This is a genomic window from Pseudoalteromonas sp. SG44-1, assembly GCF_014164315.1.
In the GTDB taxonomy this organism is placed as follows: Bacteria; Pseudomonadota; Gammaproteobacteria; order Enterobacterales; family Alteromonadaceae; genus Pseudoalteromonas; species Pseudoalteromonas rhizosphaerae.
In genome coordinates this window covers 1-57,671 of record NZ_JACJEW010000011.1, presented here as the reverse complement: position 1 = coordinate 57,671, position 57,671 = coordinate 1, and the positions used below count along the sequence as shown (strand labels likewise).

Annotated in this window: 35 protein-coding genes, 1 pseudogene and 1 CRISPR repeat array (1 of these 37 running past the window's edge); of the genes and pseudogenes, 28 read left to right on the top strand and 8 right to left on the bottom strand. The window is 40.8% G+C overall.

All coding sequences use genetic code 11. The features are described 5' to 3' along the window. Both H5187_RS07320 and H5187_RS07315 read right to left on the bottom strand, forming a co-directional pair. On the bottom strand, positions 1–2,495 hold the 5' portion of the coding sequence (locus H5187_RS07320) for a LamG-like jellyroll fold domain-containing protein (protein WP_182761411.1). 934 nt of this gene lie to the left of the window's left edge; the window shows 2,495 of its 3,429 coding nt (coding positions 1–2,495); the start codon lies at positions 2,493–2,495; the stop codon falls past the left edge of the window. A 527-nt stretch (positions 2,496–3,022) separates the two neighbouring features. After that, positions 3,023–3,985 carry a glycoside hydrolase family 43 protein gene (locus H5187_RS07315; protein WP_182717787.1) on the bottom strand — a complete coding sequence of 321 codons (963 nt, stop codon included), beginning with the start codon at positions 3,983–3,985 and terminating at the stop codon, positions 3,023–3,025. A 548-nt stretch (positions 3,986–4,533) separates the two neighbouring features. Between H5187_RS07315 and H5187_RS07310 the strand changes: the two genes are divergently transcribed. The 6 genes from H5187_RS07310 to H5187_RS07285 all read left to right on the top strand — a co-directional run bounded on the left by H5187_RS07310 (position 4,534) and on the right by H5187_RS07285 (position 16,227). Then, positions 4,534–7,368, top strand: a complete 2,835-nt coding sequence (locus H5187_RS07310) for a TonB-dependent receptor (protein ID WP_182784215.1) — start codon at positions 4,534–4,536, stop codon at positions 7,366–7,368. A gap of 512 nt (positions 7,369–7,880) precedes the next feature. Continuing rightward, positions 7,881–10,712 carry a TonB-dependent receptor gene (locus tag H5187_RS07305; protein ID WP_182784213.1) on the top strand — a complete coding sequence of 944 codons (2,832 nt, stop codon included), beginning with the start codon at positions 7,881–7,883 and terminating at the stop codon, positions 10,710–10,712. A gap of 300 nt (positions 10,713–11,012) precedes the next feature. After that, positions 11,013–12,350 (top strand): MFS transporter, encoded by a 1,338-nt coding sequence (locus tag H5187_RS07300; protein ID WP_149980054.1) that lies wholly within the window; start codon positions 11,013–11,015, stop codon positions 12,348–12,350. 14 nt (positions 12,351–12,364) lie between these two features. Next, a complete protein-coding gene (locus tag H5187_RS07295) occupies positions 12,365–13,309 on the top strand; it encodes a glycoside hydrolase family 43 protein (RefSeq protein WP_033103079.1) in 945 nt (314 codons plus the stop codon). A gap of 22 nt (positions 13,310–13,331) precedes the next feature. Further along, positions 13,332–15,782, top strand: coding sequence for a glycoside hydrolase family 127 protein (locus H5187_RS07290; RefSeq protein WP_182797674.1), 2,451 nt, complete (start codon positions 13,332–13,334; stop codon positions 15,780–15,782). A 10-nt stretch (positions 15,783–15,792) separates the two neighbouring features. Continuing rightward, positions 15,793–16,227: an FKBP-type peptidyl-prolyl cis-trans isomerase gene (locus H5187_RS07285; RefSeq protein WP_145234141.1), complete on the top strand. Its 435-nt coding sequence runs from the start codon at positions 15,793–15,795 to the stop codon at positions 16,225–16,227. Between the two features lie 97 nt (positions 16,228–16,324). On the opposite strand, the gene H5187_RS07280 is transcribed toward H5187_RS07285, so the two are convergent. After that, a complete protein-coding gene (locus H5187_RS07280) occupies positions 16,325–17,335 on the bottom strand; it encodes an arabinan endo-1,5-alpha-L-arabinosidase (RefSeq protein ID WP_149980056.1) in 1,011 nt (336 codons plus the stop codon). 102 nt (positions 17,336–17,437) lie between these two features. Here H5187_RS07280 and H5187_RS07275 point away from each other — a divergent pair, with 102 nt between their 5' ends. Next, positions 17,438–18,466 carry a family 43 glycosylhydrolase gene (locus H5187_RS07275; RefSeq protein WP_182797673.1) on the top strand — a complete coding sequence of 343 codons (1,029 nt, stop codon included), beginning with the start codon at positions 17,438–17,440 and terminating at the stop codon, positions 18,464–18,466. A gap of 100 nt (positions 18,467–18,566) precedes the next feature. Here H5187_RS07275 and H5187_RS07270 read toward each other — a convergent pair whose 3' ends face one another. Together H5187_RS07270 and H5187_RS07265 are read right to left on the bottom strand one after the other, a co-directional pair. After that, positions 18,567–21,779 carry a glycoside hydrolase family 88 protein gene (locus tag H5187_RS07270; protein WP_259401714.1) on the bottom strand — a complete coding sequence of 1,071 codons (3,213 nt, stop codon included), beginning with the start codon at positions 21,777–21,779 and terminating at the stop codon, positions 18,567–18,569. A 124-nt stretch (positions 21,780–21,903) separates the two neighbouring features. Then, entirely contained in the window at positions 21,904–23,532 is a 1,629-nt protein-coding gene (locus H5187_RS07265) for a sodium:solute symporter (protein WP_145234135.1), read from the bottom strand. 247 nt (positions 23,533–23,779) lie between these two features. Here H5187_RS07265 and H5187_RS07260 point away from each other — a divergent pair, with 247 nt between their 5' ends. The 13 genes from H5187_RS07260 (at position 23,780) to H5187_RS07200 (ending at position 39,281) form a co-directional block, all read left to right on the top strand. Continuing rightward, entirely contained in the window at positions 23,780–24,511 is a 732-nt protein-coding gene (locus H5187_RS07260) for a FadR/GntR family transcriptional regulator (RefSeq protein WP_145234132.1), read from the top strand. Positions 24,512–24,552: 41 nt separating this feature from the next. Then, positions 24,553–25,332 (top strand): SDR family NAD(P)-dependent oxidoreductase, encoded by a 780-nt coding sequence (locus H5187_RS07255; RefSeq protein WP_149980061.1) that lies wholly within the window; start codon positions 24,553–24,555, stop codon positions 25,330–25,332. A gap of 98 nt (positions 25,333–25,430) precedes the next feature. Then, complete coding sequence (locus H5187_RS07250) at positions 25,431–26,138, top strand: sulfite exporter TauE/SafE family protein (protein ID WP_145234128.1); 708 nt, start codon at positions 25,431–25,433, stop codon at positions 26,136–26,138. 39 nt (positions 26,139–26,177) lie between these two features. Then, positions 26,178–27,059 carry an SMP-30/gluconolactonase/LRE family protein gene (locus tag H5187_RS07245; RefSeq protein WP_182761402.1) on the top strand — a complete coding sequence of 294 codons (882 nt, stop codon included), beginning with the start codon at positions 26,178–26,180 and terminating at the stop codon, positions 27,057–27,059. Positions 27,060–27,135: 76 nt separating this feature from the next. Continuing rightward, entirely contained in the window at positions 27,136–28,353 is a 1,218-nt protein-coding gene (locus tag H5187_RS07240; protein WP_182761401.1) for a J domain-containing protein, read from the top strand. 356 nt (positions 28,354–28,709) lie between these two features. Next, complete coding sequence (gene cas1f, locus H5187_RS07235) at positions 28,710–29,684, top strand: type I-F CRISPR-associated endonuclease Cas1f (protein WP_182768117.1); 975 nt, start codon at positions 28,710–28,712, stop codon at positions 29,682–29,684. Continuing rightward, a complete protein-coding gene (gene cas3f, locus H5187_RS07230; RefSeq protein ID WP_182797672.1) occupies positions 29,681–33,025 on the top strand; it encodes a type I-F CRISPR-associated helicase Cas3f in 3,345 nt (1,114 codons plus the stop codon). Before cas1f ends, cas3f begins: the two co-directional genes overlap by 4 nt. A gap of 207 nt (positions 33,026–33,232) precedes the next feature. Beyond that, the gene (locus tag H5187_RS07225) at positions 33,233–33,436 is read left to right on the top strand and encodes a hypothetical protein (protein ID WP_182797671.1); all 204 of its coding nucleotides are present in this window, start codon (positions 33,233–33,235) and stop codon (positions 33,434–33,436) included. Positions 33,437–33,467: 31 nt separating this feature from the next. Then, positions 33,468–34,793, top strand: a complete 1,326-nt coding sequence (gene csy1, locus H5187_RS07220; protein ID WP_182768115.1) for a type I-F CRISPR-associated protein Csy1 — start codon at positions 33,468–33,470, stop codon at positions 34,791–34,793. Next, complete coding sequence (gene csy2, locus H5187_RS07215) at positions 34,793–35,746, top strand: type I-F CRISPR-associated protein Csy2 (RefSeq protein ID WP_182768114.1); 954 nt, start codon at positions 34,793–34,795, stop codon at positions 35,744–35,746. Before csy1 ends, csy2 begins: the two co-directional genes overlap by 1 nt. 1 nt (position 35,747) lies before the next feature. After that, positions 35,748–36,773, top strand: coding sequence for a type I-F CRISPR-associated protein Csy3 (gene csy3 / locus H5187_RS07210; RefSeq protein ID WP_182768113.1), 1,026 nt, complete (start codon positions 35,748–35,750; stop codon positions 36,771–36,773). Between the two features lie 9 nt (positions 36,774–36,782). Then, a complete protein-coding gene (cas6f, locus tag H5187_RS07205; protein ID WP_182768112.1) occupies positions 36,783–37,343 on the top strand; it encodes a type I-F CRISPR-associated endoribonuclease Cas6/Csy4 in 561 nt (186 codons plus the stop codon). A 128-nt stretch (positions 37,344–37,471) separates the two neighbouring features. Continuing rightward, positions 37,472–38,701: a CRISPR direct-repeat array (repeat unit 28 nt; unit sequence CTTCACCGCCGAACAGGCGGCTTAGAAA). Between the two features lie 385 nt (positions 38,702–39,086). Continuing rightward, on the top strand, positions 39,087–39,281 hold the full coding sequence (locus H5187_RS07200) for a hypothetical protein (protein WP_182797670.1): 195 nt from the start codon (positions 39,087–39,089) through the stop codon (positions 39,279–39,281). Positions 39,282–39,491: 210 nt separating this feature from the next. Here the strand turns inward: H5187_RS07200 and H5187_RS07195 are convergent, their stop codons facing one another. Then, on the bottom strand, positions 39,492–40,934 hold the full coding sequence (locus tag H5187_RS07195) for a diguanylate cyclase domain-containing protein (RefSeq protein ID WP_182797669.1): 1,443 nt from the start codon (positions 40,932–40,934) through the stop codon (positions 39,492–39,494). A 218-nt stretch (positions 40,935–41,152) separates the two neighbouring features. Between H5187_RS07195 and H5187_RS07190 the strand changes: the two genes are divergently transcribed. Further along, positions 41,153–42,040 carry a cation diffusion facilitator family transporter gene (locus tag H5187_RS07190; protein WP_182717799.1) on the top strand — a complete coding sequence of 296 codons (888 nt, stop codon included), beginning with the start codon at positions 41,153–41,155 and terminating at the stop codon, positions 42,038–42,040. Positions 42,041–42,170: 130 nt separating this feature from the next. Then, positions 42,171–44,894, top strand: coding sequence for an ATP-binding protein (locus H5187_RS07185; protein ID WP_310737466.1), 2,724 nt, complete (start codon positions 42,171–42,173; stop codon positions 44,892–44,894). On the opposite strand, the gene H5187_RS07180 is transcribed toward H5187_RS07185, so the two are convergent. Beyond that, positions 44,891–49,429: an EAL domain-containing protein gene (locus H5187_RS07180; RefSeq protein WP_310737465.1), complete on the bottom strand. Its 4,539-nt coding sequence runs from the start codon at positions 49,427–49,429 to the stop codon at positions 44,891–44,893. The two genes, H5187_RS07185 and H5187_RS07180, sit on opposite strands and share 4 nt — an antisense overlap. Before the next feature lie 132 nt (positions 49,430–49,561). Here H5187_RS07180 and H5187_RS07175 point away from each other — a divergent pair, with 132 nt between their 5' ends. The 3 genes from H5187_RS07175 (at position 49,562) to H5187_RS07165 (ending at position 53,607) form a co-directional block, all read left to right on the top strand. Beyond that, positions 49,562–50,140, top strand: coding sequence for a hydrolase (locus H5187_RS07175; RefSeq protein ID WP_259401712.1), 579 nt, complete (start codon positions 49,562–49,564; stop codon positions 50,138–50,140). 99 nt (positions 50,141–50,239) lie between these two features. Beyond that, a complete protein-coding gene (locus H5187_RS07170; protein WP_182739573.1) occupies positions 50,240–52,396 on the top strand; it encodes a TonB-dependent siderophore receptor in 2,157 nt (718 codons plus the stop codon). Positions 52,397–52,413: 17 nt separating this feature from the next. Then, entirely contained in the window at positions 52,414–53,607 is a 1,194-nt protein-coding gene (locus tag H5187_RS07165) for a PepSY domain-containing protein (RefSeq protein ID WP_182717803.1), read from the top strand. Between the two features lie 13 nt (positions 53,608–53,620). Here H5187_RS07165 and H5187_RS07160 read toward each other — a convergent pair whose 3' ends face one another. Beyond that, positions 53,621–54,178: a TMEM165/GDT1 family protein gene (locus H5187_RS07160; protein ID WP_145236272.1), complete on the bottom strand. Its 558-nt coding sequence runs from the start codon at positions 54,176–54,178 to the stop codon at positions 53,621–53,623. A gap of 686 nt (positions 54,179–54,864) precedes the next feature. On the opposite strand from H5187_RS07160, the gene H5187_RS07155 reads away from it, so the two are divergent. The 3 genes and pseudogenes from H5187_RS07155 to H5187_RS07145 all read left to right on the top strand — a co-directional run bounded on the left by H5187_RS07155 (position 54,865) and on the right by H5187_RS07145 (position 57,134). Further along, positions 54,865–55,584 (top strand): YwqG family protein, encoded by a 720-nt coding sequence (locus H5187_RS07155; RefSeq protein WP_182717804.1) that lies wholly within the window; start codon positions 54,865–54,867, stop codon positions 55,582–55,584. Positions 55,585–55,794: 210 nt separating this feature from the next. Continuing rightward, positions 55,795–56,419: pseudogene (locus H5187_RS07150) on the top strand (hypothetical protein). Positions 56,420–56,711: 292 nt separating this feature from the next. After that, the gene (locus H5187_RS07145) at positions 56,712–57,134 is read left to right on the top strand and encodes a DUF2262 domain-containing protein (protein WP_182739575.1); all 423 of its coding nucleotides are present in this window, start codon (positions 56,712–56,714) and stop codon (positions 57,132–57,134) included. Positions 57,135–57,671: the final 537 nt, after the last annotated feature.

Genomic DNA, 57,671 nt, shown 5'->3' with positions numbered 1-57,671 from the left:
ATAGCAGCTGCATTGATGTCTAAGTTACCAAGGGCATAGTCATATACTATTAATTCATCAATCTCGCCTTGGAATGGTAAATCCCAGCCATAGTTTACGCCAAGTGCAAAGTTACCCGTTGCATTACTAAAAAAATCAGCGCGTGGCATTGATCCTGCTAAAACCCCATCACGGTAAAGTTTAGCTTCGCCGTTGGCATAAGTGATTGCAACATGCGACCAAGTAAGCGTTGCCGGGGTTGCAGAAATGATTTGGTTCCACTGTTCAACACCCGCATCATCTAAATATTTGCTCCATAGCATTGGTGTGGTTGTAAAATGAGTGTTACCAGGGATCAAGCTCATCCATCTATCAACAGTCGTAGTGGCGAAGAATGATGGTGAAAAATCAGTTAAAACCGTTGGTTTCAACCAATAAGAAACAGTGTATGCACTTGATTGAATAAAGCTATCAGGTAATCTGACACCTGTTGCACCATCAAAACTAAATGCTTGGCCTGTTTGCCCAGCAGCATACGCTTGATTACCTGCGCCGGTGTTTAACAAATTATTATCAGTAGTTGTGGCACTTGGTAAATTTCCTAAGCTATCTGTGAGCGCATTTTCAAATGAATAATGTGCTATCGCATTTTTAAACTCAGGACGTGCGGTTAAATTAACTGTAAATGTTTTACTCGTGGTTTGGCCGTTTAGCTCAATATTGGCTGTGAGCGTCACTGATTTATTACCACGGTCTGGGGTTGGAATAAATACTGCACCGTCGCTACCTATGTAATATTCATCACTACTTTGCCAGCTGATTTGTGCGCCATCTTTACCAAGAGTTGGTAATGAGTAACCTTCATCTGCAATACTTAACTCAGTTTTAATATCCAACGCTTGAGCAACAGTGGCAAGGATATCGCTTGTTGCCGTAATATCGTCAACTTTAGTTGCCCAAACCGTTGCTCCTTCACTTGATACTCCCGACAGCGTTGGTACAAGTGCTTTATTGGCATCATCCCATTGCCATTTAGCGACGGCAAAGTAAGTGCCAGATTCTAATACTAGTTTAATATTGGTATTAGAATCATCGCTAGGATACCAAGTACCAGGATCGCTGCCTGTTACTGAGTTATCAGCATTAAGTGCAATGTGAGTTGAACGAATAGCACTGGTATTAACGGTTGTACCATGGTTTATGAATTTGTAATAACCTTGGATTTCGTCCATCGATAGTACATTCTCACCATTGAGTGGAACATAGCGTTGTGGTGAAAGTACAGGCCAACCAAGTTGGTTAATGAACATTTCATGGGTTCGTACTTGGTGTGCTTCAGCACTTTCTGGAAATTCAGTAGAGCTTAATGGGAAGCGAGTGTGAGTGACAAATAAATGTTTGCCCGATGCCTGATCATAATACGCTGAGTTATGACCCGGTGATTGATAACCCCAAGCTGGTGCTGTTTCTCCGAGCTCTTGGGTATATTCAAAACCACCTAATAGTTTTTCACCTATTTCAAGGCCGCCTGCAGAGGCAATATCGTTGCCCGCATTATCTAAATAAGGACCTTGTGGGTTCTTTGAACGTGCAACACGTACATTATAACCATCATTAGCAGCAAATCCTGCAACTGAGTAAAAAAGATAGTAGTAATCACTTTCAGGGCTATACATAGTAAATGCACCTTCCATAGCACGGAAGTCACCACCGACTAGTTTAGTTCCATAGCCTTGTCCTGCTTCAGGCATGCCTGTTGTTTCATCTATAGCAAGTACAAATATCCCGCCAGAGTATGAACCGTACACCATCCATAAATTGCCATCTTTATCATAAAAAGCGGCGGGGTCAATGGCATTGGGATCTACAGCGCCAGCCCATGTTGTTTGCCCATTATCTAATGGATACTTAGCAAATTCATCATCAGTACGGTAGCCGCTGCGTAAAAAAATGCCTTTATTTTTGTATGGACCTTCAATAGAGTCTGCTTCTGCAAGACCTAAATAAGAGCGATTAAAGCATACTTCATCAACAGTGTTAGGTGTATCTGGATTATCTTGAGCGCAATGATTGTAGTAAAACCAAAACTTGCCGTTGGGTGCTTTAATTACATCAGCAGCCCAGTTACCGGTAAAGCCATCAGTCCATTCAATACCCTCTGCAATTTCGGTTGTGTAATTAAAATCAAACAACGGGCTTTCATTTACAGCACTGTTTGCTGATAAACTTGAAATCATTTCCCAGTTCATTAAATCGGTCGATTTAGCGGCAGCTAAATGTGAGCCAAAAATATAATAAGTATCATCGACTTTTAAAACCGACGGATCATGCACGGCAACATTAGTCACTGTTACATTGCCATTGTTGTTAAATTGTACACTGCTACTTACAGTTGGCTTTGCGGTTGCAGTAGGTTGTGCCGCTAATACGCCTTCGGGCGCTGAATTGCTGTCTGAACCGCATCCTGTAACAGCTAAAGCGCAGCTGATCACCATCGCTAATCTGGTTAGTTTCATTTTTTAATGTCCTCTTATAACTGGGATTTTTGTTATTTAATGTTGTCAATAAAATAGCTGTGCACCTAACGTAAAATAGCAACTACGTAGTATTGTAATTTTATAGTACTATTTCAAATGTGCAAATACTTTTGCAAAAGTAATTGTTATGTAAATAAAAAGTGCTTTATTTACAATGCTTACAGCTGTGTTTCAATTATCATCAAGCAATGATTTGCGACGATTTTTCGCTTATTTACAGCAAGTAATGTAAGTATTACGCGAAAATAGAGGGGGTTAACCAGATCTCAGGTAAAGGTATTTACGAATGCTTTGATTTAAAATTATAAAGGTTAATAAAGTGTCTACCTAGAAAGTTATCAGAATTAACAAGGCGAGTTTACGCGTCAGGCACTTACCTATTGCAAGTTAACTCAACGCAGTTAGCGATTGAAAATCGTCTTTATAAGTAGATTTATTCACCAGCGAACAATTTTTTAAACCACGGTGATAGGGGCTCTGCAGTGAGAGCCCCTTCGTTGACTGAGTTATTTGTCTTTACTCAACCCTTCAGTGGTCATGATGATACGCTGTAAGGTACCATCATCATTGTATATAAGTGGTTCAATCGCAACTGAGCGACGAAAACGTCCGCCACTTGGCTTGCCATCTTTTGGTGGTACTGCACCTGTATGGTAAATAAAGTAACTTTTATCTTTAAACTCGATAATTGACTGATGATTAGTCTCGCTGTTACCGGCAATCTCATTGAGAATGCCTTTGTACTGCCAAGGGCCATGGATACTTTTACTCATTGCGTAGCAGATTTTTTCTGGAAATTCACATGCATAAGAAACATAGTAATATTCATCTTTCTTATGAACCCATAAAGCTTCAGTGAAATTAGGTAAGTCGATGGTTTTGATTTCACCGTCTAGGCTTAATAAATCATCACTTAGTTTTACATATTTAGGTACGAGGTTACCAAAAAATAGGTAGGTATCACCGTTTTCTTCTACGTAGATGGCCGGATCTATATCATCCCAATCATTCGGTGTTTGGGTAGTCATATCATTAGTAACCAATGCATGACCTATAGCGTCTTTAAATGGTCCGGTAGGAGATTTCGACGTTGCAACACCAATTGCAAAACCAGGTTTAGTTTCATCATGGCGAACAGTGGTGAAGAAATAAAAGGTGCCATCACGTTCAATCATATGCGCTGCCCATGCATCGCCCTTAGCCCATTTAAAGTCAGTGGCTTTCATTATTGGGCCATGCTTTTTCCAATTCACCATATCTGTTGATGAAAAAGCAAGCCAGTCATGCATCTCAAAGAAAATATCATTATTAGGGGCAACATCATGACCGGTATAAAGATAAACTGTGTCCTTATGAACTAATGCCGCTGGATCTGCGGTGAACACGTCGGTAAATAATGGGTTTTGTGCTGCAACCATACCGCTCGATAAGAGTAATGGTAACGCAAGGGCTGTTAATTTATTTTTCATATGTATCCTTATAGATGGTGTAAGCCAAAGTATCTGCGCTTGTGTGTAGTTTTAGTTAATTCATGGCAGCTGTGAGTACTAAAAATTAGTAAAAGTACAATAAAAAACACCATTAATTGTATTATTGTATTTTTATTGTGATGACATCAGCATAACCGAGGTAAATATATAGTTGCAATGCATTTATATTTTTACACAGTATTAATGTGATTGTTATTCGCATTGTCGACTTTAAGCTTTTGAATTTCATAGCCTTACTTTTTTAATTGTTAGGTGGCTAGATGAAACAAGCTAATAAATCAACTATTTCAATGGAGTGGGTGTTAACTACTCTTTACAGGTTATTTGAATTTGTTGTTTTTTGAGTTGACCCTTAAATAGTCATACAATATGATTAAAGTCCGAGTGTAAATCTATATACATAGTCAATGTAGATATCTCGTATACTGTTTTGACAACACACAATGGGCAATGCAGTGGTCACTCTTCGGTAACTTAATTGGATAGTTCAGAGTTCCGATATAACTATAATTTGGAGAACACCGCTAATGTTTAAAAAAACACACATAGCCAGTGCGATAGTTTTGGCATTTACATGCCAACTGTCTTACGCACAGGATGAAGTAACAAATACACCGCCAGATAGCACTGATGATATCGAAGTTATCCAAGTATCAGGTATTCGCGGTAGCTTAAACAAAGCGCTAGATGAAAAACGCGCTAGCGTACAAATTGTTGATGCGATTGTTGCCGAAGACATTGGTAAATTTCCTGACAATAATGTCGTTGAAGCACTACAGCGAGTTTCAGGTGTACAAACTACCGGCCGTGGGGGCGGTGAAGTCAGCAGCGTATCAATTCGTGGTCTAAGCGATGTTCATACTACTGTAAATGGCCGTGATATTTTTACCGGCTCAGGTCGTGATGTGTCGCTGCAAGATATTCCTGCTAGCTTACTCTCTGGTGTTACCGTATATAAAACGCGATCGGCAAAGCAAGTTGAGCGTGGTATAGCTGGCTCGATTGATATTAAAACTCAGCGTCCATTTAACTTTGATGGTAAAAAAGTAGTACTAGCAGCACGCGGTATTTATTCAGACCAACCTGACAAAGTTGACCCTAATTTAAGTATGTTATTAAGTAATCGTTGGGATTTGGATGGTGCGGGTGAGTTTGGTGCACTGGTCAATGTTTCCTATTCTAAAACGCACTACCGCGATGATACATTAGCTGCAGGGGCTGCATTACCCTATTTCACAAACCAACCAGCTACTGGTTTTAGACCTTATTCTCCAATTCCTAGAACGTTAGGAGCACCGGGTAACGAAACCTCTGTTTGGCAGAGCTTAGAAAATGGCCTACCAACAACACCAGGTTCAGCGCTTGATATAAATGGCCAGTCAGCAGAGTATTTACTTGGCCGTGACGCTGTTTTTGGTAACTCTTTTAGCGGTGAACGTAAGCGCCCAGCAATAACAGCCTCATTTCAATGGGCACCTAATGATACATTAGAGTTAACGGCTGAAGGTTTTTATACTGGCTATCGTAATGAGTCACAAAATTCATTATGGCATGCGTTTAGTTACAATGATAACGTCGGCATTGAAACACCGGTTACTTACGATGACACAAATGTCATAAAGCAAAGACAAACCCTCGGCGCAGATGGTTTTGTAAGTGGTGATGCTACTTCTCAAAAAACAGACACGTATTTATACGCATTGGGTGCGAAGTGGCAAGCATCAGATTATCTGACCATTAATAGTGAACTGGTATATCAAAAAAGTGATTATGAAAGCGACTTTTTAGCAATGCGCTTTAATCGCGCAACTTTTCCTACTCTAAACGTTGATTATAATAATGGTGGAGGTGTACCCGCAGTCGTATACGAAGACGATCCTAATACACCTGTAAATGAAGCTGATATGAGCGCTGTTGCAAACTGGAATGCTGCTGATCTATATGACAATGGTGATGGCAACAGTGGTGACTCAATTGCGTTTACGTTTGACGCAGAATATTTATTTGGTGGCACATATATTGATAAAGTTTCTTTTGGTGGGCGCTACGAAAAACGTACTGCAGAAGCATTCACTCGTACTCAGAATAAATATCAACCAACATCGCTAACTAATTTCATGAGCCAGTTAGTTGAAGCAGGTGTAAGCGATGACGGATCTGGGCTTATCTATCAGGTTGATGATTACTTTGATGGCCGAGCTAACGTTTTCAATAACTTTATCGCAGCAGATGGTGGTTACTTACTTGATAATGTAGATGCTGTCCGCGCTGTCTATGGGTTTAACAAAGAAGATAAGTATAAAACGTTTGATATTAAAGAAGATTCTTATGCTTTATATAGCACAATGAACTTTTATCTCTTTGAAAATATTAGCGGTGAGGTTGGTGCTCGTTACGTGAAATATAATCAAGATATGAAGTTTCAATCACTATTATCTAAAAATCCTGCTCAGTATGACCAAACCGTTGAATCAGAAAGTATCAATAAGTTGCTACCAAGTTTATCTCTAAACTGGAATATTACAGAAGATATTGTCGGGCGTGTTGCGTATACAGAAACACTAAGAATGCCTAATTACGCTGATTTAAGCTCTGTGGCACGTTACGAAGATCCAATTACCAAAGCGCAAGAATATGGTACCGGTAGTACTGGTAATCCTAATTTACAAGCTACTGAGTCAAAAAATTATGACTTATCGCTAGAGTGGTATTTTGCTGATACAAGTTCTTTATACGCGTCTTACTTTAAGCGTGAAATTGATGGGTTAGTCATTTCATCACGTAGAAATGTTGTACGCGAAGGCGATGATGGCGAAACTCGTCCATACGTTGTTAGCTTTCCTGGTAATGCGTCAGATGGTGAATTATCTGGTCTCGAGTTAGGATTAGTCTATTTCCCAGAAAATCTGCCAGCCGTTCTTGATGGCTTAGGTATGCAGGCAAGTTACACTAACTTAGACTCTTCGCAGGACACTCCTGACTTTGATTCGTTAGGCAATATTATTGGTTATACCGAAACAAGTATGACAGGCGTTTCTGATGAATCAGTTAGTGTCGTTGGTATTTACGAGCGAGAGTCATTTGATATGCGTTTGTCATACTTATGGCGCTCAGCGTTTTATAGCGGAACAACGGATGCTACTTTTGCGAATCCATTACAAATTTGGAATCGCCCAGAGCAAAGTTTAGATTTCCAAGTTAGTTATAACATTACAGAAGATGTTACTGTCACATTTGATGCTACTAACTTGTTAGATGATAAGTATCAAACTTATTATGGAGAAGGTAACGAAAATCTATTTAATGCGGGAAGTAGTATTTTTTCTCGTACATTTGCTTTAGGTGCACGGTATTCATTCTAATGTAAATTAGAGTATAAAAAGCCCCGATAACCTCGGGGTTTTTTATGCTTATTCATATTATACAGAAAATTATTCCCATTGCTTGTAAAGCTAATTGTTTCGTCTTTTTTGTTTCCCCGTACTTGGAATTACCGATCTTAATATATGTTATAGCTATGGAGCATTGGCATACCCTTTCAAGTGAGTTGTTAATTTGTAGTATAATAATTATTTGATTTAGGATGAGTTATATTTCACTTTTTGATACTTCTATCTTTCCCGTAAGATTATATTTCATCAACCAATTGTTTTTTATGGCCTTGTTGCCAAGATTTGTTTTTTTGATTTTTATTTAACATTTATTTATTTTTATCAGTTGACTGTTAATTAATCATACAATATTATCAATGTCAGGCAGCAAATAATTAACATAATAAAAGGCAACCTTAATACAGGCTCTGACAACAAGTTTGTAAATAAGGGGAAGCAGAGGGTAATAGCCTTCTGGGGAAAACAAATGGAGAACACCACTCATGTTCAAAAAAACACACATAGCTAGTGCAATAATCATGGCTGTTTCATGTCAGTTTGCATATGCGCAGCAAGAAGATAATGCATCGGTAAATGCTGAGAAAGACGACATTGAAATTATTCAGGTTTCTGGTATTCGTGGTAGCTTAAATAAGGCACTGGCTGAAAAACGCTTTAGTACACAAATTGTCGACTCTATTATTGCAGAAGATATTGGCAAGTTCCCAGATAACAATGTAGTTGAAGCACTACAAAGGGTTACTGGTGTACAAACCACAGGCCGTGGTGCTGGTGAAGTGAGTACTGTGTCTATTCGTGGTCTAACGGATGTTCATACTACGGTCAATGGTCGAGATATTTTTACCGGTGCAGGGCGCGATGTTGCACTGCAAGATATTCCGGCGAGCTTACTATCTGGCGTAACAGTTTATAAAACGCGATCAGCAGATCAAGTCGAGCGAGGTATTGCGGGTTCAATCGACATTAAAACAAATCGCCCGTTTAACTTTGATGGCCAAAAAGTTGTTTTAGCTGCACGTGGTATTTACTCCGATCAACCAGATAAAGTTGACCCAAATATTAGTGCACTGCTAAGTAATCGTTGGGAAATTGACGGCGCTGGTGAGTTTGGTGCACTGTTTAATGTGTCGTACTCTGAAACCAATTATCGTGATGATACGATAACTGCAGGTGCAGCGTTTCCATTTTTTACTAATAATCCGCAAGCAATGTACTCTCCTTATTCACGTATTCCTGAATATGACTCGCAAGGAAACAAGGTTTGGCAGATTGGTCAAGAGAACGGTTTACCTAATACTCCAGGGTCTAAACTAAACGTTGAAGGTGAGCCGACAGAGTATTTAATAGCACGTGATGCTATCTTTGGTACGTCATTTACTGGTTTACGTAAACGTCCAGCAGCTTCTATCTCGTTGCAGTGGGCACCGGTTGATACTTTAGAAATAACCGCCGAAGGTTTTTACACCGGGTATGAAAACGAGTCACAAAATGCGATGTGGTTTTCAAACACGTTTGAAAACGGCAATGGCAATATTGAAACACCAACTATTTTCGATGGCACTAATGTAGTTAAAGAAAAACAAGCGATTAATGCAGGTGGTTTCCAAAGTGGTGATTTCTCATATGGTAAAACAGATAGTTACTTATATGCACTAGGTGCACAGTGGCAAGCTAGTGAATATTTAACAATTAACACTGAAGTTGTTTATCAAGAAAGTGAATTTGAAACTGATTTTTTTGCAATGCGCTTTGACCGTGTAGCCAAAGGGTTAAATGTTGATTTTAATGATAATGACGGAGTTCCTGGGATTGCATTTTGGGATGATCCTAACACCGCAGTAAATGAAGCTGATATGGCTGCAATACAAAATTGGAATGCGGGTACGGTGTATGATAACGGCGGTGGTAATCGCGGGGATTCTACGACATTTACTTTTGACGCTGAATATCTTTTTGGTGGTCGATTCATAGATAAAGTGAAATTTGGCGGTCGCTACGAAAAACGCACAGCTGAAGAGTTCACTCGAACAAATGAAGGTGGGATTGGTAATACTAGTGTTGAAAGTTTAATTCAACAATTGGCCGCAGCAGGAACTACTGGTGATGGATCCGGTATTGTATTCCATGTGGATGATTACTTCGATGGCAGGGCAGATACATTCAGTAACTTCGTTACCGCTGATGGTGGTTACATGCTTGATAACGCTGGTGCAGTACGCAACGTGTATGGTCTAGAAGCCGAAAATGTTTATAAAACCTTAGATATTGAAGAAAACTCGTATGCATTATATACAACCACTAATTTTTTCATAACTGAAAATATAAGTGGGGAATTTGGGGTGCGTTATGTCAAATATGAGCAGGATATGGACTTCACAGCAGAAACTGGAACAAATACTAATATTTTTGATTCAAGCTCTGCGAGCGCAGACGTCAGTAAATTACTGCCAAGCTTAGTTCTAAACTGGAATATAACCGATGATGTGATAGGTCGTTTTGCTTACACTAATACCTTACGTATGCCTAATTTTGCAGATTTAAATGCCTTGCAGTATTTTACGGATCCTCTTACAGAGGGAACTAAGAATGGGACGGGCACAGGAGGGAACCCGCAATTACAACCTGAAGAGTCGACAAATTATGATATCTCTTTAGAGTGGTATTTTGCCGATTCAAGTTCACTTTACGCAACTTATTTTTTACGAGAAATAGATAGCCGAATAGTCCCAGGGCGAAAAGTTGTGATGCGACCTGATAAGAATGGTGACATTATTCCTTACGCGCTTAGTGCCCCTGTTAATGCAAGTGAAGGCGAATTATCTGGTTTGGAACTTGGTTTAGTATATTTCCCGGATAACTTGCCTGAAATGCTAAATGGGCTTGGTCTGCAAGCAAGTTTTACCGCACTAGATTCATCTCAAAAACTACCTGAGTATAACAACGATGGAACCATTAGCGGTTATGTAGATTCAAGTATGGCTGGTGTATCTGATCAATCATATAGTGTGGTGGGTATTTATGAGCGAGATTCGTTCGATATGCGCTTATCGTATGTATGGCGTTCAGAGTTCTATACCGGTAACGAAGCGGCTATTTTTGCTAATCCATTGCAATTTTGGAACCGTTCAGAACAAAGTTTAGATTTCCAATTTAGCTATGATGTAACAGATGATTTTGTGGTGACTTTTGATGCTACAAATATACTCGACGATGTGTATCAAAGTTATTATGGTGAAGGCAACGAAAACATCTATAACTTTGGTAACGGTATATATTCACGCACTTTTGCAATTGGTGCCCGTTATTCTTTCTAAGTTTATATAATCTTTAAAGTACAAAACCTCGACTTTGGTCGGGGTTTTTACTTATCAACTCATTGAATTAATTTAACTTGTATTTATTCGCTCTGAGATAGTTGAGCTTCCAAAATTATGATTCGTCGAAAAGAGTTGCGATCCTATTAGTATGATAATACTATCAATGAAGTTATCATTAAATTTACAATAATAAGCAATACAATGGTCACCAGTGTGATAAAACAAAGAATAGGTGACCTTTATTATTTTAAATATGGCGTATTAAGGTACTACATATTTTAAAAATCAGGTAGTTGTATGGAAAATCAAAAGTTATCAGTGGTAGAAAAAGTCGGTTTTGGTGCCGGTGATATGGCAGTAAACGTTATGGTTGCTGCATTATTTTATTTTATGTCGTTTTTCTACACCGACATTTATGGCCTCGACCCTGTTGATATGGGTATTTTATTTTTAGTTGCACGTTTTGTTGATGCGTTTACTGACCCATTAATGGGCGTGATTACCGATAAAGTAAAAACTCGCTGGGGGCAGTTCCGCCATTGGTTCTTATTTTTATCTGTGCCATATGGTATTTCAATCGTCCTGCTATTTACCACTCCAGATTTTGATTACAATATGAAGTTGGTGTGGGCTTACCTTACTTATTTATTTGCCACCTTGATGTTTACCGGTGTAGCAATTCCTTATATTTCGTACATTGGCGTATTAACCGCAGATCCTAAAGAACGTTTATCAGCGAATGGTTATCGGATGTTTTTTGCCAAAATAGCCAATGTTATTATTGTATTTTCTGTACCTTTACTGGCATCAATGTGGGGCGGTGGCGATATCGCTCATGGTTATAAACTGGCAATGATTTTAGTGTCTACCTGTGGTGTAGCATTGTTTCTGTTTTGCTTTTTTACTACTCGTGAACGTATTACTCATGAACCACAAACCGAAAGCATACTGACCCAATTTAAAGTGCTGATTAAAAACGATCAATGGTTGCTGCTATGCGCCGCATGTGTGCTTGGTACTTTAGGTTATGCAATTCGTGGCAGTGTGGCTATGTACTACGCTAAGTACTATTTAGGTGCTCCTGATCTGGCGGGTACTTTTACCAGTGCCGGTATCGCAGCATCAATAGTATCTATGGTGGCAAGTACGTGGATCACCCAACGTTATTGTAAGTTAAAACTATTTAGATGGTCACAAATCGCAGTGTTGTTTATTTCGCTGATAATGTTTTTTGCAGTGCAACCTGGTGACATCTGGTTGGCCTTTGTGTTGTATATCATTTTATCTTTCGTGGTTGATTTGCATGCACCGGTGTTTTGGTCCGCGATTGCAGAAGCGGTTGACTATGGCGAAATTAAAGACGGTGTTAGGGCATCAGGTTTGTCATTTGGCGGGATTTCATTTTGCCAAAAAGCCGGTGGTGGTTTAGCGGGTCTTGCCGGTGGTTTACTGTTAGCTTTTTTTGATTACCAGCCAAATATTGAACAAAGTCAATTTACCATGACTGGATTAGCATTAATGCTGACCATTATTCCTGGTGTGTTTCATGCCATTTTGGGCTTTGTGCTATTTAAATACAAAATTACCGATAACTATTATACCGATATGGTTAAAAACCAGCGGTTACCAGAATAATTTTAGGAGCATTTATGTCAACTTTACCTAAACCTTTGATCCCACAACGTGCTGATCCATATATTCATAAGCACACAGATGGTTATTATTACTTTACCGCGTCAGTGCCTGCCTATGATGGCATTGAACTGCGCCGTGCAAAAACCCTAGAAGGGCTTGCAACTGCAACGCCAAAAATGGTCTGGATGAAGCCACAAACAGGTCCATATTCTGAGCTTATTTGGGCTCCTGAGATCCATTTTAATGATGGCGCTTGGTATGTTTATTTTGCCGCAGCACCGAGTCGTGAAATTAAGCACGATTTATTTCAGCATCGTATGTATGCAATTAGCTGTAAAGATGCGGATCCGATTGAGGGCGAGTGGCAGTTTTGCGGTCAAATTGAAACCCCATGGGATACTTTTTGTTTAGATGCCACGACTTTTTATCATAATGATGAGCTTTATTATTGCTGGGCACAAAAAGAACCGGGTGTAAAAGGTAACTCAAATCTGTACTTGGCAAAAATGTCATCACCAACAGAGATCACTGGCGAAATCACCCGTTTAACCATCCCTGAACTTGATTGGGAAATAATTGGTTTTTGGGTGAATGAAGGCCCTAACGTACTTAAACGTAACGGTAAAATATTCTTAACGTATTCAGCCAGTGCCACCGATGAAAACTATGCTATGGGCTTGCTATATGCGGACCTAGATAGTGATTTATTAGATATAAATAGCTGGACTAAAGTGCAAGAGCCAGTATTTCGTAGTAACGAGCCTAAGTCGATGTTTGGCCCCGGGCATAACAGTTTTACGCAAGATGAAAATGGTAACGACGTGCTGGTTTATCACTGTCGTCAATATACTGAAATTGAAGGTGATCCACTGTGGAACCCAGATCGTCATACCTTCACAAAATCACTAAATTGGGATGATAACGGTATGCCTGTTTTTGGTAAGCCTGGCGAACAATAAAAATAACAAAAGGACTCTGTGTATGTTTGTTTTAGCAGTAAAAAAATTACCACACGTTATTAGTTTTTCTCTTGCGGTAATGTTGTTATCGGCTTGCAGCGAACACCCTAATGCAGATGATAAAACTGTTAATACGCATCATACACAGCGCACACCACAACAACTTTTTGCACTTGAGCAAGTTAGCTTAAGTGCAAGCCCATTTTTACATGCCCAGCAAACTAACGTTCGTTATTTATTGGCATTGCACCCAGATCAATTATTAGCCCCTTACTTACGTGAAGCTGGTATCGAGCTCAAAGCGTCATCTTATGGTAATTGGGAAGACTCGGGGCTTGATGGTCACATTGGCGGTCATTATTTATCGGCGTTAAGCCTTGCGTGGGCTGCAACTGGCGATGAAGAACTAAAGCGCCGTTTAGATTACATGTTAAATGAGCTACAACGCGCACAACAGGTTAATGACGGTTATTTAGGAGGCATACCAAATGGTCAAGCGATGTGGCAACAAATCCATGATGGCAATATTAAAGCCGATTTATTTAGTTTAAATGATCGTTGGGTGCCGCTTTATAACATAGACAAAATTTTCCATGGCTTGCGTGATGCTTACTTGATTGCAGGCAGTGAACAAGCAAAAACCATGCTGTTTGATTTAGGCGAATGGTTTTTAAACTTAACCTCTAAGTTAAGCGAGCAGCAGATTCAACAGATGCTGTATTCAGAATATGGCGGTTTAAATGCGGTATTTGCCGATATGGCGACGATCAGTGGCGATAAGCGTTATCTCAAATTAGCGCAACAGTTTACTCAAAATAGCATTGTCGATCCGCTGTTAAAAAAACAAGATAAGCTAACTGGCTTACATGCTAATACCCAAATTCCAAAAATTATTGGTATGTTGAAGGTCGCTGAGGCCACTGATGATAAAGCGTGGCAACAAGGCGCAGATTATTTTTGGCAAACAGTGACTAAAGAGCGCTCAGTGGCCATTGGTGGTAACAGTGTGCGTGAGCATTTTCACGACAAAAAAGATTTTACCGCGATGGTTGAAGACGTTGAAGGCCCTGAAACCTGTAACACGTACAACATGATGAAACTCAGCAAGCTGCTGTTTCTGAAAACCGCGGACACTCGCTATTTAGAATACTACGAGCGCGCAACCTATAACCATATTTTATCGTCACAACATCCTGAGCACGGTGGGCTTGTGTACTTTACGCCAATGCGTCCTGGGCACTATCGTATGTATTCATCGGTACAAGATTCAATGTGGTGTTGTGTCGGTTCGGGTATCGAAAATCATAGTAAATACGGTGAGCTGATCTACAGTAAAAATGACGATAACTTATGGGTAAATCTATTTATTCCAAGTACGCTTGATTGGCAGCAACAGGACTTAAAAGTAACTCAACAAAGCCATTTTCCGGATGCTAATAATATAACCTTAGTGATTAACACATTAGATAAAAAACATAACTCATCAGCGCAGCTGCATATTCGTAAACCAAGTTGGGTTACTGATGAATTGCAGTTTAAGCTTAATGGCAAAGCAATAAATGCCACTGCAGAGCAGGGGTATTACGCAATAAAACATGACTGGCATGATGGCGATAAATTAACTTTTTCTTTAGCGCCAAAACTGTACACAGAGCAGTTGCCTGATGACCAAGATTACTATGCGGTATTGTATGGTCCTGTGGTAATGGCAACCAAAGTACAAGCGTTTAAAAATGAGCATTTAAACTTTGTTGCTGATAACAGTCGCATGGGTCATATTGCAGCAGGGCCTACCTGTCCACCCGAAGCACTGCCTATCATGCTCAGTGAACCCGAGCAGTTTATTGCTGATTTAAAGCGAGCCCCTAGCGCAGAACTTGCATTTACCACAGATAAAAATGTCGCCATTGATCAGCAGGGGATAGGGAGCACACAAACAACTCAGTTAATTCCGTTTTTTAGGCTTCATGATAGTCGCTATCAAGTTTACTGGCCGCAGCAAAGTGAAGCCGAATTTACTCAATTTGTTAAAGATTCAAAAGCGGCTGAACAAGCAAAAGAGCAATTACGATTATTGACCGTTGACCAAATTACACCGGGCGAGCAACAGCCTGAAGTTGAGCATGACTTTAAAGGTGAAAATACCCGTGCAGGTGTTAATAACGGCCATCATTGGCGTGATGCAACAGGTTGGTTTGAATATAAGCTAACTAACTCAGAGCAGCAGGCAGTTGCACTGCGTATCCGTTACTTTACTGCAGATGTTGGACGTAAGTTTACTATCACAATTAATGGTAAGGTGCTGGCAAAAGTTAGCTTACCTGCTAAGCAAACCGGTGCAGAATTTTACAGTATTGATTATCCATTAACTGATGAAATGAAAAAAGCTAGCTCATTAACACTGCGCTTTAGTGCAATAAAAGGATCGGTTGCTGGTGGTATTTACGGTATTCGTTTAATCAATAATAACTAGTAGGACGAGTATGAGTTTACAGCATTATGACGATGTGCATTCTAAAGTGAGTGTTCGGCGCTACCCGCTCGCAGAGCAATACATAACACAGCCTGGTGTGCATGTAACCGGCTCGGGTTTAATGTATCGAATTATTGAACTGGGAAGTGGCGAACCACCTTCATGGGATGCTACTGTTAAGGTGCAGCAACGCGTGATGACTGCAACAGGGCATGTGCTTTATGATACGCGGCAAATCGAGCAAGTGGCTGAGTATGAGATAGCAGAAGCAATTGAAGGTTTGCAAGAAGCACTCATGCTGATGCCTAAAGGCAGCCGTTATGAACTTTTGATTTTACCGCATCTAGCCTACGATATTTACAGTGTGGCACTGAATGAATCTTTAGCGACAAGCAGTGAGCAGCTTATTTTTATGGATATTAAACTCATTGATTTTAAAGAGTAATATTGGTGCTAGAGCAGTAATTCTTGTGTTAAGAATGCGATATATCAAAACAAAAAACCTGCAAAAAATGCAGGTTTTTAGTGGCTGTTCTTAAGTGTTACTTCTCAATCAGCTTAGTGGTGCGCTTGTTTAGATCTTTGCTATCAACTACTGGCCAGTTATCGTCCCAAGTCATCGGTAGAATACGTAATTTTTGTAAACCGTTATCAGCCGTTTCGTAAGCATGAAGTACTAAGTAATCTTTACCGTCAAAGGTATAAGCAGCATTATGACCAAGCGCTACCCAGTCTTTATTACCTTCGATCACCAGCGAACCACCGCCATTATTTAAGTCACGGCCTTCTTTATCAAGGTATGGGCCTTCTACGTTTTTACTGCGCCCTACACGGACATTGTAAGTGCTGTCTAAACCTTGGCAGCATTTATCAAACGACACAAATAGGTAGTAATAGCCATTCTTTTTAAAGATATATGGTGCTTCTACAGGTCCGTGTTCAGTGTTAGGGCGTGCTGAAATGCTATGCCATTCTTGTGGTTGTGCCAAACGTACCATATCATCGTCAAGTTTCACTAATTTAAGACCGCCCCAAAACGAACCAAAGCTCATCCATGGTGTACCATTGTCATCTTCAACAATCGCTGGATCTATGGCATTCCAGTTATCACGCTCAGGCACAGACTGTATAACTATACCGTGATCTATCCATTTATAATCTGGTGATTTAGGATCTAGAGTTTCGTTAACCGTTACACCGATCGCCGAGGTGTTTTTACCAAACGCAGACACAGAATAATAAAGGTAAAACTTGCCATCTTTTTGGTATACATCCGGCGCCCAAAGGTGGCCACCAAAGTCACTGGCAACTCGTTTTGCCCAGCTCGGCTCGTCTTTAAATACGCGCCCGGTAAGCTGCCAATTTTTCATGTCTTTGGATTCGTAATACGTGATCCCCATACCCGTGCTAAAGACGTAATAGGTATCGCCTTCTTTGGTCATTACAGGGTCGTGTACTTCAACTTGTTTAGCCATGGTATTACTTGCTAAACAAAGTAATGTGCTTGCACCGAGCAGTTTACATGTATGAGCGAACTTTTTTGCGTGTTTCATAGTTGCCTACCTTTTTATTTTAATCATTAAACTTATCAGCTACTATAATATATGTAATACAATATTAACAATGGAAATTAAACTATAAAAATAGGAAATACCATGGCCAAGAATCTGATTGCCACTGCAATTATAAGCGTACTTAGTATGTCATGCTTTTACAGTGTTGCAGAGGCAAATAATAGCCCAACATTAATGCCAATTGATAACCCGATTGTTTTGCAACGCGCAGATCCTTGGTTGGTCCGCGATGAAAAAACCGGTTGTTATACCTTTATTGGTACATCCCCTAAGTTTGACGAAATTGAATTACGTCAAGCTTGTAGACTTAATGACTTGAAACTAGCAGAGCCAAAAGTGATTTGGCATAAAAATGAAAAAGGCCCAATGAGTACCAATATTTGGGCACCAGAGCTACATAAAGTTGATGGCAGTTGGTATATTCATTTTGCAGCGGGTGATGTAGAAAAGCCGTTTAGTATTCGTATGTTTGTGCTTAAAAATGACAACAAAAATCCGATGAAGGGCCAATGGCAAGAAATGGGGCAATTAAAAACCCACCTTGATAGTTTTTCGTTGGATGCCACAACATTTAGCCACAACGGCAAACGCTATTTAGTTTGGGCACAACAAAACCAACCCGCAACGTACAACTCTGCATTGTGGATTGCACAAATGGACTCACCAACATCGATAAAAGAGCCAATAGTTAATATTTCAGAGCCAACACTTGATTGGGAAATTCAAGGCTATAAGGTGAATGAAGGTGCAGCAGTCATTAAGCATGGCAATAAAGTCATGTTAACTTATTCTGCCAGTGCCACCGATGATCGCTATGCAATGGGCTTGTTATGGGCCGATGCAGATGCTGATTTACTCGACCCCGCAAGCTGGCATAAAAAGCCACAGCCAATTTTTGCAAGTAACGAAAAAGTAGGGCGCTTTGGTCCAGGTCACAATAGTTTTGTAAAAGCAGAGGACGGTGTTACAGACTTATTAATTTACCACAGCCGTGATTATAAAGAGCTTAAAGGAACACCGTTAACAGATCCAAATCGCCATGCGCGAGCGCGTATAATAAAGTGGGATGACCAAGGATTTCCTATTCTTTCGCCAGAGTTTCCGGACTAATTATAGAGCTGATAATAAAAAAGGAGCCTGTGGCTCCTTTTTAATGAATTAGGGCTGATTACTCAACAATAATCCCTACAGCATCTAAATAATAGTCTGTTCAACTATTATATTGCCCTTGTAACCACATAATCACTTTATGTTGATCAGAGTTGACTATCATAGGGCGTAAATTTTCATTGTGCTTATCATGTGTTAACTGCTGCCACTGAATACTTTTAGTATCATCATCAAGCCCAATGTGTGCGCTAAATATTTGATGCGGCATTGATAAAGACTCACCTGTCGTAGGATTTACATTACTTGAAATAACCACGTGAGAAGGGTCGCTAGGATCCACAGTGATTAAGCCTGTATAGCTGGCTTCACGGTCATATAAACGGCTTCCTGCAAACGCAACTTCACGGTCATGCCATTTTTTGCCATCCCAAGATGCAATACGATAGCGCTGATCTTGATTATTTAAATAATAAGTATAAGCAACGTGTGGATAGCCTTTATCATCAAATGCTACTGAGCTGGTCCAAGCGCTTTTTTCAACACTTAAATCAACACCGCGGAAGGTTCCGCCGCCACCTTGAAATAATTTCTCTGCTTCGGAGGGTTTTAGCGGACCTTCCTTTTTCAGGTTTTTAATCAATGTGCCATCCACGTTATAGAAATTACCATCTCGAAACTCAGAATAATAAATGCTGTTACCAAAATCACGCGGATGAGCGTCAGTAAATGACAAACCTATGGTGTCTTTGCCATTCCCTGCATAGCGTGCATACGGTCTTTGTACGCCTGGGACTTCATTTTGAATGAGATGAACATGTTCATCGCTCCAGGTAGCACCATCGTCTTTTGATGTAACATACGTTGGATTCCAATCAATACCGCGATAAAGGTTATAAAGTGTTCCTTCATCGGATAAGTCATATAAGTTCATGTAGGTTACGTTGGCAGGACTTTGTATCGTTTTCTCTTCGCCCCAATTTAAAAAATTGTCAGAATTTGAAATACGGTAGTAATGTGCTTTTTCACTATTATGACGTGCGTAAACGGTTAATACACTGCCATCAGGACGCGCATAAAAAACCGGTGAGTTATGATCATCATGGTCAAATTCAGTTTTTAATGTGGTACGACCGAGTAGTTGCTTTTTATCAAGGTCGTAGACACCTACCGCAGCGTCACCCACACCATTGCCAGCAACGCTACCGATAATTAGTTTACCGTTTTGGATAATGGCGCGGGGATCTTGAAACCAACACCACCCTGCATTATGCATTAACGTTTGAATTGTATTGTGAGCGACGTGTTTTTTTGGTTTTTCATCTTCAAGTAGTTTATACACTTCACTACCGGCTGCTAAAAATGCTCCAACACCATACACTTCAGTGTAATCTGGAAATGAATCTCCAGGAGCTGCGCCTACAGGCTGTACGAAGGCGAGCATGCCTTCAGCGGTGACTGAATTTTGCAGCGCTTGCCATGCTTTCATTAACGCTGGACGGTAAGTGACTTTATCTAAGTAACCTTGGTTGATACCCCATGCAATACCATATGCATAAAACGACGTACCGCTGGTTTCTTTTATTGGGTAACCTTCGGTTCCACCTAATAATCCCATTGACCATGTGCCATCTTCACGTTGGATTTCAATTAAACGTGCCGCCATTTTTTTATACAAATTAATGTAAAAATCGCGCTTTTCCCAAGTAACTGGTAAGTCAGGTATCATCAAAGCTAATCCACCAAATACCCAGCCATTGCCACGAGCCCAAAAAACGTCTTCGCCATTTTTTTCGTGTTTATCAAAGAAACTAGAATCACGCCAAAATAGCTGATCTTTCTCACTCCACAATAGGTCATACGTGGCGTGGTACTCTTGATCCATAAAGTCTAAGTATTTTTCTTCACCGGTAATTTTAGCTAAACGTGCCCATACAGGCGGTGCCATAAATAATGCATCACACCAGCCCCAACGATCATGGGCATGAGTATTTTCGGCAAGCCAATCAAGTGTGCCGGTTTTTGGGTGAGCCAAAATCCAATCAAATTGCTTACGTGTTGGTTCAAGCATTTCTGGTTGGTGGAAGTCTTCGTATAAAGACAGATAAAATTGACCTACCGTTTGATCATCGGCGTGATAAGGGCGCTGGTGAAGTTTCCAGTCATTTCGCTGACCAATTTCCATTAAAAAGTTTGTATATTTATCATCATCAGCAATTTTACGCCATTCGTTCATACCCGCGTAAAGGGCACCATGATGCCACTCTAAATCATGATATTGCTCGCGATTCATCCACTGTGGTGGTTTGCGTGGCAGCGCGCGGTATTTACCTTCTTCGTCAAAATGTGCAATTTGCCAGTCTGCTACTTTTTTCGTTAATGACTTTACAGATTCTGCGGTTACTTGTTTGTTTTTATCTTTGGCTAAATAGTTACTCGCATAATCTTGCCATTGTTTGAAGGTTGTTATATCACCCGCTTTTGACCAAGCAAAACCAGCATAATAGGTAATTTCACCCGCTTTATTCGTTTGCGCAACAAGCAGTGCATGCGAACGATCTTTCTTATCACTTTGTTGTAAAATATAGTGAGTGTGGGTAAATTTAGGTAATAGTACAGATGTACCCACTTGGCTACCGTCAATGGTTTCCCACGTTGTTATTGCATCACCTTCAGAGTTTACATGTGCTTGTGCTTTACCATCATGGGTAGTGACACCCACAGCAACTTTAAGTTGAATGGGTTGACCATTGTGCGTAAATTGGCTGTGTACTTTATAAAATTGGCTACCTTTTTCAAGTGTGTAGCGTTTTTTCTCGGTGATGTCTTTATCGTTATACTGGTAAGTGAGCTCAAAAACGACTTTATCAGCGGTTTTTTCTATTATTGAATAATCAGTATACACATTGGGCTGTATCAGTCTGTCGCTTTTATCGGCATTTTCATCCCATAGGGCCATTGAGCCACAGCCTAATGAATTACCAACATGATAAGGGTCGTAACCTTCACCATGATCTTCATGATAAGAGATACCTTCTCGTTCTCCTTTATACCATTTATTAATAATTGGGTAATCAACCCGTTTAAGCCAGCAGTAAGTACCGTTGTTTTCAGCAGAGTCTGTTAAAGCAGGCCCATAAACGCGAAAGGCAACCTTATCATTTTCAAACGCAAAGTCGTCCATACGCTCAGGAACAAAGCGTGCTTCTACACTTTTTTGGGGAATTATTGAGGAGCAGCTACTGAGTAATACTAGAGAACTTATAGATGCAATTTTAAGCAGAGTGTTCATCATCACCACTTTATGATTGTTCATTAATTGGCACTGAGGCTAACAACACGAGAGGAAGCTAGGTAGCCTGATTAATGAGTGTCTTTATCTGTGTGCAAAAAAGGGAGTGATAACACTCCCTATAAACGTGGGAACAACTAATTAAGTTTTACCAGAAGCGGTAGTAAATAAACGCAGTGATACCGATGATCCCCGCAGTATGAATGTAATCCCACTTATCTAATCCGGCAGCCACTTCTTTTAAAGTATCTTTGCCGATACTTGAGAAGGTTAAGCCTTTAAGCTGCTCTTCACTGGCGGGTTTAGTGAAAAAACTCACCACAATCATTATCACTACCACCACTACAAACAGTAAAATACAGTAGTAAAGCCAATTCATGTCGGTGATCCACGCAAGCGGTGTACCGCTGATAGCATCTTTGAAAGGCAATAGTACTAATCTGATCATACCTAACACAAACCCAGACACTAAACCGATAAAACCAGCATCAGGAGTAAAACGTTTACTGCATATACCTAGCAAGAACACGGCGGCAATACCTGGAGCTATTAACGATTGAACGCTTTGTAAATACTCATAAAGTACATCAGCAATTAAGCTCATAATAGGGATCCACAGTAAGCCTAAAATAACAATTGCAACGGTTGCTAAGCGGCCAACTTTTAGCAGATGCTTTTCGCTCGATTCGGGTTTGAATTTTTTATAGAAATCGATAGTAAATAACGTCGCTGATGAGTTAAATAACGACGCTAACGAGCTCATTAATGCTGCAACGAGGCCACCAATTACGATGCCTTTGACGCCGGATGGGAGTAACTCGGCAACCAATGTAGGAAACGCTTGGTCCGCACTGTCATAACTAATAATGCCTTTAACTTTTAGTGCATAGGCAATCATGCCCGGTACTAAAAAGATAAAAATAGGCAATAGCTTTAAGTAACCTGCAAACATAGTACCGCGACGAGCTTCTTTAATGCCTTTCGCCGACAGTACCCGTTGTACAATATATTGGTCTGTACACCAGTACCAAAAACCAATGATAAATGAACCAAATACGATCCCCGGCCACGGAAACTCGGTATCTGAGGCACTGCGAATTAAATGCATGTTCATATCGTTTATGCGTTCAACTTCAGACCACCCGCCGACTTTATCCAAACCGACAACTAAGATCACCACAGAGCCAATAATAAGTACTGGCGTTTGTAAAACAGAGGTCCACATGATGGCTTTCATACCCCCGAGTACAGTATAGATACCGGTGATCACTACTAAAGCAATGGCTGAGATCCAGAAGAAATCAATGCCCCAAATGCTTTCAATTCCTAAAATAGTTTTAAACGCGATGCCGCCAGCATAAACAGTCACCGCAACTTTAGTCAGTACATAACTGATCAAGGAAATAACCGATAAAAAAGTGCGTGATTTTGAATTATAGCGGCGCTCTAAAAACTCCGGCATGGTATATACTTTACTGCTCCAGTAAAAAGGCACAAACACCCAACCAAGTAATAAAATAATCCACGATTGCATTTCCCAGTGGGCTAATGCCATTCCCGATTGTGCACCTGCACCAGATAAACCAACGAGGTGTTCTGAGCCAATATTCGAGGCAAAAATTGACGCACCAATAACTAACCAACTCGCATTACGCCCAGCTAAAAAATAATCTGTAGTATCTTCTTCTTTTTGTCTCATCGAGACGACGACAACGGCTAATAACAAGACAAAAAATCCCGCTAACACTAGCCAGTCGAGTGTACTTAATTCGATCATCTTTAATTCCATCTAAGCCCGGAGATCAATCCGGATTATTTGTGTGTATAAAAATATTATAATACAAATGAGATGAATGAAAGAGATTTGTTAAAAATTAGTAATGCTTTAAATTTTTATGTTTTCAGCAATTACACAGTTCAAACAGCGGAAAAAAGTATTTACAGTAGCATTGTCAAAGATTTGCCTGATGACGCGGTAAGGTTATAGTAGTATCATAGAATAAGTATTTTTAAAGGAACTGTTTATGGCACGCATTGAAAATTTAAATTTGTCGCAACAGGTAACCAATGAGTTAGGTAAAGCCATTATTAATGGTCATTACACTGCTGAAACGGGTTTACCTACTGAAGCAAAATTATGTGAAGAGTATGGCATTAGTCGTACTGCTATTCGTGAAGCAGTAAAAATGCTTGCTGCAAAAGGGCTTATTTCATCGCGCCCGCGCCAAGGCATTCGGGTTGAACCAGCAAACACATGGAATTTATACGACACCAGCGTATTAAAATGGTTGCTTGATAGTAGCCCGACCTTGTATGTGTTAAAAGAATTTTTACAAGTACGCTTAGCTATTGAACCACAAGCAGCGGCACTTGCAGCAAGACGTGCTGATAAAGGCGCAATTGCAGAGATTGCGATTGCAGTTGAAAAAATGCAAGCGGCGGCTGATGCCTCCGATGGCGAAATCCATGAAAGTGATTTAGCTTTTCATACAGCAATTTTGTTTGCCAGCGGTAATCGTTTTTTCTTTCAATTGCGTGATTTTATTTGTACTGCTCTTAACGTTAGTATTCAGCATACAACACCCGCGAAAGGTAATAAAAAAGCCATTGCGGATGAACACTTTAAAGTGTATCAAGCAATTTTAAATGGTGAGCCTGAGCGCGCTAAAAACATGATGACGTATATGATTGACGAAGCTATGTCATTTATTGAAAAAGAAATAGCTGAAAAAGAGTCACAAAACGAATCGAAATAACCATGTTTTGTTAATGAATTATCTTAATACTTAAGGAAATCATGCCAGTCTCAACATCACACACAACAAGTTATCCAAGTCTCGCTGGTAAAAGTGTTTTTATTACCGGCGGTGCAACAGGGATCGGTGAAGTCATGGTAAAGCGCTTTTGTCAGCAGCATGCAAAAGTAACTTTTATTGATATTGCCAAACAGCAAGGTGAGCAATTGTGTAGCCAGTTAGCTGGCCAGTATCGCTTTGATCCGCAGTATATTTACTGTGATCTTCGTGACATTGAACAATTAAAAGCCGCTATTGAAACAACGGGCAAAACACAAGGTGAGATCAGCGTATTGATCAATAATGCGGCTGACGATACTCGCCACGTTGCCGATACCATGAGTGTTGAATACTGGGATGATAAGTTAGCCGTTAATTTACGGCCTTGTTTTTTTTCGGCGCAAGCTGTTGCCCCGCAAATGCAGCGAATTGGTGGTGGTAGTATTATTAATATGGGTTCAGTGAGTTGGCGTATTAAGCAAACTGGCATGCCTGCTTACACCACGGCAAAAGCCGGGATCGAAGGACTAACCCGTTCATTAGCTGCGACTTATGGTAAAGATAATATTCGTATTAACACCTTAGTACCTGGCTGGGTGATGACCGAGCGACAAATAACGCATTGGTTAACTCCAGATATGATTGAAGATGTTAGACATAATCAATGTATAAATGAAACATTACAGGCCGATGATATTGTCAATGCCGCATTATTTTTAGCCGCAGACGACAGTAAAATGATGACCGCACAATCACTTGTTGTTGATGCTGGTTGGACTTAAAATTCAATAAAAAATTTACCTAACGCCAATGATATTATAATATTAGGATATTCTTGTCTGTAAATTAGTCAAACCTAGTTAAATAAGGTAGTAACGCGTTGCCCGATATCGTATTAGTTTATTTTATATTAATAATAGGCGCATGCTTGCAATGCGTGATTGGGTTTGGTCTTGGCTTATTGTGCGCACCTATTTTATACTGGCTTATGCCAGAGTTAGTGCCAGGGCCAATGATTTTAAATGCTTTATTACTCACCTCAATTCTTGCCATAAAGCACCGTGGCGCAATAGATCTAAAGCAAACCGGCTATTCAATTTTTGGTGGCGCCGTAGGAGTGTTAATTGCTGCAGCGGTAATGTTGCATGTTGATCCCCATCAGTATCGTATTTTACTCGGTTGTTGTTTACTAATTGCAGTTGCGTTATCACTTACAGGTTGGTCGCCTAAGCTTACCTTTATCTCTAATGTACTGGCATCACTAGCATCCGGTTTTATTGGTACCACCACATCCGCAGGCGGCGCTCCGATGGGACTACTTTATCAAGCGCAAAATAAAGATAAAATCAAAGCTAACTTAAGTATTTTCTTCGTGTTTATTAATTTATTTGGGATCACTGCGCTGCTGCTTACGGGCACCGCTGACTCTAATGACTTACTGCTATTTATTGAATGCTTACCCGCCATTTTAATTGGTTGGGGGCTTTCATACTTGTTAAATAATACAATTAATGAACAAGCCACGCGTATTTTAATTATTATTGTGGCGACTTTTTCAGGGCTGGCACTGATTTTCTTTCAACGTTAAAATAGCGCAATAAACTCACATGCTGTTTTAAGGTAAATAATGGCGATTAACTCGATTAAAATGATCATTCCTTGCCAATGTTTACTTGGCGAAGGGCCATATTACAGCGCATCGCTAAAGTGTTTATTTTGGGTCGATATTTTAGACAAACTACTTTACCGTTTTGATTGCCAGCAACAAACAGTGTGCCGTTACCCGATGGAGCAGGCTATTTGTTGGATCATGGAAACCACCGAACAGCGTTTAATCGCAGGTTTTGAGCGCGGCATTTATTACCTTGATAACAACACATTCCAACCTAGTGAGCTGTATCCACTGGCTACTCTTGCAGTAAATAATCGTTTAAATGATGCCAAAACCGACCGCAACGGGCATGTGTTTTTTGGTACGATGGATAAACATGAACAACACAATACTGGGGCGTTGTATCGCTTTGGTCAGCAACAAACGCCAACCATTGTTGATAGCAATTATGTGATCAGTAATGGCCCTGCAATAAGTAAAAACGGCCGTATTTTATATTCAACAGAATCATCCACCCGCACTATTTATCAATTTGATTTAAATGAGCAAGGTGAGCTTAGCAATAAGCGAGTATTTGTAAAATTTGACGAGACAATGGGCTTTCCCGATGGCATGACAGTCGATAACGACAATCACTTGTGGGTCGCGTCTTGGAATGGCCACGGCCTTTATCGTTTTTGTGAAAATGGCACTATCGTGCATTTTTATCGACTTCCCGCACCTAGGATCACCAGCCTCACTTTTTTTGGCGATGACCTAACAACCATCGCCGTTACCTCCGCCCGTACTGGCCTAGAACCTGAGATACTAAAACAATACCCCTACAGCGGCGCCGTATTTATTTTACAAGCCGATATACAAGGAATAGCAGAAACGCCTGCCCAGCTGTGTTCATAATCAGCCAAGAGGTCTTTTTCAGTGCAATGATAAAATGTTAGTATTCCCACATATATATTTGCATAAATGAGTTGCTATGAAGACAAACACTACTTTTTTACAAAATGTAAAACAACAAACCACAGCAAAACCAAGCTCAGAGTTAGAGCGTCTGTGGCAACGCATAGAAAAGCACACTAAACGTAACGCTAATTTTGATACTAAAAAGCAAGGTTTATTTATTCAGTTTAAAGAGCAAGTAGAACCGCACGAACAGCATCAAGCACAAATGATTGCACAGCAGATTTGTCATTTGAGCCAATTTATTCCACGCAAAAGCTTAACCGATGAGCAGCGAAATGAGCTTGTGGATTGGATAAATGCAGATTTAGATTACTTAGCAAGCCATCCGTTTACTGGTCACTTAGATATGGAAACAATATCACACACTTTTAAATTTCATTTAGGTAAGCACAATCAAGAAGCGGTAAACGACATCCCATCGTCAGAGCTTAATGTTTTCAGAACCATGCTGCAGCAAGATTTTCCTGGTTTAGAGTTAACAGATGAACAATTAAAGGAAATTACGCTTGATCCTCAACTGCTCTATAAACACCTAGACGAACAAGGTTTTGGTGATACCCAAGAGCCTGACTCAGAAAGCACAGATGATCCCTTTAATGCCGGCGATGCGCAAAGCGATGATGATGAAGATTGGGATGATTTTTTTGACCAATTTGAGCGGTTTGATCGTGATGAAATTAAACAACAAAGAACCGATGCAAAATTAGAAAAGCTATTTAAAAGCTCACAGCTTAACAAAATGTACAAACGCTTAGCGTCAAAATTACACCCCGATAAAGAGCCAGACCCAACTAAAAAAGCCCAAAAGCACGCGCTAATGCAACAACTAAGCGAAGCACGTAAAGCAAAAGATGGCTTTACCTTATTACAGCTTTATATTACGCATTTTGACGATGATGTGGACTTTGATGAAGAAACCAAAGCAAACCTAGTACCATTACTGCAAAATAAAATAGCCGAGCTAAATGCGCTTCATCGCAGGCAAAAAGAAGGCAACGATGAACATACACTCGTATGGCGTAAATTTAACGGCCGTAGTAAAGCACAGATCAAAGAAAATTTTGCAGATCATATAGCAGCTTTAAATAATGAATGCGATGAAATTACTGAACGCTTAAGCTATTGCACAACAGTAAAAGTACTCAAAGAAGAACTAAACGATCGGATTTTAGATAAACGCCATATGCCCATGTCATTAGAGGCTGCGTTCGAAAGTATGTTTAACCTTTGATCTAAAACAAGTCATTCAAGCAGAAAAGGAATTCAGCTTGTAATCAATGGTTTTTCTGATAACTTGGAATAACAATAAAAAATAATAGTGCAGGGAACGCATGGTTGAAACAACCGATCAAAATAGCCAGCCACTTAACTACAATATCCAACAACGGTTTCATTTTATAGAGCTCATTATTCAATGGGAAGGACGCCTGACAACCAATCATTTACAGCAACATTTTGGTATAAGCCGCTCTAATGCATCCCAGCTAATTCAAGATTATTTAGCGCTCAACCCACACAGTTTAATTTACAACAACTCGCTAAAAGGGTATCAAACAAGCGTAAGATTAACTCATAAAGGAATCGATAATGGAACAGTTCTCACCATCGGATATGAAAACCATATTGCACTCCAAACGAGCCAATATGTATTACCTCGAATATTGTCGTATTTTGGTGAAAGATGGCCGAGTGGAATATGTTACTGATGAAGGGAAGCAATCTCTTTATTGGAATATCCCGATTGCCAACACAACTTGTCTTCTTCTAGGAAATGGTACATCGATTACTCAAGCCGCTGTCCGAGAGTTAGCAAAATCCGGTGTACTGATCGGTTTTTGTGGTGGCGGTGGAGCACCTCTGTTTTCCAGCAATGAAGTCGATTTTGATGTGTCTTTTTTTAGCCCGCAAAGTGAATATCGCCCTGTTGAATATCTTCAATCTTGGGTGTCGTTTTGGTTTGATGAAGAGAAACGCCTAGCAGCCGCCAAGCAAATTCAAACCCTTCGGATTGAATACACGAGACAACAGTGGGCGAACAATTCAGCCCTAAAAGACGCTGGTATTGTAATTAGCATAGCAGACCTGAATAAAGCCTTGGATGGCTTTGAACAAGCGGTTGCGAAAGTATCCCATACTCAAGAGCTCATGCTAGCCGAAGCAAGGCTAACCAAAACCCTCTATAAAATTATTTGTGCTGTCACAGGCTATAACGACTTCAAGCGTGTGAAGCAGGGTGCTGGTGTGGATCTTGCCAATCGCTTTTTAGATCATGGTAACTACCTTGCCTATGGCTTAGGCGCTACCGCCACTTGGGTATTAGGTTTACCTCACGGGTTATCAGTGCTTCACGGTAAAACCCGTCGTGGTGGCTTAGTGTTTGATGCCGCAGATTTAGTAAAAGACGGCATCATTCTCCCACAAGCGTTTATTAGCGCCATGAATGGCGACAGCGAACAAGAATTTCGCCAAGCTTGTATCACTAACATTCGTCGGTGTGAATCCCTCGATTATATGATCGACAGTCTCAAGCAAATCAGTGAAATGCTTGGGGAAAAGCAATGAACATCCTTCTCGTCTCCCAATGCTCTAAAAAAGCCTTAAAAGAAACTCGCCGCGTCATTGATCAGTTTGCAGAGCGAACAGGTGATCGAACATGGCAAACCGCAATAACGGAACAAGGCCTAACAACGTTACGTAAATTACTCAAAAAAACGGCACGTCGAAATACGTCTGTGGCGTGCCATTGGATTCGTGGTCGTAACAGAACAGAATTGAAATGGTTGGTGGGCAACCCTCGTCGTTTTAATGAATGGGGAAGTGTGCCAACTAATGTCACAGGGCGAGATATTTTGCGTTCTGGCGATGAAAACACATGGCAAACAGCGGAAGACATCCGAGTGCTGGCTGGTATCGCAGCGTTGTTTCATGATTTTGGTAAAGCTAATAAAGCCTTTCAAGACAAGCTCAACCCTAAAAAGAAAACGCAAAGCTACGAACCGTATCGCCATGAATGGGTATCTGTACGATTATTTGAAGCTTTCGTGCTGCACGCGATTGAAGGTGTGGAGAAAAGTAAGCAAGACGCAACATGGTTAACCTTGTTAGGTAACTTGCCGGACGACATTGAAAGCAAAGTGATGGCGAACATTAAAAAAGACGGAATCGATACAAAAATCTATTCGCCATTATGTTTGCTTCCACCTGTTGCCAAAGCCGTAGCTTGGCTGATTCTATCCCACCATAAATTGCCAGAGCCTTTAGATAACAATACCGATTATGTAAAGTATCCAGAGTTATTAATGGATGATTATATCGATGCAGGCTGGAACTCCCCGCAATGCAGCAATAAAGATTGGAAGCCTACTGAAATAGAAGCGGTTTGGAATTTTTCAAAAGGCTCGCCATTTTGCAGTAAGGTTTGGCGTGAGCGTGTTAGTCGCATCGCATCGCAAGGTGTCAAGCGTACGCAGTTACTTATGCAAGATTGGCTGAACCAACCATTTTCATTGCATCTCGCCCGACTTAGCTTGATGTTGGGCGATCACTATTATTCCTCACAAAAGTCCATTGGCCCTAAGAATTCATGGCATGACAACAAAGGTTACAAAGGTGTTTATGCCAACACATGGCGCGAGCGAGGCAGTCGTGACAATGGAAACTACAATCAAACCTTAGATGAACACCTGATTGGTGTCTACCGTCATAGTCATCAGATCGTACGGTCTTTGTCCTCGTTAAAAGAATCCTTACCTGTCATCACTCGACATCCCGAATTGAAAAAGCGCACGCTAGACAGTCGTTTCGCTTGGCAAAATAAAGCCTACGAATTAGCGGTCAGTGTTAGAGATAAAGCAAAACAGCATGGTTTTTTTGGGGTGAATGTCGCGTCCACTGGCAAAGGCAAAACCTTTGCCAACGCGCGTATTATGTATGGCCTTGCGGATGATAGAAAAGGGTGCCGATTCAGTGTGGCGCTTGGGTTACGTACATTGACCCTACAAACCGGTGATGCCTTTAAAGAGTTATTACGACTCGACGACGAAGATTTAGCGGTTCTCATTGGCTCCAAAGCCGTGAAAGATTTGCATGAGCAAGCGAAAACCAAGCGGGTGCTAGAAGAAGAAAGCCAACAGGAAGCCTTGTTAGGGTCAGAATCTGCCAATGATTTTAGCGATCAAGACAGCTACGTCAGCTACGAAGGTATGTTAGGCGACGGGCCGTTATCGCGTTGGTTAGAAAACTCGCCCAAAAATAACAAGTTGGTGAATGCGCCCGTGTTGGTAAGTACCATCGATCACCTAATGCCATCGACCGAAGGCAGCCGAGGCGGCAAACAAATAGCGCCCATGCTGCGCTTGCTAACCTCTGATTTAGTGTTGGATGAACCCGATGACTTTGGTTTGGAAGATTTACCTGCTTTGTGCCGATTGGTGAATTGGGCAGGCATGTTAGGATCGAATGTATTGCTTTCATCAGCGACATTACCGCCCGATTTGATCAATGCGTTATTCGCCGCGTATCTTGCTGGCCGCAAACATTACGAAGCCGCTGTCAGTGTGAATCCCAGCCAAACGCCTAATGTGGTCTGTGCTTGGTTTGATGAATTTCGCAGTGATTCCATTCAAGCCAGTGAATGTTCTGCCTTTTCTGAACAGCATCAACAGCTCATGGCAAAGCGTGCTGAAAAATTGCTTGCGCAATCTATTAAGCGGCGTGTCGAATTAATCGAATGTAATAGCGATGGCGACGAGCCTAGTGCTATTCAAACCGTGTCGAACCGTATTCATCAAAGCATTCTGGCACTTCATCATGCTCACAATCACTCGCACCCAAGTTTGTCTGCCAAAGCCAGTTTTGGCCTAGTGCGAATGGCCAACATCAACCCCTTGGTGGCCGTTGCAAAAAGTTTGATAAATACACCAAGTCCAAAAGGGGTTCAGATCCATTATTGTGTTTACCATAGTCAATTTCTTTTATTGCAGCGCTCCGCCATTGAACACATGCTTGATAGCGTATTAAACCGAAAAGATCCAAACACCATTTGGGCGCAGCCTAGCGTAAGTGCTGCGCTGAAAGCTCACCCAAATGATCAGCATATTTTTGTTGTGCTTGGTAGTCCAGTAACTGAAGTGGGCAGGGATCATTCCTACGATTGGGCCGTAGTGGAGCCTTCGTCAATTCGTTCCCTGATCCAACTAGCAGGACGAGTATTGCGACATTCAGACACTACAGTGGAAACGGCTAATATTCACTTGCTTAATCAAAATGTTCGCGCAATGAAAAATGAAAAAGCCGCCTACACAAGGCCAGGTTTTGAAAGCGCAGCGCTCTTGTTAGAGAGTCATAAACTACAAGATGTATTAGCGGCTAATGAATATCAAACTATCAATGCCTTACCACGGATCCAAAAGCGTGACGAGCTAATGCCAAATAAGCGCTTTGTGGATTTAGAGCATGCGGCGCTGCATTCTCAGCTGTGGGGAAAAGATAAAGAGAACGGCGAAGCCTTTGCTAGCTTATGGTGGGACAAGCCCTGCCATTGGACTAATCATCTACAGCGCAAATTGCCATTTCGTCGCCATACGCCAGATGAATCCTATTGCTTTTATTTAGAAGAAGAATACGACGAACCCACTATGCACCGCTGGCACGACAGCGGTGAATTAAAAGCCGACGACAAACAAAGCTTTCAGCGTGACCAAGCGCATACATTCGCCATTGGCGTTCATAACTGGATAAAAGACTTTGATTATCAAAGTGCATTAATTGCTTTAGCGGATGAACTCAATAAAGAACTTAGCGAGGCATCGATGCAATTTGGCGCGATTCGGTTACGAAAGAGTGGCGAGAATGACGTGTGGCAACAGAGTAGTGTATTGGGATTCTACAAACCTTCTTATTAGAAGGTTTGTAGAGCCGCTTATTCAGCGGTGTAGCTATAATTTACAAGAAAAGCCTTGTCTTTAATTTCTGAGCTGCTTTTCAGCAGTGTCAGAGATTGTAAGCTAAATATTTTAAAAAGTGAAAATTAAATTAATAAAAGCCTTGTTTTTAAGGTTGATTATTTTTGTCTTTGTACATATATTATCCAATATTATGTTGGGTAATATATGTTTGATTTTGAGAGCGAAGAAGTCAGTAAAGAAGAAAACGACGGTAAAACGGGCAATAAGAAAATCAAGCGAAAGAAAAGAAAGGTCTTCCGTTTTAGTATTCAGGAAGATGTAACAGGAATGGTTATTTACTCAGCGTTTGTTGTACTGGGTGGAACGGTACTCGATTGGTTTGATCAGGTAAGTAACGTGTTTATTTAGATAATTTCTATAGTGAATAGCAGGAGGCGAGGTGGCAGATTTATCTGAAAAGATCCGCGATTACATCGACAGTCGCAAACGGGATCGGTTAGACAAGTTCGATAAAGACACGCAAAAAGGCGTGCAAGCGGCAGCGGCTGAAAATGTCGCTGCTTACGAAATGGAACGAGCGGCCTTGAGAGTGAGTGAAGAGGATCGCTTTAAGCCAGTAAATTGGCTCAGTGATGCCGCCAATCGAGCGAAGCAATTACAGCTAGTCACTCATGCGCTGAAATTCACGCATTCCGATGCCAAAGGCACAAGTCTGTTCGCACAGAGAAAGTCCTTATCTGAGTTGCCATTCATTTCTACATCAGCGATAGAAAGTCCAAAAATTGATGTAGTAGGCAATGCGGCTGCATTGGATGTGGGAAAACTACTTTTACTTGAACAGGACGATGGTAAATTGCTGGTGAACTTTATCCAGCAAGAGGATATGTCGCCTTTTGAGTCGTTCGCACAATCCAAAGAGCAATTGGCTGACTGGCTAGCGGGCTTTAAGTTGGCCGTGACGGCTAAAGATCCAAGCTCTCATAAATTGGGTAAGCAGCTCTATTGGCCGATTGACGGTGATTATCATCTACTTCTACCACTTTATGCTACCTCGCTTTCCCAAGAGATTTTTGAACGTGTACAACATGCGCGTTTCTCAGAAGAACAAAAAGAAGCGCGGGCAGCACGTCGAAACGAAAAAGAGTCTGACCTTGCCACGATTGAGTTTCAAAATATCGCTGTGCAAGCGTTTGGCGGGACGAAACCGCAAAACATCAGTCAACTTAACTCTGGCCGTGGTGGCCGCTCTTTCTTATTAAGCAGTGCTCCGCCAACATGGCAAAGCCAAGAAAAGCCACCGTTAAAAGTAAAATCTATTTTCCGTGGGCCGTTCTCTCGCAAGGTGTATGGGCATCTTATTGGTTTGAGAAAGTTCTTAGTTGCCAACTTATATAAACGCAGTGTTTGGGAAATACGCGAAGAACGAGCGCGCCGTATTGACAACATTGTCGATCAGCTGGTGGCTTATGGGGCAAGTGTTCGGTCTTTTCCTGCGGGTTGGTCTTCCCATCCAGATTGTCATTTGCCGCTGCATCAAAAGCTTTGGTTAGACCCAAACCGACGAGCATTTGATAAAGAATTTGAAGACGAATTTGATAAAAAAGAGTGGCAAGGTTTAGTTGCCGCCGACTTCTCTCGCTTTTTAAATGGCGAACTAGAGAAAAACGCCGATATTGCCACAGGCGATGTTGAGTTTGTGCAGTGGAAAGTGCTCACCGCGCAAGAACTCAGGCTAGTGCAAGACGACGTAAAGGGAGCCTTCTAATGGATAAACTACTCGTAATAAGACATCTCAATGTCGAAGGCGCGAATGCCATTGCTGGTTTAACGTGGGGCTTCCCTGCCATGACCAGCTTTTTGGGGTTAACCCACGCCTTGCAAAGAAAAGTCCAAGCCCGTGTTTCTGATAGATTAACACTGACAAGCTGTGCAGTGATTTGCCATTCCAGCCAAGTGCAGTCTCATAGTAACAACATGAGTCGAGAAAATTATTTTGCCCTAACACGTAATCCTCTTACCAAAGATGGAAGTACCGCCCCCTTTAACGAAGAAGGCAAAATGCGTATGGAAGTGACGCTCCTGATTACACTATCTGGCCCGACGCCACCATCGGTTGAGGACGAGCTTGCTGAATGTATCGAAGACACTTTGGCGGCATCAAGAGTTGCTGGTGGCACAGTGCAGAGTATCGGCAGTGTTGAACTCATTAAAGATATTGGCGCAATAAATCGGGAGCCAGCTACGCGAAAATCCTTCTTACGCAAGTTGCTTCCAGGGTTTGCTTTAGTCAGTCGTGACGATGTACTGAAAGACCATATAGAACAAACGCAACAAGCGCCGTTAGAAGCATTTTTAGATTTTAGCACCCGCAAAATGTCTTCTAAACCAAAAGGTGACAAAGCCGAATGGACGGTGGATAGACTGGATTACACCGGATGGCTCAAGCCAATCGTGGTCGGCTATCAAGGAATATCCGATTTGTACGAAGCAGGGCAAGTCGCAAACGTGCGAGATCGTTCTTGTCCGGTGCAATTTGTCGAATCGATTTACTCTCTGGGCCAATGGATCAGCCCACATCGAATAGACGATTTGAAGCACCTTTTTTGGCATCAAGAATATCAAGCAGACAACGCGCTTTACCTTTGTAAAAACGATTACCAACCAGAAACCCCGATTTTGTTAAACAACGAAACAAACCAAACCATTGAGGAGAAATAGCATGGCAGCATTAAAAACAGCATCAGTATTGGCATTCGAACGTAAACTGGCAAATTCAGATGGTTTGTTGTTCGCAGGGAATTGGATTAAGCCAGACGGTGAATGGAAACCGATAGCACTACAAGAAAAATCGGTACGAGGCACGATCTCCAATCGACAAAAAAATGCCATTTTGAAAGACCCAGCAAAGTTAGACCAAGAAGTAAATAAGGCTAACTTACAAACAGTCGATACGGCTGCTTTACCGTTTGATTGCGACACAGTAAAAGTTGTATTTAGTTTACGAGTATTGGGCGATCTAGCAACGCCTTCTGCGTGTAACAGCCCAGACTATCAAGAGGTATTGAGTAGCACTATTCAGTCTTACATTGCAGAACAGTCTTTTTCCGTGTTGGCGCATCGTTATGCTTCCAATATTGCTAATGGCCGCTTTCTATGGCGTAACCGTGTTGGTGCAGAAGACATCTCAATTCGTGTGACGCAAAAGAACAAAGCAGGAAACACCAAGTGGACTTTCAACGGATATGACCTAGCGCTGCGCGATTTTGATTATCAAAGTGATGACTTAAAAGCCTTCGCTGACCAAATTCAAAAAGGCCTGACCAGCGATACCTTTACCTATTTCCAAATTGAAGCCTTTGTAAAACTGGGTGAAGGGCAAGAAGTCTTTCCGTCACAAGAATTGGTATTAGATCCTGAAAAAGATAATAGTAAAAATCAGAATCGTAAGAGCAAGGTGTTGTATCACGTAGACGGCACCGCCGCTTTACACTCGCAAAAAATCGGCAATGCTATTCGCACAGTAGATACTTGGTATCAAGGCTCTGAAGAGATTGGCCCTATTTCTGCCGAACCATTTGGCTCCGTTACCAGCCGTGGTAAAGCCTATCGTAGTAACAAGGATGACTTTTATACCTTGTTTGATAAGTGGATGGAAAAAGGCCAAGCGCCAGACACCGAGCAACAACATTACGTTATTGCGAACCTAATTCGTGGTGGTGTGTTTGGCGGAAAGTCTGACGCGTAAGGAGAGGTTATGGATTACTATCTGGACATTACCATCTTGGAAGACCCCGAATTCACCAAACCTATTTTGATGAATGCACTGTTTAGTAAGCTACATCGTGCCTTGGTGGAAGTCTCTCAACATGACATCGGAGTGAGTTTCCCAAATGCTAGCAAAAAAAACCTAGGAGGCAAACTTCGTATACATGGCTCACAAGGTCGTTTAGAAGAACTTGAAGCGTTACCATGGCGACGAGGTTTAGGAGACTTCACCTTAGTCACTAAGGTAACTCAAATTCCAAGTACCAATGAGTTTTGCCTTGTAAAGCGAGTTCACGTGAAAAGCAACGCTGACCAACTGCGTCGCCGAGCAATGAAACGCCATGACCTCACTTACGAAGAAGCGGTGGAACGCATTCCCAAAGATGTTGAAAAGCAGTTGGAACTGCCCTTTGTCAGAATCAAGAGTAAATCAACGGGTGATCAACAATTTCGATTGTTTATCAAACAGACTTTCACAGCATCAAAAGATGAGGCGGCGAACTTCTCCAAATACGGATTAAGCGCCACCAGCACCTTGCCTTGGTTTTAACCCTTTTTTTAGGCACAATGCCAAACCCTTATAAATAGGGGCTTGGCATTTCTAGTTAAAAAAAGGGTATTTTGGTCAAAATTAAAAAAGCTCTTTAAAAATCAGATGTTTAATGCTAAATTATTCTACTTCACCGCCGAACAGGCGGCTTAGAAATGTCCCAGAATTCGTCGCCGTATCTATAATGACTTCACCGCCGAACAGGCGGCTTAGAAAGTGAATGAAGGTGGCAAGGAGTGGATAAAACTCTTCACCGCCGAACAGGCGGCTTAGAAACACAGACCAAGAATTAGATATATTAAAACCTACTTCACCGCCGAACAGGCGGCTTAGAAAAGTGGCGTAATTCTGGAGTATGGGTTATTACTCTTCACCGCCGAACAGGCGGCTTAGAAAAGTGGCGTAATTCTGGAGTATGGGTTATTACTCTTCACCGCCGAACAGGCGGCTTAGAAAAAGGACTTTATAAACGCTATAAAGCCAGACTCCTTCACCGCCGAACAGGCGGCTTAGAAATGCGAAGGTGTGCAAGTACATCACAACACTGGCTTCACCGCCGAACAGGCGGCTTAGAAATCAACATAATAATAACCATCCGCTATATAAAACTTCACCGCCGAACAGGCGGCTTAGAAATAACAGATGTTCAAACGCGCCTTGGTGCAAAACTTCACCGCCGAACAGGCGGCTTAGAAAGCTAACAGGAAAGTATCGCGTTGCTGTAGCACCTTCACCGCCGAACAGGCGGCTTAGAAAATAGTGCTTGGCCTTCCTCATTTTGTGATGATACTTCACCGCCGAACAGGCGGCTTAGAAAGCCAAGATTTTGCAGAAAATTGAACTAAATGGCTTCACCGCCGAACAGGCGGCTTAGAAAGTGTATATATAGCACTTTGCAGCCTTTTATAACTTCACCGCCGAACAGGCGGCTTAGAAAAGATTTAAACGCCATTGCTACACCAACAACGACTTCACCGCCGAACAGGCGGCTTAGAAATGCGGGATAAGCGCGGTTTAATGGTGTTAGTACTTCACCGCCGAACAGGCGGCTTAGAAACACGAAGGCAAGGCAGATATTGACGCTATGAGCTTCACCGCCGAACAGGCGGCTTAGAAATGAGTATCTCGCCTCGGGAATTGAATTGATACCTTCACCGCCGAACAGGCGGCTTAGAAATCATAAACCCTATGAGTTGATGATTTTATTCTCCTTCACCGCCGAACAGGCGGCTTAGAAAGTGAGTAACATTTGCCATAATTTCTTTAATGCCTTCACCGCCGAACAGGCGGCTTAGAAAACTAAACCTGCGCCCACTTCAAAAGCATTCTTCTTCACCGCCGAACAGGCGGCTTAGGTGACGAGGGACCGAAACGACATATCTAGCAAAAAGTGCAGCCTGAGGAAGTGAGGTCATGGCAGATTTTTGTTCCCGACAAAATCTAAGTACCTAAATCCATTTAGGCAATGACTGATGTAACCAAGCTCTATGGATGGATTGTTAACACCGCGGTTTGTTTGAAGTACTGTCGCGCAAGCAAGCTTAGCGCCTACGGTGGATAATATTGAAAATGGTGTTGTATATTTGTGCGCCAGCAAACTTAGCGCCTACGGTGGATAATATTGAAAATGGTGTTGTATATTTGTGCGCCAGCAAGCTTAGCGCCTACGGTTGATAATATTGAAAATGGTGTTGTATATTTGTGCGCCAGCAAGCTTAGCGCCTACGGTGGATAATATTGAAAATGGTGTCGTATATTTGTGCGCAAGCAAGCTTAGCGCCTACTGTGGATAATATTGCAAAAGGTGTTGTATATTTGTGCGCCAGCAAGCTTAGCGCCTACAACACAGGCAGCTTAGGTGACGATGGACCGACAAAAATATCGGGAATATTTTTGAACTGCGAAGCAGACCTTTATGGCGAAGGGCAGGACGCTTAAAGTAAACGACATATCTAGTAAAGAGTGCAGCCTGAGGAAGTGAGGTCATGGCAGATTTTTGTTCCCGACAAAATCTAAGTACCTAAATCCATTTAGGCAATGACTTATGTAACCAAGCTCCATGGATGGATTGTTAACAGCGCGGTTTATTTGAAATTAAGTTTACTTTGATTTGTCGCGAGGTAAACTCGCTGCTACAAATACATGGCTCTAATGCTCTTCATCAAAGACTTGAATTTGATTACGGCCTGATTTTTTTGCCACGTAAAGTGCGCTGTCGGCGGCGAGGATCATCATATCGGCGGTGGTGTGTTTATCTGGTTTACAGCTGTAACATCCGATGCTAAGGGTGAGGTGGTCGGCTACGTTTGAATTTGGGTGCAGGATATTTAGTTGGCTTATATGCTGTTGCAGTAATCTGGCAAATTTTAAGCAGTGGGGTTTATCAATGCAGGGTAACACAATTGCAAATTCTTCTCCGCCGTAGCGAGCTGCTAAATCACCTTGTCGCTTACATAAGCGATGCAAGGTTTGGGCAACTTGTTTGAGTGCCTCATCGCCTTGCTGGTGGCCATTATTGTCGTTATACAGTTTAAAATAATCGATATCACAAATGATTAAACTCAATGGTTGATGTGAGCGTGTTGCGCGTTGAATTTCACTGAGTAAGGTTTGATCAAAACAGCGGCGATTGGCGATATTTGTCAGGCTGTCGAGATTTGCTTGTGATTGCAGTTCTTGGTTGGCTAAAAGTAATTGCTGTTGAGCTTGCTCTAAGCGTTGTTTATACAGAACGTTTTTCAGTGCATTGGCAATAATTTCACCTACCAGTTTGATCCGCATAAGATCGGTGTCGGTCCAGTGGCGTATATGTGTTACACAATCACAGCCAATAAAACCAAATAAGGCGTTTTCAGAGCGCAGCCCAATACATAAAACAGACTTGATCCCCTCTGATTCAAATTCAGCTTTTTCAGCAGCAGCGGCTGGGGGTAACAAGTCTACATCAGATACTTTAAAAACGTGCTTTTCGTTCATGGTACTAAAAAAATACGGTAATAAATCTTGTTGAATATCTTGCAGCTTTTCTTTAAAAGGCTTGACCTGCGTATTAACCCATTCATGAGTATTGCTCATGGCTTTGCCGTTTTCACTAAATTGGAATAAATAGCTACGATCAGCATCACAAAATGTACCTATGGTTTTTAAAGCGCTTTCGATCTGTTGATCGAGGTTGTCTATTTGTATATCAATAAGTTGTGTTGATATTTTTGCTATTACTTCGTCAAAATCAGCGTGTACAGTAAACGATGTGTGCGGTTCAAGCGCCAGCATTATTAACTGTGGGCCAATTAAACTATAGGTGACTGTAACACGCAGGAGTGTGTGTTTTGTGGCAATGTTATAGATGTGTTCGGTGTTATTTTGGGGAGTTAAAAAGGTCTGATAATCAACAATCGTGTGGTTTTCTGTGTGTTTAATTGATAAGTGCTGAAACGCTTTTTCCACTGGACTTATTGCTGGCATTAATTTAAGTAACTGCTGACTTGATGCGTTGGCGTGCAGCGTATCTGTTTGTTGATCAAACAGCACAATTGCAAGTGGCAACGCTTGTAAAGATTGCCAAATTTCGTCTACAGAATACTGTCTCACTGGATTTCCAACTTCTTATTAACATATTAAGCTTACATTCAATTTTAAGAAAATGGTATTTTAATTAGCCGTTTTATATATAAATTAACTCGATATTAAGTTTTTAGTGCGTTTGGCTTATGGAAGTACTACAATTGATACTGTATATCATTACTCTTTTAAACGTTTTTTAGAATGATGACTCTTAGCACACTTAAGCACAGGTAAAACCGCTTTTCATGACCGACATTACAACTCACCAAGCATCACGACGTAGATTATTAATTGCATTAGCAATCACTAGCTCATTTATGGTTATTCAAGTTATTGGTGCCTATTATGCAAACTCTCTTGCCGTATTAGCCGATGCTGGGCATTTATTTGTTCATAATAGTTCTTTATTTATTGCTTTGATCGCATCGAGCTTAGCGATTCATTTAGCTAAAAACTACAACGATGGTTATCAAAAAGCAGAGTTGACCGGTGGTTTGATCAACGGTTGTTTATATTTGGCGATCAGCCTGGTGATTTTATACGAAGGCGGCGAGCGCTTTGTACATCACCATGAAGGGCAAGGCCCCGTCGTCAATAGCTATTTAATGTCGGTTATTGCCGCCACTGGATTTTTATTTCACGGTGCTGCAGCATGGGTATTATATAAAGGTAGAAAGGCTAGCTTTAATGTTTATGCGGTATTTTTACATTCATTTTTTGATTTGATTTCAACTGTCTCTACGTTTATCGCCGGTATACTTATTTATCTAACTGGTTGGAGCATTATTGATATTTTATCGAGCATGCTGATTGCGTTATTTGTTTTGTTTACAGGTGTAAAAGTGATTGTTGGATGCGTTAAAGGTCTGCGTTTAAATAAAGCAAAACTACCCGATGTGGCCGATATTGAAAGTGCCATAGGACAAGTTGAGCATGTAGAAAATGTGCACAATGTTACGGTTATGCGCCGTGACAAGGAGTTAGTTGTAGGGGCGCATGTGGTACTTAAACAACATTGCACTATAGAAAAACATGATGAAGCATGCCGACTTAAAGTTGAGCAATTGCTAGCAAGGCAATTTAATGTTGGCAACAGCGTATTACAAATCGAAAGTCATGGTTGTCAGCATTAAATACAACTAGTTAACTTGGCAAAATGCGTTTTTTATTTTACTTTTAGATATAGCCTATTTTATACGGAACAATCCATTGCCGTTTTTTCAGCATCGATATTTTGCATTCAGCTGTTCTATACTTTTAGGCGTGTTGGCCGGTTTTGTTAATTTACTGCCATTTTGGTTTCTCGACAGCTCTGAATTTTTATTTGGTCAGCTGTTTGTTTTAATTTGTTTGTTGCTATTTGGCTTACGCTACGCGTTAGTTGCTTGTACTATCAGTGCGGCTTTTATTTTTTATCGTTGGGGGCATTGTTGGCCATCAATTGTGTTTGTTGGCGAAGTGCTTTGGCTGTATCACTTTAGCTTTAAAACTGCACGGCTGCTGTTTATTCGCGGTATAATTTATTGGTTGTTAATTGGTATTCCGCTGCTGGGACTCATTGGCTATTTTATCATTGAGTTGCCATTACTGGCGGTCATTACCGCCTTGGTTAAGTATTTTTTAAATGCAGCCATTGTTTTATGCGTTATTGATTTACTCAGTTTCTTCTTTATTCAGCAAGTGTGGCAAAAACGACCAAATTCGCTGTATAAAATTCTTAATTACATTGTAAGCATCCTCATTATTTTAGTGGTGTTATTAACCACCATTGTACTTACCAACAATCATTATGCGCGTATCGAATATGAAGTGAAGGCGCAGCTTGCTGAAAAATCCGAAGACATTGCTGAAAAAATTGACCTGTATTTAAATGGCTATCGCCGTGGCATCGTATTAACTGCAAAAGCCATCGAGCAGGGGGTCGATAAACAGTTAGCATTGAGTCAGTTAATGGCACTATACCCTAACTTTCTTACATCAATGGTTACGGATGAAAACGCAATAGCTCAGGTATTTAATCCACTTAGTTTGCAAGAAAGCTTAAAAGGCAGCAATTTATCGGTTGCCGATCGCGATTACTTTACGATCGGTAAAGACTCGCCAACAGGGTATATTTCTAATGTTTTTAGGGGCCGAGGATTTGGTAATGAACCCATTGTGGGTGTTTCTGCACCAGTGCATATTAACGGGCGTTTTCAGGGAGTGGTTGAAGGTTCGTTAGTGTTGGGCTCCTTTTTGCAATTTAGGCCAACCATATTTGATAATGATGGTGAACTGATAATTCTTGATGCCAAAAAACACGTGGTGTTTAGCACCTTACCTAATCATTATTCGGTATTGACTCAGCTCACTGAAGATAAATTTACCCAGTTACAAGGTGATCAACAAGCCATTATGACCACCGACATTGATGGCGAACAATATTACGTAAAAATATATTTATCACAGCAACAAGATTGGTATGTAGCAAGCTTATTAAAACGGAAATACGCTAATCTTGTGGCGGCAAGTGCGTGGGGGCAATCACTATTACTAACTCTTGTGGTGATTATTTTGATCAGTATCTTTATCACCCAGTTGAGTCGATGGTTAGTGAGGCCAATAGATGAGCTTACTGAACAAATCGATGCCTTTGATCCTAAAACTGAAATCAGTGATTTACAGACTCAAAATAATGCGTGGCTGGAGGTGCTGAGCTTACAGCAGCAATTTGCTACTTTAGCATTTAAATTGACCAGCAACTTTAAAGATCTAGAACAAGTAAACACTGAAAATGCAGCACTTAATCTGCATTTAAAACAGTTTAATGTAGAGCTAGAGTATCAAGTAAATGAAAAAACAGATGAATTAGTTAAAGCTGTGGCAACTGCAAATCAGGCCAGCAAAGCTAAATCACAATTTTTAGCGAATATGAGTCATGAAATTCGCACCCCGCTTAACGGTATTATGGGGCTGACTGATATTTTACTTAATGCTGATGACGTGAAGTTGGAATACCGCGAACAATTGCAAATGATCCAGCAAAGCGCTAAAAATCTATTATTGATTTTAAACGATATTTTAGACTTTTCGAAAATTGAGGCGGGGGCGGTCAAACTAGACATTCATATAGTTAATGTACGAAAACTGCTTACTCAATTAGCACAGGTGTTTACAAATACTGGCGTACAGCCAGGCGTTGAATTTATATTAAATATTGCCCCGTCAGTACCCGATGTGGTGCAGTTAGATTCACTAAGGTTAAGCCAAATTGTCAATAACTTGTTGAGTAATGCAGGGAAATTTACGAAAACTGGTAGTATAACGATGAACATTGATTATGCTGATAATCATTTATCTGTGGCTGTAACTGACACTGGCATTGGTATTTCTGGGCAACAGCAATCATCGTTGTTTCGTGAGTTTACTCAAGCTGATATTTCAACCACGCGGCAATATGGTGGCACAGGATTAGGCTTAACTATTTGTAAGCGAATAGTTCAGTTAATGGGAGGCAAGCTGGTATTACACAGCGAGATTGGTAAAGGCAGTTGCTTTACTATCACAATTCCTATTGAAGTAGTGCAACTTACTCATGAAGTAGACATACAGCAAAGCATTCCTGACTTAACTGGGTTGAAAGTATTACTGGTAGAAGATAATCAAATCAATCAAATCGTTATTGCAAAAATGCTCAGTGACACCCATTGCACCTTAGAAGTTGCTAACGATGGTGAAAAAGCACTGGCGTGTTTACAACACAATATGGCCGATATTATTTTAATGGATTGCCAAATGCCTATTATGGATGGTTATCAGTGCACAGCTGAAATCCGTAACAACAGTGCTCAATTTGGTCCTGTGATTATTATTGCCATTACCGCAAATGCTTTTGAAGACGACCAAAAACGTTGTTTAGAAGTGGGTATGGACGATTTTATAGCCAAACCCGTGGATCGCGGCCAACTTTTTCAATGCCTTAAAAAGTGGGCTGATACATTGAGCTAGGTAGTTTGCAATTTCTCTAGCAGTGCTTGGATATACGCATCGCTAATGAGAATCTCTGCAGTTGTTGGTTTTGCAAAGTAATAGCCTTGAAGGTCATCACAGCCGATACTGTTTAAAAAGCGTATTTGCTCAATTGTTTCTACGCCTTCTGCAATACAATATAGATCTAGGTTTTCAGCTAAGGTGTGGATTGTTTTGATGATTGATTCATTATTACTATCTTGGCCGATATTACGCACAAAGCTTTGATCAATTTTAATCACATCAATTGGAAATTGACTTAAATACGTTAAAGACGAATACCCGGTACCAAAATCATCCAGTAATAATTTAAAACCTGCGTTTCTGAGCGCTTGCAGCTGCTTAGCTGCTTTGTTTTTGTCATCAAGCAAGGTGTTTTCGGTGATCTCTAAACGTAACTGAACAGGTTTTATATGATGCTGATTTAAAATAAGTAATAAGCGTTCGGTTAAATTAGATTTTAAAATATGCACAGGTGATAGATTTAACGATAAGTAAAACCGTGGGTTAGCTTTAAATAATGGTGCGAGATCTTCAAGTGCACGGGTCAGCGCCTGCTCGGTGAGTACATCGATTAAACCAGTTTCTTCTGCAATAGGAATAAACACTGCCGGGGATATCAATTCTGCTTGGTGTTGCCAGCGCATTAAGAGCTCTACACCTTTGATTTTTTTGCTTTTATTATTAACAATTGGCTGGTAATTATTAAAAAATAAATCGTCTTTGTAGGCATCTTTTAAGGCATTTTCGAGCAGTAGTTTTTGGGTGATTTGGTTATTCATTTGTTCAGTGAAAAACTTAAAGCCGTTGCGGCCCGATTGTTTAGCATGCATCATTGCGATGTCGGCATTTCGAATAAGCTCATCGGTGGTGTCGGCATCAAATGGGTAGAGTGCCACACCGACGCTGGCCGAGATATTAATTGCAAAATCGTTGATCACCACCCGTTTTGCAAGTTCTTCAGTGAGGCTACGCACTAAGTTACTCAAACTTTGTGGCGAGTCTAAGTTTTTAATTAATAATAAAAACTCATCACCACTTTGACGCCCAACAATGGCATTTTTATCAAGCATACTATTCATTCGATAGGTAATATCACATAACAGCTGATCGCCAACCGCATGACCAAACGAGTCATTCACTGGTTTGAATTTATCTAAATCTATAAACAGTAAAGCAACTAGACTGGCATGTGTATCGGCATCTTTTATCGCATGCGATATCTTTTGATACATTAGTGACCGATTCGGTAGCTTAGTTAATGGATCATAGTTGGCCAGATAGCGCAGTTTATTTTCAGCGCGTTTTTGCTCGGTTAGATCAGAAATAACCACCACATAATAACTCACTACATTACTGTCTTTTGCCACAGCGGTAATACTGATATGAATAGGATGCGACGGGTTTATCTTAGTTTTTATATATGCGTCACCACGCCAGTTCTGCTTTGGCTGCAATGATTTTAGAATATTGATGAAATCGACATATTGTTTTTTCCCCAGTGCTGCTAAAAACCGTTTTAGTTCAAGCTTTGCTGGGATTGTTTGAATAGAAAAGGCTTCTGCAAAGCTATTATTAACAGAAAACGGAGTCAGTTGACTGTCTAAAATAAGTAGCCAATCGTTTATTTGGCTAAAGGCTTCGCCTAATACCGCAGCTTGCTGTGCTGTAGCACGTTGTTCGGTTATATTGGTATAGATTCCAGCTAATCTTGTAGGATAGCCTTGCTCGTTCGTTTCAATCACTTTACCGATATCGTGATACCAAAGCCAGTTTCCATTAGCATGTTGAAGCCGATACGTGACCTGCCATTGTTGAGCATTTTTTTGAGTGATGAATAAATGCCAATCATGAAGAACTTTACGTTTATCATCTGGGTGTATTAATGCGCAAAAATCGTCAAAATTGAACTTTTGTGGCAAAGTTTTATAGCCTAGCTCATGTTTTAAGCGCTGCTGCTTTATCCAATGTGCGGCAATATCAACTTCCCATACACCGCTTTTACTACTGTTTAAAGCAAGCTCTGTTTGTTGTTGTGATTGCAGTATTTCATCATGAGTATGCTTAATAATGCGCTGACGGGAGCGGTATTGCCAAAAAATAACAAATAGCACTAAAAACGTAAGTAATAAATAAAGGCTTATTGCAAGTGGCGAGCGCCACGGAGCATAGGCAACAGTAAAGTTAAGTGTTTTTTCATCACCGAGGCCTGAGTCATTTAAGTTATATGCTGCGATTGTTAGTTGATAATCACCAGCAGGAAGCTTAGTAAAAAAAACTTTATTATTGTTTAGCTTGTCATAACTTAATTTATTGGGGCCGGTTAATGACACCTTATAGCGTGTTCTATCTACATTTTGAAAATCAAAGTTAGAAAAACTAACTTCTAAGCCCACATCTTCATCAGTTAGTTGTAAACGTTGGTTGGCGTATTGCAATGGATGATAATTAAGTGTACGGGAGAGTAACGATATATCGGTGATTTCAGTCACTGTGCTGTCACGATCATTAGGGACAGATAAAAAGTCTTGCGGGGCAAGTGTTAGCACGCCACGGGTACTGCCAAAAGCTAAGCGGCCATCGTTTAGCTGAGTATGTGAGTCAATATTAAATTCATTCACAGTTAAGCCATCTTTGACAGTATATGCATTTAATTGCATTGAACTTAAGTCGAGTCGATAGAGGCCATTTTTACTGCTGATCCATAAAAAGCCAAATTGGTCGATTTGCAAGGCGACAATTGTTTTCGTTTTAATGCCATTACTGAGGTTTATACGGTGTTTTACTTCGTAACTGTTGGCGTCAAGACCAATTAGTCCTTCTTGGGAAGAGGCAAGCCAAAGGGTATTGTTATAATCGATCACCCAATCATCGATAGTGACATAATTTATTGGGTTATAATTTTCGACTTCGTAGATCAAGGTGAGTTTTTGGCTGGACTCATTATAACGATATAACGCGCCAGATACGCTGATCAAGTAGTCATCGGGTTTATTGGGCAATGGTTTTAAAAAAGCGTGCACATTGACGGGATCTAACTGCTCTTTGAGACCTTTAATTACGTTAGTCTGACCACTGTTTCCATCATACAGGAAATAATCATTCTCGCTAAAAAATGCAAAGGTATCAGTCGTGATTTGATGATATCCATAGCCTGGGCCGCTGTCGAGAATGGCTTGTGTATTGCCTTGCATTGGTAGAGCTATTTTTTGTTCGGTTTTTTTATCAAATAAAGCAAGACCATCATAGAGCAGTAACCACAAATAACGGTCTGGCTCATTTAAGTGCGCCGAGGCAATACCATACACAGCAAATTGGCCATAAAACGCTTTGCTGTCATCGCTGGCTAAGTAAGTTTTTTCGGTAGTCTCATCTAGGCGCATTTTGGCTAGGCCATTATCGGTGCCCAGCCACACGGCGTTATCGTCTTGGTAAACAGCAAGGATCACATTGCTGTGCAATTTATCATTACTGGTGATTTGAATATTGCCAAAACGCCTTGCTAAAGTGGACCAAGTAAAAACGCCTTGCGAGCGCGAGGCAAGCCACATAAGCCCTGTTTTATCAACCATCACATCTAAAATAGTGTTGTCGGTCATGTGAAATTTACTTTGATCAAAACGTAAAAGAAACTCATTGTGATCAGTATGGCGATGGTATTGATAAAGGCCATCCTCAGTGACTATAAATTCACCATAAGGGGTATTAACATAATCCCAAATATTATGTTCCGCGAGTAGCGTTTTTACGTTATTGAAGTTTAATAACTCATTGTTATTAAAAGCAATAGAATAAAATCCTTCGACTGTGCCAACCAGTAAACCAAGCTGCGAGTCGATGGATAAAAATTTGATATTGTTATTATCTGGATTGAGCTTATCCTTGGCAACTAAAGGTATTTTAGTTATATGTTCATCAATTAATGATTTAGAGTACAACCCATCAGTGGTGGCAATATACAAAAAGTCATTATGAACAGTAATTGCGCGGACAGAATTATCATCTTTACTGATTGAAAACTCATGGGTATAGGTATTTTTTTGTGGATCAAAGGCATACACATGTTGATTAATGGCGTAATAAAACAGCTGCTGATGTTCGGCGATGGCAAAAATAGGAGAAAAGTGTTTATCTTCAGCGTTTAACTTACCTGAATAAATTTTACTAACTTTGAGTGTCACAGGATCTATAAGAAACGCACCAGAATACTCAGTTGATACAAAAATATCGCCGTTGTGTGTTTCGAACAATACAATAATTGAGAGTTGATCCAGTGAGTATTCACCAGAGAATATTTTTACCTCATAGCCATCAAACCGGTTTAAACCCTGTAATGTACCGATCCAAATAAATCCCAGTTTATCTTGCAGTGTGCTAGTTACGTGGCCTTGTGATAACCCTTCATCCGTGGATAAGCGTTGCAATTGCTGAGCATAGCTTTGAGCACTGGAATTAACACTAAACCAAGTGCATAAAATACTAAATAAGATGAAAAAAAAGTTTCTCAATCGCACTTAAGGTACTGCTCCCCTGAGATAAAGTGGTTGTTAGCCGTTAGTAAATATAGCATAACAATTTACAGTTGAATTAAAGAATTAGCTATATAAGATATACATTTGTATAACAAATCACTTATGCTGTTAGTTATGTTTAGATCACGGATGTTCACATTGCCTCATTCATTTAATGCTCACACCATGCAAAGTCTGCTGTTAGTTGTCGATATTCAAGACAAATTAAGTCCTGCGATGCCTCGTTATGAACAAGTAAAACAGGTCACAGTGCAATTAGTAAAAGCTGCACAATTGTTGCATATTCCTATTTTAGTCACTGAACAATATAAACAAGGGCTTGGCGAAACTGATCAGCAATTAAAAGCTCAGATTGGGCAAGCTGAGTTCTTTGATAAAACCCACTTTAGCGCGTGTAAAGAGGACGGTTTTTTAGAGCTTATTGCTAGCTATAAACGCCCGCAAATTATTGTAGTTGGTATGGAAGCGCATGTATGCGTATTACAAACTTGTTTAGATTTACTGGCGCAAGGTTATCAGGTGTTTTTAGTCATGGATGCGGTTAGTTCGCGTAATGATCTGCACCGCGATTTAGCTATAGCTCAGCTAAGACAAGCAGGTGCTGTGATCAGCTGCGCTGAAAGTGTGATTTTTCAATGGACCGAAGTGGCAGCGACACCTGTATTTAAAGAGATTTTAAAGATTGTTAAATAAGCTTGGCAACAAGAAGAGAATAATTTCACTTCAGCATTGTAAATGATAGTGGTTTTTATTATCATGCCGTAAATTATTTTGATTGCTGTATAAATATCAATGAAACCTTCTTTAATAGCATTAGCCCTAAGTTCTATTACCATGACGCCTGTTGTCGTTGCTGCGCAAACAACAGCAGCAGGATCTGCAACTGATGAGTCTACTGTTGTAAAAAACGACATAGAAACCATTTCAGTCGTTGGACGAGCGTTTTCACTGTATCGCCCAACAGAATCAACGTTTGGTACTCGTACCGATACGCCGCTAGAGAAAATTCCACAGTCAATCCAGGTTATTCCGCAAGCGTTAATCAGCGATCAGGCTGCACGTCAAGTAACTGATCTGTACAGCAATATTGCGGGTGTTAATGGCTTTAGTTACTCAGGTGTTACGTTTCGTGGTTTTCGCCAAGATGAAATTTTATACGATGGTGTAAAAGGTGACCCATTTAGTGGTTTTGCGGTACCACAGTTGTTTAATATTGAGCAAGTGGCTGTTTTAAAAGGCCCTAGTGGCGCTGTGTACGGCAGTGGTAACCCTGGCGGGATCATTAATTATATGACCAAAAAGCCCAGCTATGATAGTAAAACAACCGTTGCAGTTGAACTGGGTAATGATGATTTTTTTAGTGCCGCAGTCGAATCAACGGGCAGTGCCAATGACGCACAGACCCAAGCCTACCGTGTTGGTGTTTATAAAGATTCAGATAAACCATTTCGTGAAAATACCAGCGAAGATAATACTATTATTGATTTAGGCTATCGTTTTGATTTTAATAACGACACTAATCTGGTATTGCAATATACCCATGTTGATCAAGATTTAGGCGGCGCTAGATTACGTGGCGTGCCAGTGGATAAAAACGGTAACTTTATTGCCGACATAAGCTGGAATCATAATGAAGCAACTGATTATCAAACCGTTATTGCTGACGTGTTTCAAGCAAGTTTTCAGCACCAATTTAATGAGGTATTTCGCAGTGATATCACTGCGCGTTATTTTAGTAACGATGCCAATCAAAACTATCATGAGCCGCGTGGACTAAGTGACACAGATGGCGATGGAGTACTGGATTGGAGCGAGCGCGAATTTCGTGATCAACAACGCGAAAATACCGGGCTTAGTTTTACTGCCAATTTAATTGCTGACACTGAGCTTGCCGCTATGCAACATGTGATGCTGGTGGGTGTAGATTGGTATAAGCATGAGTTTGAATCTGCATATAGAACAGCTGTACAAGCCAGCAAAGGCGGCCCAGTGCCAGGGATCTCAATATTAAATCCTGTGTATGGATTGACTTCAAAAGATGATTATGATTTAGCAAACGTAACACCGCGTTTATCAAGTACTGAGTCAACACGTATTGGCCTGTATGCACAAGACCAAGTTGATGTTACCGATAAATGGAATGTTACGGTTGGCTTACGGTACGATCGTTTTGAAGACACCGATGTCCTTAATAACACCGAGTTTTCAGACAGCGATGTGACGTATCGTATTGGCACAAGTTATAACTTAAACGATACCTTTTTCCCTTATGCGCTGTATGGCACAGGCTTTATGCCACAATCGGCCAGTAATCAAAATCAAGATGTAGGCGGGCCATTTAAACCAGAGCACAGCAATATTCGTGAACTTGGTTTACGTACTAAGTTACTTGATGACTCGTTGGCTGTGAATATGGCAACGTACCGCATTATCCGTAACAATATTTTACAAGCCAGCACTGAGTTATCAGACACCGGCGTTGATCAAATGGAAGCGTTAGGCGAAGTTGACAGCCGAGGCTTTGAACTTGAGATTGTTGGCGATGTCACCGAACGTTTAGTGATCACAGCAAGTTACGCATACAACGACACGCGTATTGTTGAGCAAAGTGAAAAATTTTCCGCGCAAGCAAAAGGCAGCGATAAATTTGCCAATGCGCCACAAAATACCGCAGGGTTGTGGACGCGTTATGAGTTACCGCAGTTGCACTCATCAATCGCGGCAGGTCTTGATTATGTTGATGAACAAGTCAGTTTAGACGGTGATAAAGTACAGCCGTATACCGTTTATAACATGGCTTGGAAGACTGAATATCAACAATGGGTTTGGCAGCTCTCAGTTAAAAACGTGTTTGATAAAGAGTATGCATCAAGTGGCTTTATAACTCGTGCTGGGCATTTCCCGGGGGAACCACGCCGCGTCTATTTGTCGGCTAAGTACACATTCTAAACTGACAATTTCGTACTATGAAAGCAAAGCAGTGGTTTAACTTACATGCTTGGGCAGGGCTCTTGGTTGGCAGCTTGTTATTGATAACGTGTTTATCTGGCACGTTGGCAACCTTGAGCCACGAAATTGAATATCTTAGTGATAGTAAATTTCGTGCCCTCTCGCATTCCCCTAATACTGACTTTGCTGCAATTGAGAATACACTTGCCCAGCGTTATCCTGGCAGCCAAATCATTAGCATATTGCGCCATCAACAACCTTACTTAGCAACCGAAGTGTCGCTTAAGTGGCAGCAACAGTTTTTGTTTGTGTATGTTGATGGTGCGACGGGGCAATGGCTTGGCGAAGGTCAGTGGGGGCGAGTATCGCGCTTTTTACGTAACTGGCACATGAATCTATCGATGGGTTGGACAGGTAAGTTGATCGTCACGAGTTTAGCCATTCTCTTGGTTATTTTAGTGGTTACTAGTCCGATTGTTTATCGCCAGTGGTGGCGACATTTTTTAAAAAAGCCACGGCAATTAAAAACAACCAATCGTAGCAGCTGGGCTGATTGGCATAAATTACTGGGGCTTTGGAGTTACTGGTTTATTGTGGTCATGGCTATTACTGGCGTGTGGTACTTAGTTGAACACACCTTACAAACAGCCAAAATTGACCATTATATAACCCCCCCCGCAGAGGTTACGGATCTACAAACTGATGTCGCGCATCCGCCAGCGATAAGTGCCATGGTAAACGCGGCGCAATCAGCGTTTCCAAGTTTACATATTCGCGCTATACAATACCCAAGCAAAGCAAATAAACCGGTTTTGGTACTGGGCGATAATGATGACATTTTAGTACGTTTACGAGCTAATAAAGTGTATTTAGATCCAGCTTCAGCAGATGTACTGGCAATTCAAAAAGCCGCAGATTTACCTATTGTCGCGCGCATTAAAGATACCGCCGATCCTTTGCATTTTGGCAACTTTGCAGGGCTAGGTACGAAGTTAATTTGGGCTGTGTTTGGTTGTTTAATGACCTGTATATGTATGGCTGGATTGTATATGAATTGGCTGAGAGTAAAGCGTAAGCAGCGTTCATTATTGCAATGGTTTGGTATCATGGGTGCAGTTAGTGTTTTATTAGTATGTTGTTCCCTGATCCTCACAACGCAAACATTTAGTGTACGCCAAGCACCAGCAAAACTATATTCGCCGGTGCTGTAACGTGCAGATAAAGTTAGCTAGTAACTAGGCCGTAACAACCCAAAGCAACAAACACTATTGCAGCAAGCATTCTTACTTTTGCCATTGGAATACGTTTTAGCAAGGCATTGCCAGCATAAATAACCGGCACATTGGCAAGTAACATACCTACAGTGGTTCCTATGGTTACCCACAACACTGATTGATACTGAGCGCCAAGCAATACTGTTGCTATTTGGGTTTTATCGCCAATTTCGGCAATGAAAAACAGCACCAAGGCTACTAAAAAAGCCCCGTATTGATCGTACTTATTGCTTACTTCTTCATCTTTATCTGGGATCAGTAGCCATAAGCCAACGACAATAAAACAGCCGTTCACAATCCAAGGCAGGTACGAAGAGGTAAAGCTTTGCGATAAATAATCGCCCAACCATGCAGACAAACCATGATTGATAATAGTAGCGACTAAAATACCTAAAATAAGTGCAGGTTTATTGGCAAAGCGGGCAGCTAACAACAGGGATAAAAGTTGCGTTTTATCGCCTATTTCAGCTAAAGCAACGGTGACGGTTGATGTGATAAATGTATCCATTTTACTTCTATAAGGCGGGAACATTAAACCAAGGTAAACGCCTATCTCCCGCCATGAGGATAGTGTTTACCCAGGTCTTGCCGATAATGCTTGCTACATTACAAACTTACCATGCACATGAGGTGCAATTATGTTGATAAGTTTACTTGCTGCGCTTTAAGTTAAAAGGCATCAAGCAGGCTACTCCCCCGAGAAGTGCGCACTTTGCCACATTTCTTTTTTAGAGTAAAGGTACAACAACAGGTTTTGTGGTGCGGCTGAGGGTGAACCCTGTAATTGAATATAAACGTATGCTTCACGCGCAGTACAGGAGCTAGAATACAATCAAGACTACAGCGAGTTTGAAAAAGACTACCAGTTCCCTGATATGCCTTTACCATCTATTGGCATCACAATTAATTTTTAAAGATGATAATCCTCTTACTCTAAGTGTGAAAGGGTTAAGCATCTGAAATATAAATTTAGCGTTTTATGTGAAAGTCAGTTGTCGATTGAATCAAAATAGGAACTAGGCTATGGTTGAAGCATCAATCAAAATAAAATAAAAACGAGTAATTCTACAGGCTCGTTAGATAAACAAAAGCCCTTCAAGGGTTTGGATAGTGGGTTAAGTTAATAACCCGTTGAACATATACATAGACACGGAATGAACGCCGGTTGTGTTTGCGTTATAAAAGGAGAGTTGTTTGAACCCTAAAATTTTGGAAGACTTTATTAGCACTGATGAAGATTTTTCCCCTCATAAGGCTTATTTGGATTCGATCAGTAAATCCAGCGTTGATATTTTGTTTTCAGATGGTGTCGCCAGTGACTCTGGGAGTCGGTTTGGCGGTAATCCTCTGGTTGCAAAGGACTTTGTCTGGCCAGAACATAACGTTGGCGAATACCGGTTTTTAGGCCAGATTAATTTTTCTGAAATCCTCGATTGTCCTGAGCCGCTGCCCAAATCCGGTTTGCTATCACTCTTCTATGCTTATGATCACGACGGTGAAATTTTCTGGGGTGCTGAAGGATATGTGATCGCTTACTATTATCCGGATATTAATGATTTAGTTATGTTTGAGCAAGCAGCTGTACCGCAGGAGGCAAAGGTAATCCGTTTGGAAACCGGGCTGGAAATCCCCAAACATGAAGAGTTACGCAGTGACTGGCCTTTCGATACTAATCTTTTGTATGAACTGCCTTATCTAATAGGCCATCGCGAGAACTACATGCTGGGCTATCCGTCATTTTGTTCGCTTGCTTATGACCCGACCCCTGGTGATGAATGGCTTCCGCTGCTCACTCTGGCATCTCACGATGGGCTTGGCTGGTGTTGGCATGATGGGGATAAGCTTATGGTATTTATTGAGAAAGAAAAGCTTAAAAATGCCGACTTCAGCTGCCTGAAGACCGATGCTGGGTAGCCGCATAATTAAAGTCCTCCTTATTAATACTGTTATAAAATAGGCTTTTTGGATTGCTCTGAAGTGACTATTTTTGTTTAAAGCGAGTGTAAACCGTTATCCGTGTTTAAAAATAACAAGGAAAAAATAACAAAGACATCCAGTTTAATTTTGTATTTTGTGAAACGAAGTACTAAGTTTTATTAAGTGCAAAAATGAGCAGGGTGTCTTATTGAAATCGCAAGAAAGCGTCAAGTAAGTTTGGTTGATACAAAATATTATCACTGTATTTCACGTTGCGTACGGCGTGCATTTTTATGTGGCGAAGACCACTTTACCGGTCAATCCTACGGGCACCGCAGAGGGGGAGGGGGGATTTAGGTCACAAGTACTACTTGATGAAGCAGCATTAGCAGCCTGCATGGCATATGTTTATTTAAATCCGATTAGAGCTAAGATGGTAAAAACACCTGAAGAGTCAGGCCATATTAGTGTTAAAAAACGTTTAACATGCGCCAAAGATGGCAAGCAACCAAAACAACTACTTCGCTTTGCAGGTATACCACGTCAAATCATGCCAAAAGGGTTACCGTTTGAGCTTAAATCGTAGCTTGAATTCGTTGAGCTAACAGGACGTTGTATATGGTAAAGCAAGCGAGGGTATATTAAAAGTACACATTTACCTTTACTAGAAAGAGTCAATATTTCTCCAGAAAACTGGTTAGAACTCACTACGTAATTTACGCGCGTATTTCACGGCGCAGTAGGCAGGCTGTCTTCACAATAACGTTACGGTGAAAACTTAAATCGGAAGCGGCGTGCAAATATCAGTAATTGTAAAAAACTACTGGCATAGCGCTTGAATTACTCAGTAAAAAGTTAAAAACTGATGTCATTTTATGCATGTAATTTAGGTTTAAGAATGCTAATGACTTATTTAATGGATGAAGTAAAAGTAACCCTGTAGTAAAAGATAAATTCTTAACCTAAAAAGTAATTTTATTGTAACGGCTGTGTTTGTTCAATTAGAGTGACTGTCTTGTTTAGTTTCATTGAATCAAAATAGGAACTCGGCTATGGTTGATACATTAATAAAAATAAATTAAAAACGAGTTATTCTACAGGCTAGTTAAACGTCAGAGAGAGTTATGTACGAGAAAGCGTTAGATAATCTAGAAATGGATGAAAGAATTGAAGGTACCTACAAAGGTAGTTTCAATTTTAAAGGAGATGAAGTTCGCATTCATGTTGATCCAGATGGAGAGAAGTTAGAAGACACGATTACTCTGGCCAAAAGGATTCTTTCTTCTTTGGATGCATACGACAAGAAAGCCAGAGGCTACATAATAGAAAACAGCCTGCAATCGTACAATGAAGACTGGCGGGAAGATGATGAACCAATACTGACAGCCATGGAGTTCGATAAAAACCTGCGATTGGATGGAGTAAATTTCTTATCCTCTGATAGCGTTGATTTTTTCTACAGCGAAAATAACATGTTTGGAGGCCATTCATTAATTCCACAAATCTTTGATAGTGAGAACTTTGAATATTTGCAAATGTATGGGTAAAACGTTTAACACATATGAGCCTTAACACTATCAATAGGCACTAGTAGTCTTTTTGACCGTTTTATATAATGGCGGTCAACTCTAAATCAATAAACAAATTTGTTTACTTCGTCTGTCGATGCGGCTGTTAAGCAAGTAGCTTACGGCAAACACATATAAGGAGCGCTACGCAATAATATTTACATTATTAGCACTGCATTTGCTTATATTCTTCTAAAGTGCAGCGTTTCTGAACCTCTTTGTGAATAATTCAATTAAATATTTTTTGCACAAAGAGCAGAGAAAGAGAAGTAAATGAGAACTAACTTGAAGGCTAATATTAGCAGCGTAAAATACGATGCATTAATAAAGGTAAGCCCTTACATCTTAAAATAAGCCATTAAGCACCTGTAATACCTTCCAAAACGCCAATTTGCATATTCTCACCAGCTTTGATCATCCAATGGCATTAACTTTGATCACTTATTCTCATTAAGCTTTGATCACGAAAATTACGCGATAATGATCACTTTTGTGTTCTTAATGATTTTGCCGATC

Coding starts and splice junctions, on each gene's coding strand:
- csy2 (WP_182768114.1), top strand. CDS start 34,793: ATGGATAAACTACTCGTAATAAGACATCTCAATGTCGAAGGCGCGAAT.
- H5187_RS07200 (WP_182797670.1), top strand. CDS start 39,087: ATGGTGTCGTATATTTGTGCGCAAGCAAGCTTAGCGCCTACTGTGGAT.
- H5187_RS07190 (WP_182717799.1), top strand. CDS start 41,153: ATGACCGACATTACAACTCACCAAGCATCACGACGTAGATTATTAATT.
- H5187_RS07265 (WP_145234135.1), bottom strand. CDS start 23,532: ATGATCGAATTAAGTACACTCGACTGGCTAGTGTTAGCGGGATTTTTT.
- H5187_RS07290 (WP_182797674.1), top strand. CDS start 13,332: ATGTTTGTTTTAGCAGTAAAAAAATTACCACACGTTATTAGTTTTTCT.
- H5187_RS07275 (WP_182797673.1), top strand. CDS start 17,438: ATGGCCAAGAATCTGATTGCCACTGCAATTATAAGCGTACTTAGTATG.
- H5187_RS07270 (WP_259401714.1), bottom strand. CDS start 21,779: ATGAACAATCATAAAGTGGTGATGATGAACACTCTGCTTAAAATTGCA.
- H5187_RS07255 (WP_149980061.1), top strand. CDS start 24,553: ATGCCAGTCTCAACATCACACACAACAAGTTATCCAAGTCTCGCTGGT.
- H5187_RS07280 (WP_149980056.1), bottom strand. CDS start 17,335: ATGAAACACGCAAAAAAGTTCGCTCATACATGTAAACTGCTCGGTGCA.
- H5187_RS07175 (WP_259401712.1), top strand. CDS start 49,562: ATGTTTAGATCACGGATGTTCACATTGCCTCATTCATTTAATGCTCAC.
- H5187_RS07240 (WP_182761401.1), top strand. CDS start 27,136: ATGAAGACAAACACTACTTTTTTACAAAATGTAAAACAACAAACCACA.
- cas3f (WP_182797672.1), top strand. CDS start 29,681: ATGAACATCCTTCTCGTCTCCCAATGCTCTAAAAAAGCCTTAAAAGAA.
- H5187_RS07170 (WP_182739573.1), top strand. CDS start 50,240: ATGAAACCTTCTTTAATAGCATTAGCCCTAAGTTCTATTACCATGACG.
- H5187_RS07310 (WP_182784215.1), top strand. CDS start 4,534: ATGTTTAAAAAAACACACATAGCCAGTGCGATAGTTTTGGCATTTACA.
- H5187_RS07225 (WP_182797671.1), top strand. CDS start 33,233: ATGTTTGATTTTGAGAGCGAAGAAGTCAGTAAAGAAGAAAACGACGGT.
- csy3 (WP_182768113.1), top strand. CDS start 35,748: ATGGCAGCATTAAAAACAGCATCAGTATTGGCATTCGAACGTAAACTG.
- H5187_RS07145 (WP_182739575.1), top strand. CDS start 56,712: ATGTACGAGAAAGCGTTAGATAATCTAGAAATGGATGAAAGAATTGAA.
- H5187_RS07300 (WP_149980054.1), top strand. CDS start 11,013: ATGGAAAATCAAAAGTTATCAGTGGTAGAAAAAGTCGGTTTTGGTGCC.
- cas6f (WP_182768112.1), top strand. CDS start 36,783: ATGGATTACTATCTGGACATTACCATCTTGGAAGACCCCGAATTCACC.
- H5187_RS07285 (WP_145234141.1), top strand. CDS start 15,793: ATGAGTTTACAGCATTATGACGATGTGCATTCTAAAGTGAGTGTTCGG.
- H5187_RS07260 (WP_145234132.1), top strand. CDS start 23,780: ATGGCACGCATTGAAAATTTAAATTTGTCGCAACAGGTAACCAATGAG.
- H5187_RS07305 (WP_182784213.1), top strand. CDS start 7,881: ATGTTCAAAAAAACACACATAGCTAGTGCAATAATCATGGCTGTTTCA.
- cas1f (WP_182768117.1), top strand. CDS start 28,710: ATGGAACAGTTCTCACCATCGGATATGAAAACCATATTGCACTCCAAA.
- H5187_RS07160 (WP_145236272.1), bottom strand. CDS start 54,178: ATGGATACATTTATCACATCAACCGTCACCGTTGCTTTAGCTGAAATA.
- H5187_RS07315 (WP_182717787.1), bottom strand. CDS start 3,985: ATGAAAAATAAATTAACAGCCCTTGCGTTACCATTACTCTTATCGAGC.
- H5187_RS07295 (WP_033103079.1), top strand. CDS start 12,365: ATGTCAACTTTACCTAAACCTTTGATCCCACAACGTGCTGATCCATAT.
- H5187_RS07165 (WP_182717803.1), top strand. CDS start 52,414: ATGAAAGCAAAGCAGTGGTTTAACTTACATGCTTGGGCAGGGCTCTTG.
- H5187_RS07245 (WP_182761402.1), top strand. CDS start 26,178: ATGGCGATTAACTCGATTAAAATGATCATTCCTTGCCAATGTTTACTT.